The sequence below is a fragment of the Trichocoleus sp. FACHB-591 genome (genome assembly GCF_014695845.1).
Classification (GTDB): domain Bacteria; phylum Cyanobacteriota; class Cyanobacteriia; order FACHB-46; family FACHB-46; genus Trichocoleus.
In genome coordinates, this window is the sequence record NZ_JACJPA010000040.1 from 1 (window position 1) to 57,671 (window position 57,671).

A 57,671-nucleotide genomic window follows, 5' to 3' on the forward strand; every position below is an offset into this window, starting at 1 on the left:
GTCAGCCAAGTTCGTCATCGTGTAGTTAATCGGACTGCTTAGTAAGTACTGGCAGTAATCCAGTTTGGTGAAGCTCATGCCTCTAGTTTATGTCTGTCTCTGCGTAAGTCCTGTCTGGATTGAGGCAGGGTTGCAAAGGATAAGCGATGACGTCAGAAGCATGGATCAGATTGCTCCATCTCAAGCCGCGATCGCTATATTGGCTCACTAAAGCTTTCACCTGTTCAGGCTGAATGCCCAGCATGATGTTAAAGAAAGCGATGGGAGAACCCATTGTGGCGATGCTTTTTAATTGCAGTTTTTGCTGAGAAGATTCTGACTGAAAATCGGAACGGTGATGCCCCTGAATCAGCGATCGAATCTCAAAGGCTGGATCGTCCGAATGAAATCTTTCGGAAAATAAAGCGTCCCACAAAACAACCGTACCCAGCGAATGGGAAACGATGTGTAACTCTGTCTCGTTTGGATTACGGCTGATGAAATCAGAGAGCTGTTCCGCAATTAATTTTCTAATCTTGATGCCGCGCTCTGAATTGAGATAGGTGAAAACATCACCGACAAATTCAGAAAAGAAGCCCTTTCTGAAGTTTTGATAGCGAAATACGGCTTGAGCATCAACCTGAGGATTGGCTGATTGAAAGGCTTGCAAGTTTTGATGCACCGCATTCCAGAGCTTGCCAACGTCATTTAAGACATCACCCCAAAAGCTCGCATAAAAGAGCGGCAAAGCTACTTGTTGTTGACTAAACTCTTCTCGAATCAAGCTCTGTAAGGAATCGGCATACTGCACGTTGCGGGTGGCAACTCCGTGCATAAAAAATACAAGCATGATGTCGGTGGCAAAAATGGAGCAATGCTCTCTATTCTTCCCGACCCGCTTGAAGATGCAATGCCATCAGAACTTGAAGTTAGATTGGTAATTGATCAATTCCCTTATTGGAACCAATCACCACCATTGCTTCCCCCTTGCGGAGGCGGCGGTTGGGTTCGGGGTTGATCTCAAACTTGCCGTTGTAGCTAACTGCCAGCAAGTTGAGGCCAAAACGACTCCGCAACCTGAGGTCTGAAATTGTTTTACTGTCAAAGTCTTCAGGAACAATCACTTCCACGATGCTGTTGTCGGGATCAAGCTCGAAGCGATCGAGAATGCCTGGTTTCGTCAGCGATCGCGCCAAGGCACAGCCCATTTCATGCTCTGGAAAAACTACATGATCCGCGCCAACTTTTCGCAACAGCTTTTCATGAATTTCGGAAGAAGCCTTGGCGACCACATGGGGCACCCCCGCCTCTTTCAGGTTCATGGTAGTGATCACGCTTTCTTCCACATAATTGCCGATCGCGACAATCACGGTATCGAACTCAAAAACCCCTGCTTCTTTCAGGGCAGCAACCTCAGTTGAATCTAACTGTATTGCATGAGCTGCTAGCTGGTCTGTCAGAATCTGAGCCACCCGCTTTTCATCCGAGTCAATCCCTAGTGCTTCGTACCCCATACGATGCAGAGATGCACAAACAGCTCGACCAAAGCGCCCCAAACCAATGACAGCAAATTGCTTATTCTCGGTTCGTAAGCTGCGAAAGAAGCTCAGATAGGATAAATTCACGAATTAACCTCAGGCGCTAAGCGCCAAAATCTGATTTGGAATCCACAACTCTTTAAATTATCAAGATTTCGGGTACAAATCTGCTCCGGAAATCCCACCCTATTTTGTTACAGAAACCTACCCTACGAGTAAATTTTCTTCTGGATAACGGATAGTACTCGGATTGGGGTCACCTAAAATTGCGCCGATTAGCAGCAATACCCCAACTCGACCGAGATACATGCTGGCGATTAAAACTAATTTGGCAAAGGTGGAAAGACCTGCCGTAATCCCGGTGGAGAGACCGACTGTGCCAAAACCTGACATCACCTCAAACAGAATTTGAATAAATTCTACGTGTGTGTCAGTGATGGCAATTAAAGTAGTCATAATCATGACGGCAGCGAGTGAACCAACCGAAACTCCCACTGCTTTGAGAATGAGCGAAACAGGAATTTGCCGCTCATATAAAGTCGCTTCTTCTTTGCCTTGTAAGATCGCTCGGGTACAACTCGTTAAAACTCGTAAAGTGGTAGTTTTAATCCCGCCTGCGGTACCGCCTGGACTACCTCCAATAAACATGAGGACGATCATGATAAATAAGCTGGCAGTCGTCATTTTGCCAATATCAACGGTATTGAAACCTACAGTACGCGGTGTTACGGCTTGAAACCAAGCTGCGAGTATCTTAGTCTTAAAATCCATTGCTCCGAGGGTAGCTGGATTCCCTAACTCTGTAAAAAATATAGCAATCGTACTAATGACTAAAAGAATGACTGTAGTACTAGTTGCGACTTTGAAATTTAAGGAAAAGACAATTTTTTCCGGTTTTCTGGACAAGCGATCGCGCAACCACAGAAACAACTCAAAAATCACTTCATAGCCAATACCACCAAAGATAATTAAGGCTGGAATAATGATGTTCAATAACACCGAAGATTGATAGCCAATGAGATTGTCCTTAAAGGGGCTAAATCCAGCATTATTCCAAGCGGTAATACTATGGAAAATAGAGAGCCACAATCCCTTGCTCCAACCGTGATCGGGCACAAAAACTGGCAGCAGTAGAAATGCGCCTGTGAGTTCAAAGATCAAAGTGAGGGCGACGATGGAGCGCAGAACTTGGGCCACTCCTTGCATTCCAGGGCGATCGAGCGCCTGTTGTAGCGCAATTTTGTCTCGTAGGCCAAACCGTCGTCCCAAAAGTAGCAAGAGAAAGGTGGTAGCGGTCATGTAGCCCAACCCACCAATCTGCACCAAGGCGAGCAGGATCACTTGCCCCGTTGTAGAAAAATAAATGCCTGTATCCACCACGATGTGGCCCGTGACACAAACAGCTGATGTAGCAGTAAACAGAGCCACAATAAAGTCATTCCAATTGCCGCTGCTGGTTGAAAAAGGCAGCATTAGTAGGAATGTTCCTATGGCAATGACAGCTAGAAAACCGAGACAAATAGTTCTAGAGACAGTCATGAAGCGATCGCGTCAATAAACTAAGTTGGGACTGTAAAACAAAGGCTGCTTAAGAGCTTACTGCTTGCTGAGGCACCCGTTGTACGATTCTGGTTTAGCTGCATCTTGGCACACTATCTAAGCATCATAGGACCAAGCTGCTTGAAAGAAATCGTGCTCACATTGCATGGCATAGCGGTAAGTGGTGTGGGCCGGAGCAGGATGGATGGTGTAGCGATCGCAAAGCTGCTCTAACTGTTGCGCCAATTGGTCAAACTCTGGACTGCTGTAGGTGCGAATCCAAGTGGTATAGGTATGCTCAGACTTTTGGCTAGCTCCAAGTTGCTGACCGAGAAAGGTGTACAAGCGCATACAAGGCACCATCGCTGCTGTGGTCAAGCCTGCATCACCACTCCAGGCTGTTGCTAGCAAGAAATCTGTATAGCGTCGCGTAGCAGCTCCAGGTTCTATAGCCTGCAAGTCCACGCCCCACTCTTGGGCATAACCTTGGTGCAGTTGCAATTCTTCCAACACCCCACCTGCTAGGGTGTGAAACACCCCAAATCCTTCCCAATCGGGTGCTTTGGCAGCGGCAATACTATAAGCTCGCGCAAAGGCTTCTAGAAAAAAAGCATCTTGACCGACGTAATAAGCAAATAGCTCCTTGGGCAAGCTGCCATCGGCAATGCCCTGGACAAAAGGATTTTTCAGACAAGCTTGAGCTAAATCTTGGTTTGCTTGCCATAGATCGCTGGAGATCGTCATGCAGATTTTTCCTTTTTCAAATACATTTTCCACCTCTAGAGGTTATGACGCGATCGCTGGCTCTGCTAGGCTAATTCCGATCTAGATTCAACGCTACACTGCTATGACCTCGACCCTCTACCAACAAATTCAGCAATTCTATGATGCCTCCTCTGGTTTGTGGGAGCAGATTTGGGGCGAGCACATGCATCATGGCTACTACGGTCTAGATGGCAAGGAACCCAAAGAACGCCGCCAAGCCCAGATTGATTTAGTAGAGGAGTTGCTGAAGTGGGCCAAAGTTGAACAAGCAGAAGCGATCTTGGATGCAGGCTGCGGAATTGGGGGAAGTTCTTTGTATTTGGCTCAAAAGTTTCAAGCGGCAGCGACTGGCATTACTCTAAGCCCCGTGCAAGCCGCCAGAGCCACCGAGAGAGCGCGTGAGGCAGGCATGAGCAGCTTGACTACTCAACCTAGCGCTCAGTTTTTTGTCAGGGATGCTCTAAACACCGATTTTGCCGACAATTCCTTTGATCTTGTCTGGTCACTGGAAAGCGGAGAGCACATGCCAGACAAGCGTAAGTTCTTGCAGGAATGCTATCGGGTGCTAAAGCCAGGTGGCACGTTGATCATGGCGACTTGGTGCCACCGCCCCACCACGCCCAGTGATCCACTGACCACAGATGAGCGACAGCATTTAGCCGACATTTATCGCGTCTATTGCTTGCCTTATGTGATTTCGCTGCCAGAGTATGAAGCGATCGCGAGCCAACTCTCGTTTCAAAATATTCGTACTGCCGATTGGTCAGACGCGGTGGCTCCGTTCTGGGACAAGGTGATTGAATCTGCTTTAACTCCCAATGCCATTTTCGGTTTACTACTTTCTGGTTGGACGACAATTCAAGCGGCTCTGGCGTTGAATTTGATGAGTCGGGGCTATCAGCGGGGGCTAGTACGTTTTGGATTGCTATGTGGCACTAAATAAACGATTCAAGTAAGGTGCGGCCAAGCTAGCTCAGCCATTTTCTATCAAGGGATTGCTGCCAAAATTGTCATTGATTGCTTAAAATCAAGCCTGTGTATCAATTCAGGCACGCATGAGCCAGATTTCCCCCCAAAAGCCTGCTGTTTCGTCGGCCCAGATTAATCTCCTCCAAAAGTATGCCCCCTGGCTCTATGCTTTCTGGAAGTTTTCTCGCCCCCACACCATCATTGGCACGAGCCTTAGTGCGCTAGGGTTGTACGCGATCGCCAGTGCTACAACTTCGATTCCCTTTGCCCTTAGTCATCTAGGCGTACTGTTGGCCGCTTGGCTCGCTTGTCTCTGCGGCAACGTCTACATTGTGGGACTGAACCAATTAGAAGATGTCGAGATTGACCGGATCAACAAACCACATTTACCTGTCGCTTCCGGGGAATTCTCGCGATCGCAAGGTTGGGCCATTGTCCTCTTCACAGGGGCTTTAGCGCTGCTGATTTCTCTCAGTTCCGGTTGGTTTCTCTTCGGTACGGTGGGCATTAGCTTAGCGATCGGCACTGCCTACTCCTTGCCACCTATCCGCCTGAAGCGATTTCCGGTTTGGGCTTCGCTGTGCATTTTTACAGTGCGGGGCGTCATTGTTAATTTGGGGTTATTTCTACACTTCAGCCAACAACTCCAAGGCCAAGGTAATATCACTCCAGCAGTTTGGGCGCTGACATTATTTGTTCTGGTATTTACGTTTGCGATCGCAATCTTTAAGGATATTCCTGATATCGATGGCGATCGTCAATACAACATCAATACCTTCACAATTCGGCTCGGGACAAAAGCAGTATTTAACTTGTCTCGTTGGGTTTTAACCGCTTGCTATCTTGGCATGATTTTAGCTGGTTTATTAAACCTGACAGGTGTTAACTCTAAGTTTTTAATCGTGACTCACTTAGTTGCCTTGAGCCTACTTTGGTGGCGAAGTTTACGAGTTAATTTATCAGACAAAGTAGCGATCGCCAGCTTCTACCAATTCATTTGGAAGCTCTTTTTCTTAGAGTATTTGGTTTTTCCTACGGCTGCCTTATTTAATTAAAAACTTCTCAACATGATGGAACCTTGGCTACTCAGTTTGGTTCTGGTGAGTTTGGGCAGTATATTTGCGGTTCAAAGCCGCTCACCTAATGCAGCGGACAGTTCCCACCTTGCAAGATTGGAGCGAAAAGTTGATCTAATTCTGAATAAGCTGGAAATTGACTACAACGAAACCCTCGAAGATCTAGTCAGATCAGGCGATCGGATTGGAGCAATGAAAAAGCTACGTGAAGAAACAGGAGTTGGCTTAAAGGAAGCATTGGATACGGTTAAAGCAATCGAAAGAAACATCAATCGGTCTTGAGAAGTTAAGGTTAGGTTGCGGAAATGCTCGACCTAAAAGTAGAAATTACAAGTCTTCGAAAACTTTTATAAGACTTCTACGGTTCCCTGTTGACCATCAATTCTTACCCATTGGCCATCCTGCAATTGATGGGTCGCATCATGCACATCCATCACGGCAGGGATGCCATACTCTCGTGCCACAATCGCACCGTGAGACAAACGCCCTCCTACTTCCGCAATCAAACCTCCCGCTCTGGCTAGCAGTGGTGCCCAACCAGAATCGGTGTAGGGCACCACCAAAATTGTTTCTCGATCGATTTCTGCGATCGCCTGTAAGCTCCGCAACACTTTCACTCGACCCTCTACCTGGCCTGGGCTAGCCCCAATGCCTTGTAACTTTTGCGAGGGTTGCCACTTATGGACGGTGATAAAGGTGAGTGGGGCATTACCGTAGACCAAAGCGGGCACTTGTACCAGTTCATTGTCTTGGGCCAGTTGCGATCGCCGTTCTGCAATTAACCTAGAGACTTGGCTAGCTAAATCGGCATCTGACTGTTGAATCAGCCGCCAAATTTCCTCAAACTTCAAGAAGAAAATATCGCCTGCTGCTGACAGCAATCCTTGCTCTAGCCACAGCTTTTCTAGCGCTACAAAGCTCCAGCGCAATTCTGCCAGCAATCGACTGTAAATCTCTGTCACCTGACCCTTCAAACTCACTCGCTGCTGAACTCGCTGCACTTTCCAAGCAGGCGATCGCGATTCAGCGGGCAAAGGCTGACCCGCAGGGGTTGGGTTGAGCAGAAACTGGGTGAACAGGTCACAAACAGGTTTGGAGTCTTCGCGCCAAGTCGGCACCGCAATATCCGTCCCCACTTCGCTCAAGTAACCATAGGTGTCGAGAAACTGAGCTAGCTGATCAGACAAGGTTTGACCGTTGGGGCGGGCTGCTAAGGTGTCAAAAACTTCAGGACTTGGAGCAGCAGGATTTTCTAAGTTAGCGACTAAATGGCGGTTACGATTGGCAATTTCTTGGAGCGATCGCAACGCGGCAACTTCCGGAGTGTTGCTGTTGTCTAGTTCGCTATCCTGAACCTTGAGAATTGCCTGTCGTAGCGCTGCACTCAGCGGAGCCAAGATGCTGTAATAAGTCGCCCGCTTCAACACCCGCAAAATAGTGTCAATGCGCTCTAGGAGAGTGGGAGCGGTCAAGTTCTCGGCAGGTTCTCGCGTTAGCGTCGTTAGGAGGGGTGCAAACTGCCGTTGGTAGTCATAACGAAAATCTTTGTCTAGCTGCCATTCTCGCTGTAACAGCCGCATTAATCCAGGTGTATTGCCTAAAGTGGAGCCTAGGGGTGGTTTGCTGAACTTAGCCCCTCTGGTCAAAAACTCCAGGCTCTCAGGAGGTAAGCCCATACGGAGGAAAGTTTGCCCTAACAAAGAGGCGTTGAAGTAAGCGCGAGAGTGATGCAGCGTCGCGGTTTCATTAAAGTCTAGCCCTCGCGATCGCTTACCCAGCACCAACGTAAAAATCTCACCCCAAACCCCACAAGTCAAAGGCCGATTAATCGACCAAGTCAGGGGACGAATCAAGCCAGGAATGACTTCTGCGGCAATCTTACGAGTCCAAATCGGTAGCAGCGTGGTGATCGGGCGCGATTGCAGCAGCCATAAGGTTTGCCCATCGTAGGTCCATTCGATATCTTGTGGCAGTCCGTGATAGCGGGCCTCTAAATGTCTAGCCAAAAACGCCACTTGCTGAATTAAGCGGGGTGGTAAATCTCCTGTTCCTTCGACGGGTAGTTCTAAATCAGCGGGAAGCACCCAGTTTGAATCCGCTTGAGCTAAATCGCTTTCACGCACCAAAACCCGATATTGCTCAGGCGTAAACTGCCCGGACACAATCCGTTGCGTCTCACCGGGTAGCGCTTCAATTACGACTGCCTCACCCTGCCGAGCGATCGGGTCACGACTAAAGGCCACCCCCGAAAACGCGCCACGAATTTGTTGCTGTACCAGGATCGCCATTGCCGCTTCTGGTAGTCCGCGATCGCGCCGATACTGGATGGCTCCTGGCTGGTCATAGGAAGCCAAGCACTGAGCGATCGCCCGCTCCAGCCCTCCCTGAGTTGTCACATTCAAAATACTTTCGTACTGCCCTGCTGCTGAAGCCAGTTCTGAATCTTCTCCCACCGCTGAAGAACGTACCACCAAAGGTTTCTCGGAGGAAGGCTGCAAAAACTCAATCAATGGCGTTGGATCGTCGCCAGGTGGCAACACCCAACCTACCGGAACTGGATAGCCCCACCGCATTAATTGCGAGAGGGTAGCCGCTTTCTGTCCGACTTTTTGAGCTTCTAAAGGCCGATTCAGCGAGACTAGAGCGCGATCGCCGCGAAAAAACTTAAACACTGCTTGGGATTCCGGTTGACCTGCTTCTGGGGTTAAGTCTAGATCATCGGGAATCTTGCGGTAAATCCAGCCCATGAGACTGCCCAGCACGATCGCCGCCACAATCAAAGCGGATTCTTGGGGATGCAATAAAGCAGTGATTAGCGGAAACAAAACTAAGACTAAAATCTTGCCTTGGCGCTTTTCCCGCAAAATGGTGGAGCCAATGCCCCCCAAAATAAACACCAGTAACGAAGCCATCCAATCGTGGACAACATAGCCCCAAACCACGTTGGTTGTGCCTGCTCCCCGCGCCATCCAATAGCGGCCCATCACCAAGGCTATTAAGGAGATTAGCTCCCACTCTGAAGCTTGCGGAAAAAAGTAGCGAGCAATTAAAACCGCAGCAATTCCCTTAAATGCTTCTGACAGAACCGCCAAAATCCCTACAACACGACCACCGTGGTAAAACGCTGCCGAAACGCTGACATTTCCCGTTCCTAGTTTGGCTAGTTGTTTTCTCGTTAAGGCATAGGTGAGCCAGCTAATCAGAGGCAATCCACCCAGCAGCGGGCAACCAATGCAAATAATCAGAGCGCCTAAAACTTCGTTCATCTTGGAGGTGCAGAATGGCGACTTTTAGGGGAACTTGCAGATACTAGACAGGAGCGATCGCTCCTCTTCCATCAAAGCTCATTTCAGCGCTTGTCAATCCAGAAAAATTGTCAGCCTGGAAAACAGCAATGCAAAAAGCGCCCCCCGTTAGGAGAGCGCTTCTTTTCTAGCTAGAGACTAGCTGGAGATTAACCGTGGATTGCAGGAGCGGTTAGCGCTACAGGAGCAGCTTCGCCCGCAGCCAGGTCGAGGGGGAAGTTGTGAGCGTTGCGCTCGTGCATCACTTCCATCCCCAAGTTCGCGCGGTTCAGCACGTCTGCCCAGGTGCCAATCACTTGACCCTGCGAGTCAATGATCGACTGGTTGAAGTTGAACCCGTTCAGGTTGAACGCCATCGTGCTGATGCCCAAGGACGTGAACCAGATGCCAATCACAGGCCATGCACCCAAGAAGAAGTGCAGAGCTCGGCTGTTGTTGAAGGACGCATATTGGAAGATCAAGCGGCCAAAGTAGCCGTGAGCTGCCACGATGTTGTAGGTCTCTTCTTCTTGGCCGAACTTGTAACCGTAGTTCTGAGACTCGTTCTCGCTGGTTTCACGCACCAAGGAGGAGGTCACCAAGGAACCGTGCATCGCGGAGAACAAGCTACCACCAAATACACCTGCCACACCGAGTTGGTGGAAGGGGTGCATCAAGATGTTGTGCTCAGCTTGGAACACCAACATGAAGTTGAAGGTACCGGAGATTCCGAGGGGCATGCCATCGGAGAAGGAACCTTGGCCGATGGGGTAGATGAGGAACACTGCGGTTGCCGCTGCGACAGGTGCAGAGTAAGCGACGCAGATCCAAGGACGCATGCCGAGGCGGTAGGAGAGTTCCCACTCACGACCCATGTAGCAGAAGACGCCGATGAGGAAGTGGAAGATTACCAACTGGTAAGGGCCACCGTTGTAGAGCCACTCATCAAGGGAAGCCGCTTCCCAGATGGGGTAGAAGTGGAGGCCGATCGCGTTGGAGGAAGGGACGACAGCACCAGAGATGATGTTGTTGCCGTAGATGAGGGAGCCAGCGACAGGCTCACGGATGCCATCGATATCAACGGGAGGAGCCGCGATGAAAGCGATGATGAAGCAGATGGTGGCGGAGAGCAGGGTAGGGATCATCAGAACGCCGAACCAGCCTACATAGAGGCGGTTGTCGGTGCTGGTAACCCAGTTACAGAACTGCTCCCACAGGTTGGCGCTTTCGCGTCTCTGTAGAGTGGTAGTCATGTCTGGATGAGTGCTTATTACTTAAAGTTGGATGAATCTATGTAAAGTAGGGCGAACCCCACTTGATCTATAGATTAATCACTTTGTTGAGCTTTGTAAAGTAGTTTTCTCAGGTTTCTATCGCCAGTTAGAGCGATTAACCGGGAGGCCAGGCCAGCGGTCGCCCGCCGAGAATGTGCAAATGCAGATGGGGAACGGTTTGCCCCCCATCTTCCCCATTGTTAATTACAACTCTGTAACCGTTTGCTAAGCCTTCTTGCTCTGCTACGCGCTTCACAGTTAGTAACAAATGCCCCATCAATGCATGATTCTGCGATTCTGCATCTGCAAGCTTGGTGATCGGCTCTTTGGGAATCACTAGGATATGGACAGGCGCTTGCGGATTCACGTCTCTAAAGGCAAGGGCCAAGTTGTCCTCATAAACAATATCCGCTGGAATTTCGCGGCGGATAATTTTGCCAAAAATCGTGTCTGTTTCGCTCATAGCCAGAATTTCTTGAGGTTTGCTGCAATTTTAAGGGGCGATCGCAACATCAGCATGAGAATCATTAAGTTTGAGTGAGTGATCAATCTAGCTAGTAAATAGCCAGTGCTCTCAATCGTTAGTAAAGGCGAACCTGAGCATGTTGGTACATAGGCGATCGCGGGCATTCTACGGCTAGAAGTCTCAGGTATGACCGAGTGCTGGCCAGGATTTGGAGTGCATCCCTCGTCGGGATTGATGCGGTGAAGGTTGGAGTTGAGGTAGATGTGTCCGGTGGGCTCCCAGGCATTGTCTTGGTAGGTTTACCTGGCACTGAAGTGCAGGAGTCGCGGGAACGAGTCAAAGCAGCCCTAAAAAACGCGGGCTATGCCTTCCCCATGCGAAAGATTGTGATTAACCTCACACCAGCGGATCTGCGGAAAGAAGGCCCTAGTTTCGATTTGCCCATCAGTGTGGGAATCATGGCTGCCTCTGAGCAGGTGAGTGCAGAACTGTTGGGCGATTACTTATTTCTGGGGGAAGTCTCGCTGGACGGTAGCCTCAGACCTGTGGCTGGTGTATTACCAATCGCGGCTGCCGCGCAACAAATGGGAATCACAGGCCTAGTTGTACCTGCGGGCAATGCCCCCGAAGCGGCGGTAGTCAAAGGTTTAGCAGTTCACGGCTTTCAGAATTTAGCGGAAGTGGGCAACTTCCTCAACCAGCCTGAGCAGTATCAGCCTGTGCAAGTGGATGGTCAGGCAGCCTTGGCACGAGCGCGGTACACCGGACAAGACCTGAATGAAGTTAAAGGGCAAGCTCATGCCCGTCGCGCCTTGGAAATTGCCGCAGCGGGTGGTCACAACCTGGTTTTTGTTGGCCCTCCCGGTAGCGGTAAAACTATGCTGGCTCGTCGTTTGCCTGGGATTTTACCGCCATTAACTTTCGCCGAATCACTCGAAGTCACCCAAATTCATTCGGTCGCAGGCTTGCTCAAAGAACGAGGTTCCTTGGTTAGCGATCGCCCTTTTCGCAGTCCCCATCACTCCGCCTCTGGCCCCTCGCTCGTAGGCGGTGGCAGTTTTCCTAGACCTGGGGAAATCTCACTTGCTCACCGAGGGATCTTGTTTCTTGACGAATTAACAGAATTTAAGCGAGATGTTCTAGAGTTTTTGCGGCAGCCGCTAGAAGACGGGCATGTCACCATTTCCCGCACGCGGCAGTCGGTGTCTTTTCCCGCCCAGTTCACCTTGGTTGCCAGTACCAATCCCTGTCCTTGCGGCTACTTTGGCGACACGATTCAGCCTTGCACTTGTTCGCCGCGCCAACGGGAGCAATATTGGGCCAAACTCTCTGGCCCGCTGATGGATCGGATTGACCTGCAAGTGGCAGTAAATCGGCTCAAGCCCGAAGAAATCACACGGCAATCCCTAGGCGAAGCTTCAGCCCATGTACGGGAACGAGTGCAAGTAGCTCGCGATCGCGCCCAAACCCGTTTTGAAGCCGAGCCCAGCCTACGTTGCAACGCCGATATGCAGAGCCGCCACCTGAGAAAGTGGTGCGTACTCAATGACGCAGCCCGCAACATCTTGGAAGGGGCGATTCGCAAGCTGGGCCTTTCCGCCAGAGCTACCGATCGCATCTTGAAAGTCGCTCGCACAATCGCAGATTTAGCTGGAGACGAACAACTACGAACCCAGCATGTAGCAGAGGCGATTCAGTACCGGACGATCGATCGGATGCAATAGCTGGGTGTAACACAGGGTGCTGTCACTGATTTCGCGGATCTCGCTAAAAATTTAGGAGTACTGGTCATGTTTAAGCAAATTCTTCATCCTCAGGGTAGCCGAGTGGTGGTGGGTGGCTATCACCGCGATCGCCAAGATGACCGCGATCGTCGTTATGCTCGGCCCCGCAATGTGAAGCAGAATAGCTTGCCCAAGTTTGTAGATTTGCGGCGGCACATGACCGCAGTCGAAAACCAGGGCGAGTTGGGGAGTTGTACGGCTAACGCGATCGCTGGAGCTTATGAGTATTTGGCTAAGCGACTTACAGGGCAAAACTACGATATTAGCCGCTTGTTTATCTACTACTTAGCTCGGAAATTTGATGGCTGTGAGCAGGAAGATAGCGGCGCAACTTTACGTCGGGGTATGAAAGTGTTGACCAAGTACGGCGCTTGCTCTGAAGCAGCTTGGCCTTACGACATTGAAACTTTCTGTGACGAACCCCACGACGATGCTTTTCAGGAAGCGGCTGAGCATTTAATTGATGAGTACGATCGCATTGATGTTGATTTACATGCGATGAAAGTCTGTCTGTCGGAGGGCTACCCTTTCGTATTCGGCTCCGACATCTTTCAATCTTTTGAGGATCTAGATCATCGGGGCCATGTGAACATGCCACTTCCTAGCGAAGAAAACTTGGGCGGTCACGCGATGCTCGCTTGCGGCTACTCGGATAAAGACCAAGTGTTTCTGGTTCGCAACTCTTGGGGCACCGATTGGGGCGACAAAGGATACTGCTATATCCCCTATGAATACTTGACCAATGCAGATTTAACAGGCGATTGCTGGACTCTCCGCCGCGCCAATAATCTCGATTTCTCCGAAGACATCAGCACCAGCTACGAAGAAGGTTTCTCATTTTTTGATGTGCTGATTGAACTTCTGACAGGTACAGAAGTGCCAACGGACGAAGAAGAGTATGAGGATGAAGAGTCAGAGGAATTAGAAGAATACGACGAGGATGAAGAATCCGAGGAAGAACTAGAAGAGGAAGAGGAAGAGTACGAGGACGAGGACGAAGGAGCTGAGGAAGAGGAACTAGAGGAGGATGAGGAATCTGAGGAGGACGAAGACTTTGAAGATGAAGAACTCGAGGAGGAAGAGTTAGAAGAATACGAAGACGAAGAATCTGAGGAAGAGGAGCTGGACGAAGAATACGACGAGGACGAAGAATCTGAGGAAGACGAGGAAGAGTATGAGGACGAGGACGAAGAGTTAGAGGAATCTGAGGAGGATGAGGAATACGAAGACGAAGAATCTGAAGATGAAGAACTAGAGGACGAAGAATACGACGAGGATGAAGAATCTGAAGAAGACGAAGAGTTAGAGGAATCTGAAGAGGACGAAGAATACGGCGAGGGAGAATATGAGGACGAAGAATAAAGGCGATCGCCTACTCACATCCTTGAGTCACTAATTTTTTCAATTTAGGGACTTGCAAAACTCAAATCGTTCGTACTAGACTAATATTCCGCCGGGATACGCGAGCGGTTGAGGGCAACGCCTTCAAGTCACCTAGCCCCCATCGTCTAGAGGCCTAGGACACCTCCCTTTCACGGAGGCGACGGGGATTCGAATTCCCCTGGGGGTATAAAAATAAAAGGGAGTTGCAACAATGCAGCTCCTTTTTTGTAATTGCAAGTTGCGGGTTGAGATAGCGCTAAAATATGACGGTTGTATTCTGCGACACGGGCTTTGATTGAGCGTTATACCCTGCCTGAGATGGGCGAACTCTGGACGGAGGCTTACAAACTCAAAACTTGGTTACAGGTAGAGATAGCAGTTTGTGAAGCCCAGGCTGAACTCGGATATATTCCGGCTGAAGCAGTTGAAGAAATTAAAGCAAAGGCGAACTTTGATCCCAAGCGGGTGCTAGAAATTGAAGCCGAAGTTCGTCACGATGTCATTGCCTTTCTGACCAACGTGAACGAATACGTCGGCGATGCAGGCCGTTATATTCACTTGGGCTTGACTAGCTCCGATGTGCTCGATACCGCCCTGGCACTACAACTCGTGGCTAGCTTGGATGTGCTGTTAGGTCAGCTCGAAGCTTTAATCCAGGCGATTCGTTACCAGGCACAGCAGCACCGCGACACCGTCATGATTGGGCGCTCGCATGGGATTCATGCCGAACCGATCACCTTTGGCTTTAAGCTAGCGGGTTGGTTGGCAGAAGTGTTGCGGAATCGCGATCGCCTAGTCCGATTGCGAGATGACATCGCAGTGGGCAAGATTTCTGGCGCTGTGGGCACCTACGCCAACATTGACCCGCAAGTAGAAGCACTGGCTTGCCAGAAGTTAGGGTTGAAACCAGACACGGCTTCAACTCAAGTTGTTTCTCGCGATCTCCACGCCGATTTCATGCAGACCTTGGCGCTGATGACCGCTTCCATTGAGCGATTTTCGGTGGAGATTCGCAACTTACAGCGGACCGATGTACTAGAGGTCGAGGAATTTTTCGCGAAAGGCCAAAAGGGTTCTTCTGCCATGCCTCACAAGCGCAACCCGATTCGCTCGGAGCGCTTGACTGGGATTGCCCGCATCATCCGGGGCTATGCCGTAGCAGCGATCGAAAACGTAGCGCTGTGGCACGAACGTGATATTTCCCACAGTTCTGTGGAGCGGGTGGTCTTCCCAGACGGCTGCACCCTCACCCACTTCATGCTGGTAGAAATCACCGAGCTAGTGAAGAACTTGCAGGTCTACCCCGAAAACATGAAACGCAACATGAACCTCTACGGTGGGGTTGTGTTTAGTCAGCGAGTGCTCTTGACGCTGGTTGAGAAGGGGATGAGCCGAGAAGAAGCTTATGCCACGGTGCAGTCTTGTGCTCACACCGCTTGGAATAAGGACGATGGCAGTTTCCACGACCTGATCGCCCAAAATCCAAGAGTTACAGAGCATTTGTCGCCAGAGGAAATTGAAGAATGCTTCAATCCTCAACATCATCTGCGCCACCTGGATCACGTCTATCAGCGCTTGGGAATTTAATTAGAAAGCTTAAACCGTAGAGTGCAGGGTTGCTGTAGTAGCTCTGCACTTTTTCTAGCTGGATATTCTAAGAGAGAAAATTAGACAGGGCAAAGTTTCTGGAGCAGATCCATCAGCTGCTGCCCATCTTCTAGGTAACTGACGTACTCGCGATCGCCTACCTGCATGTCCTTGCTTTCCAAATCCACGCTATACCGTTCAGCAATCACAACGATCGGTGTGTCCTTGGCAATCCCTGAAGTTGTGCGAATCCGCCGTCCTGTCCTAGCAGCCTCCTCAATCGATTGCCCAAACTGGTTGAGCAAAATCAGATCTGGGCAATGAAATCCACCCATCATCCGCTCGATCGCATCTTCTGCATCTAAAGCGATGATGACCCGGTAGCCTTGGTGGTTGAGGTTGTGCTTCAGGAGGGGCCGTGTTTCGTCATCGGGTTCCACCACCAAAATAATTGGGGAGCTATCTTAGGTTGACGACTGAGCACCGTTAGACTCCTTGAGTAACAAGTAAGCTTTGCCCTTTTGTGGATGCAACTTGCTCAAGTGAGAGGGCAGATATGGGAGAGCTACTGTTGCCTTCTAACAAAATCAGGTGATGCTGGGAGTCTACTCTCAGCTTTTGTTGCTGCTGAAATTGCCTGAGTAGCCGGGTGATGGTGACTCTAGTCGTGCCGCAAGCGATCGCCAAGTCTTCATGGGTCAGGCGCACGCTCAACCGAGTCCCCCCGGTCACAGACTGTCCTACTTCGTGCTTTAACAACTGCAACAAAGTGTACAAGCGATCGCTGACTCGGAGTTGCCCATAAACCGTTAGCAGCAGCTCAGTTTGTTTGAGCCGTTGGCTAATTTGGGGCAGAAGCCGTTGCTGTAGCTCCGAGGAGGCAGCAAAATCGGTCAGGGGAATGCACCATAACTGCGTATCCGCTAGGGCAGTAGCTTCATAGAGCGTAAGCGCAGTCAGACTAGGGCCAAAAGGCGCTGAAGCCCCCGCTAAGCCAATCAATATTTCTTGGCCCGTCTGCGAAAAAGTGGTTAACTGCACCAATCCTGAGTGCACTTGCCAAATTCCTTGCAGATTTAGAGGAATCGTTTCTCCCTTGTGGTAGGTCCGCAACGGATAGCTCAGGTTGGGGCTATGGTCAGACGGCTGGCGATCGCTGAGGTAGCGCAATAGCCAGCGCAGCATTGGGGGTTGGTTGGCGTCTGGCTGACTCACTTCCACCAGAATGCTTGCATTAAAAGTGGTCCCTTGATATGGCTGCAACTGCACCTGCCATTCATGTTTCCAAGGTCTTTGTTGGAGCCGCTGTAGCTCAGTCTGAAACTGTAGCCGAGCCTCTGGAGGCACAAATGCCGTCAGTAAACGACCTGTGAGAAAAGAAGGTGGGAGGTTTAGCAACTTGGTAGCAGCCTGGTTGGCTTGCTGCACCACTCCAGCGGCATCTGTAATCAAACAGGCATCGGGAATAAATTCCAACAACTCCTGATATCGTTGGCGTTCAGTTGCAGCGCTTTGGCTTGCCAATAATAATTGCTGGTTTTGCTCGCTCAGTAAATCGGCTGCCACTTGAAGCCGCTCAGAGGCAATGCCTAATTCTTTCAGAGCAGAGGGTAGTAGAGCGGGCGATAAGGTAGTGGAGGTGCTGATGCCTTGATATAAATCGCTCAAGCGATTAGACATTGCTGCGACCTGTCGAGAAAATGTGGTTGCATTCATGTTGTAGGCACCATTTGAGGGGATTTGGTCAGGTCAGCAACCGTGGTCATTAACTCGTCAATATCAACAGGTTTTACTAGATACTTGCGAAAGCCGACAGCTAGGGCTTGTGCTTGGTCGCTCTTGCGGTTGTAGCCAGTCAAGGCGATCGCAGGAATTTGAACTTGTTGTCTACTCTCTAGGGCTTTGACTTGCTGCATCAGGCAATAGCCATCCTCGCCGGGTAGGGCAAGTTCGCTGATCAGTAAATCTGGTTGGATATCTTGCAAAATTGCCAGTGCTTTGCAGGCCGAAGCTGTAGCAATCGTCCTGATGCCATAGGCTGCAAACAACACGGTGAGCAGGTGTCTAGAATCAGGGTCATTATCAACAACTAGCACTTGCAACTGTTTCATCAACCTTGGATGACGCATTGTCTCCAGAGGCCTGGTCTTAGTGGAGAAGGCATAGCCAAACTCGGCAGATAGGGGGCACATATCGTTCTGCTCCAAAGACGAAAGCAGTTGGTTGTTTGACTTGATGACTATAGGTTTTGAGAAGAACTTAACTTTTTTCTGAAAAACTGCGAAGCTGATGGAAAGGGTAAATTGCTGATTAATAACGTTAGGCCGTTACAAACTTTAATGCTATTTTCTTTTAGCATAGGGCGATCGCTGAGAAGATTCAGTACGATTTCGTACGAACAAACTGCTGGCTCGGTTTCTACATGAATCCTTAAGGATTGCCGAGGGAGAGCTAGGAAGTTTTTAGCGCTCCTCATTGTGATCGCCGACTTCCCAAAACTCCTCAGTCAACTTTGTACCTTTTGACACAAAGTAACTCTCTTAACGACAAGGGCTGTTACCGGAGTCTGAAAAGCTCTTGCCAGCTTCGGAAATAAAGCGCCAATCGTAGCGCGTTGGATGCAAGGTCAACTTTAAGACGCCATAGGTATCAGCATTTCGCACTTGGCTATGGGGTTGAATCTCGCCCAACTCATAGTGATTTTTACCCCCAGTTCCCACCACAAACTGACGTATACCGCGATCGGGGTCTAGCTTGCCCTGCGGAGTTTGGGGAGCAAAACGCTCATAGTGGTGGTCATGCCCTGCCAGGACAACATCTGCGCCCGCAGCGGCAAGCGCTTGCCAAAAAGCCTGAGTGTCAGAATTGTTGCCATGATGCCCCGATGAGAAGCGGGGATGATGCCAATAAGCTAAGGTGCATTTCCGAGGGTGCGCTGCCAAGTCTGCTTTGAGCCATCGCTCTTGGGGCGAGCCTGTACCACAGCCTCCCACCTCCGAGCAGTTAGAATTGAGCGCAATTAGGTGCCACTGCCCAATGTCGTAACTGTAATAACCCCGCTGCGGACTGCCTGCGACTGCCCCAAAGTAGCGATAATAGCTGGCAGCGCCCGGCTCTTCATATTCGTGATTGCCTACCACGGGCCGAGTAATCGACTTGAGCCTGCCCCAGCTAGGAGCATAGGATTTCTGAAAGGCTTCGGCACTGCCTACTTCGTACTGCAAATCCCCAAGAGGCAAAACGGCAGTTAAACCTTCGTTGAGCAAAAGTTGGGCTGTTGCCTGCATGCGGCAAGCTGTGGCGGTTCCTCGCCCCCCGTTAAATTTGGGACTGTCCGGATCGCAGGCAATGTCCCCCGCCGCCGCGATCGCTGGAGCAGTTCCTGCCACTCTAGTTCCTGTCGCTCTACCAGATTGCGTAGATTGCGTCTGCTTCACCTGATTGGCAACCCAATAACTCCCCGATGCCAATCCCACAGCTAGAAGCACCACCACAACTGGACGCATAATTCCCTATTTCACTTGAGCGGAGAAGGCATAATCGTAGCCTTTGAAGTTTGAGTCTAGCTCCAAGGTGTACTCTCCGGTAGCAGGAAGTTCGCCAGTCCAGTTCTGGCGATTTTCATCATAATTCCCGGAAATCAAAGGCTGGCCTGTGGGAGTCAAGATGTTGGGGAAGACATCTTTTTGATTCGTAACGGTTAAGGTTTGGCCTTGATTAGCTCGCAATACATACTTGTGGCTCCCAGTACCGACAAAGCGATCGGCGATCGCTACCGTTCCACCCGCTTGAGGAAGCGCAATCCGGGCTGTCTTTTGGTTGCAGTTGCTCTCAGTCCGATTTTTGGCGACCCAACCCGCAACTTCATTGCCATCCGTTGACCTGATCTGAAACCACCCATCTTTCTCAGCCACTACCGAAACCCAAGCACCATTCTTGAGGGTGCCAACCACGTTATCAGATTGCACTTCTGGGCCAGAACGAATATTTAGAGGAGGGTTGGGATCAGCCGCGATCGCCTGAGTCACAACGCAGTTTTCCACCTGTACGGCTGGCTCATTATCCTGAGCACTATTATCAGGAGAAGATTTGAGGGGTTGCGCCGTCACGGGGGGAGCGGCTGCGGGGCTAGAGCCTGGAGCGGCTGGGGTTGTAGTGGCTGTCGGGCTAGGGCTCACTGCTGTTGAGTCCGTTTCGGGGGCTGAGGCGCAGGCAACACAGACCAAGGACACCAGCGTGAGCAGACCAGTTCCAAGCATTCTGTGAAATTGAGGAGACATATAAATGAAATCCGTAGAGGGGTTGGATAGAGCAGTTTGGGTTAAGGTTTTACGGAGTCTCAGGGTTAGAACTCAACCAACCGATGCAGCTCAGTTGAGTTGGACTGAGAAGGCATAATCATAAGGTTGCGATCGAGAATCGAGCTTGAGCCTGTAAGTGCCACTGAGCGGTAGTTTGCCTGTCCAGCGCGTAGTCTGACTGCGATCGCTTGTCTCACCTAGGGAGGTGCCGTCTGGAGCCATGATGCCTGGTAAAGGACCGAGCCCGCCAGTATCAATTGTGAGAGTTTGTCCTTGCACTCCATTCAGTAAGTATTGGTGAACTCCTGAGCTGGCAAAACGGCCAGCCACAGTAGCGGGGCGGTGATTGGCAGGGAGGGTAATCGACTTAGTTTTGTTGTCGTAGTTTCCAGCTGCATGGCCCTGTCGCTCAATGGTGGCCTTTACCACTGGTGTTAACTTCTCTTTCCAAAAGCGAATCTCCGGAAACCCATTGACTTGGCTCAGGACATCTTGCCAGCGCTGCTCTTGGAAGGCTTGTTGCGCGGCTTGAAAGCGAGTTTCTGCCTGTTGCCAATCTTGTTGCCACTGGGCGATCGCGAGTTGAGCTTCGGCGTAGGCAATGCTGTTTTCGGAAACCGCTTTGGCCAAAGCCATTGCTACTTCTAAATTGCCTGCTTGGTATTGCTCAGTGGCTGTCGTTAGTAAAGTCGGGCCAGCATCTACAGGCTGAGTCGCGCTAGCTGGAGTAGCAGGTCTGGGAGCAGGGACACCATTGGTCGTGGGGCAGCTGGTGATCGTCAGTGACTTATAAACCCACCCTGCAATCGGAGCCTTGGTTTGCAACCACTCATTTTGTTCCATTAAGACAAAGAGGCGGGTGCCATTGGTGAGTTGGCCCACAACATTATCTGAGGCGACCACTGGGCTAGCTCGTACATTTAAGGGTGGCGTCGGATCACTAACGAGTGTGATGCAACTTTGCGACTGAATCACCTTTGCAGAGGCCTTTTCGGATACCCCGATAGCTGACCCTGTGGAATTAGCGCTGGAATTTACTGTAGGAATCGAGTTTTTGTGCACCATATAACTGATGCCTGCTACGGTTGCGATCGCCGCTATCCCGCAGCCCACCCAAACGGGAAGCTGTTTCATATCTAAAATGCTGCTGTGATACACCCCAATCAAATTTTCTCAAAGAAGTGCGATCGCCCCCGATACAATAAAGCAATGGCACCTCCGACTCGAAAACAATTTGGTCAACATTGGTTGCGCAGCGATAAAGCTCTCAACCAAATTATTAAAGCGGCAGCTCTAGCACCGAGCGATCGCGTACTCGAAATTGGTCCTGGCACAGGCATTTTAACGCGGCAATTAATACAACAAGCTCAATCAGTTGTAGCGGTAGAAATTGACCGAGATTTGTGCGCCCTCCTAGCCAAGAAATTGGGACCAAAGGAAAACTTTTTGCTACTTCAAGGGGATTTTTTAACGCTGGATTTAGAGGCTCACTTAACGCCTTTTCCGCAGTTCCAAGCGCCCAAAAAAGTCGTTGCTAACATTCCTTATTACATTACGGGACCGATTCTAGAAAAGCTGTTAGGCAATATCGCTCAGCCTGCCGCCTCACCGCTAGAATCGATTGTCCTGTTGGTGCAAAAAGAAATTGCCGATCGCTTGTGTGCCAAACCCGGTTCTAGAGCTTATGGCGCATTGTCTGTTCGGGTGCAGTATTTGGCTGCGTGTGAGTTCATTTGTGATGTGCCTGCCAAGGCTTTTGAACCACCACCGAAAGTAGATTCGGCTGTAGTGCGCTTACGCCCCCGACCGACAGAACCACCCGCCCGAGATCCCAAGCAGTTGGCTAGCTTGGTCACAATGGGCTTTGCCACGAAGCGCAAGATGTTGCGAAATAATTTGAAAAGTGTGATCGATCGCGATCGCCTGACGCAATTGCTGGAACAATTAAACGTGAACCCACAAGCCCGCGCCGAAGATTTGAGCGTAGCTGAATGGGTGGCTTTAAGTAATTTGTTGACACCTGCATGCGCTCCTACTCCTTAACTGCCGCAGCCAAAATTAATCTGCACCTAGAAATCATTGGCGATCGCCCAGATGGGTTCCATGAGTTGGCGATGGTGCTCCAAAGCGTTGACCTCTGCGATCGCATCGATTTGCGCCCACTTTCTACAGACCAAATCCGAGTACATTGCAACCATCCAGAAGTCCCTGTCGATCAGCGAAATTTGGCTTACAAAGCTGCTGCGCTGATGGCCGCAGAATTTCCTGACACCTTTGCTCAGTATGGTGGCGTAGAAATCAACATTCACAAACAAATTCCGGTCGGCGCAGGCTTGGCAGGCGGCTCAACCAACGCAGCGGCAGTGCTGGTCGGGTTGGACTTGATGTGGCAACTAGGTCTCACTCAGTCAGAACTCCAAGAGTTGGGGGCTCGCTTAGGCTCAGATGTGCCTTTCTGCGTTGTTGGCGGCACCATGCTAGCGACAGGCCGTGGCGAAGAACTCGCGCCTTTACCAGACTTGAACCAGATCTATGTGGTTTTGGCCAAGTACCGCAGCCTCTCAGTTTCTACTGCTTGGGCCTACCAAACCTTTCGGCAACAATTCGGGCATGCTTATGTGTCCAATGTCCAGGAACTAGAAACTCGCAGGCAGCGCGTCCATTCAGGGCCGATGGTAGCGGCGATCGCCCATCGCAACAGCACCGAGATTGGTCAGCGCCTTTACAACGACTTAGAGCGGATTGTGTTGCCAGAGTATCCGCAAGTGCAGCGTTTACGAGAGCAGTTTCAGCAGCAAGGCGTATTAGGCACGATGATGTCTGGCTCTGGTCCTACCGTTTTTGCCCTCACCGAATCGCAAACGCAAGCAGAACAAGTCCGGGAACGAGTACAGGCGGCGATCGCAGACCCAGATCTAGAGCTTTGGGTAGCTCCGCTTACCAATACCAGTATTCGGATTGCCTCTTCCCGCCCGGTTTAATCTGCCTGCTCCTTAGTTTTACAGGAAGAATTATGGCTAACCTCACGCCTCCCCCCAAGTCCAACTCAGCTTCCGAAGCTCAGGCTCTCCCTGGTCCCTTCCGTTGTTTGAGCGGTGCTTTGATCTCGGGTAGTCTGGCCTTTGCTGGCTATAAACTCACGATGTCGATCGCCACTACCTTTGCCGCCAAACCAATTCACTCGGACAACGCAACCGTGCTCAATATCGCTTCTGCCGTCCGAACTCTAGTAGTTGGGGTAGTAGCCCTAGGTGCAGGTGTGTTTGGCTTCGCGGCGCTCGGCCTCCTAGCCTTAGGCGTGCAAGTCGCGATCCAACGATTCAGCCAGCCTCATCCCCCTGCTGATCCTTCTTAAGACACGTCAAGAGACGGAGAGCTTTTGAACTTTTTGCAATTCTTATCATTCCCCAGACTTTTCCCCACGGTTTCCACAGCCTTTCCACAGAAACAGCCTAGTTTTTCCACAGGTTAAGAGGAGTTTTCCACAGGCTAAGTAAGTAGAACCGTAGCTTTGCGCCAATTTGGGGATTTTTCAGTTAACCGCCTCTGGAAATGAGAACGCCTAATTTTTTGTAAAGGAAAGTAACAAGAAATGCCCTCAAAAGCTGATTCTATCGTAAATCTTTTTTTTATCTGAAGGCGATCGCAACATTTCGAAGCATTGACAACCCTCCCCCCTGATAGCGCAAAATGATGCGACCCACTTAAATGCAACGCGGAGTTCTGATGATCGCAGTTGGAGCTTGTAGCAGTTGCTGAGCGCGCTAGCTTCACCCGAAACCTGATGCTTCCACATCAGAGCGTGGGTGAAAGGTGTTCCCGTAAGCTAGATCGGCGCTGCTTTCTGCTGTAACCTTTTTGCCGTCAGACAGGGACTAAACCGCATCCTATCCATTTCACCTTGGTCCAAGTAGAGGTCCTAATGAACGCAACCGTCAGCATCCTGGCAGAAATTCCTGAAGCCCTTCACGAATCTCTGTCTCACTATCTCGAATCCCATCCTGATTGGGATCAAGACCGTGTTTTTTCGGCAGCATTGTCGCTGTTTCTACTCCAAAACGGAGATGGCGATCGCCGAGCCGCTCGTGTTTATCTGGATACTTTGTTTAAACATCCAGTTTAAGTTCCGATTGGAAGCTCCCACTTCAGCCCAGTTCGGCTGAATTTGGGCCAAGCTTGATACTGAACTACTGCAAAAATTTAATAGTTGACTTCAAGACCGCTATTTTGTCCAGCCTGTATCTGCTTTCCTGCTCAGCCAAACCCTATAAGCTTTTTGCTGCGTTAAGGTAGGGCTTGGTATTGAGCAACGAATCATTCTCTACATTCACGACTATGCAGCTCAGGCTGGAGCGGCTTTATACCATCAGGGACTTTGGCTATTTCAGGTGCCACTACCCGTTTAATAGTTTTCACTTTAGTTTGATGGGCTTGATGTAATCGTTCCCTAACTTTAGAGACGATTCGGTGCCTCATCGTGGCAAGATGACCAAGTTTAAACTTGGTTATAGTAGACGAACTTACCTTAATTCACAAGTTCATATGGCGGTTAATCCTGCTCCGGTTGCTGTTTCTAGGCCAGCAGCGCAGAACATGCCAGCTCTCAGGTGGGTCTTGGAAACCATTCGTGCTGATAGCTGTCCCTACTCTTTCAACTTCCACATGCACACGGCCCATTCCGATGGCCAATTGCAGCCTGAAGACTTAATCGAACAGGCGATCGCGATCGGTCTAAAAGGTTTGGCTATTACTGACCACCACAGTGTCAGTGGTTACCGCATAGCACAGCAATACTTAGACGATTGGAAGTGGCGGTCAAGCTCCAGGAGGGGTAGTAGCAGCAATACTTGTCAGTCTGTGCCTTATTTATGGACAGGCGTGGAAATTAACGCCGATCTACTAGGGATCGAGGTCCACATTTTGGGCTACGCTTTCGATCCTGCTCATCCCTGCTTACAACTTTATCTGCAACACCGAGCCGTTCAAGGCAACGCCTACCAAGCAGCAAATGTCATCACTGCCATTCAAAAAGCTGGAGGTTTAGCAGTGTTGGCCCATCCAGCTCGCTATCGGCGATCGCCTGTAGACCTCATTCAAGCGGCGGCTCATTTAGGGATTGATGGCATTGAAACTTACTACGCCTACAACAACCCTAATCCTTGGAAGCCCAGTCCTAGCCAAACCGAGCAAGTTCAGAAGTTAGCGACTCACCACCAGCTATTGAGTACCTGTGGAACCGATACCCACGGCCTAAACTTACTACAGCGCCTGTAATTCTAAATTTAATCACTTTTGCTGAAGCACTGGAGATAGCGACTTAATAGACTACCTCCCAGTAACTTCTGCAATTTTATAATTTGAAAAGTCTGCTTGTAAAAATCAAGAAGTGTAAAGTTTTCTTATCTCAAGGCTCCGCTTTGGAGCGCTACTAATCCCACAATACCGATACTGCTAACGACCAAAAGTAGACCCATCGAGAGCGATTGACCTAGATGATTAGAAGCTTTCATGGTTGTCTCCACGTCTAAGGAATTTTACTGAGAATATCAGCCCTTCTCAGATTGAGACATAAGATGACGAAAACTTAATCTAAATCAATCTAAGTTAAAAATAATGGAAGCTTTAGCTCATTAATTTTTAACTTTTGTAACTAACCTGAAATTCCACAGTTTTCATTTCGTTAAGCCATGCTCAAGTGCGTACCGGACTAGTTCAGTACGGCTGTTGGTTCCAGTTTTGCTAAATAGACGGCTGACGTACTTTTCTACATTCCGCACACTCGTGTCGAGGCGGCGAGCGATTTCTTTGTTCATCAATCCCTCAGCAACTAGGTCAAGCACACTCTGTTCACGCGGTGTAAAATCGACTGGGATTGGAGCAGGAGTCGCTGAGATCGCATTTCGCTGCGTCAAGAGGGCTTTAATTTCAGCAATCTGACGAGCCATATCGGCAATATCTGGAGTTTCTCCATCTTCTGTGCCAGCCCTAGCAGTTCGACGTCCTAGCAAATTTTCCACGATCGCGACTAGTTCATCTGGGTCAAAAGGTTTGGGCAAATAAGCATCACAGCCTGCTTGATATCCCTGAATGCGATCGCTGGTCATGCCTCTAGCAGTTAAGAAAACCACTGGCAGTGCCTTAAAGCGGGCATCTTCTCGCATTTGCTTCAGGAACTGGTAGCCATCTACTTGCGGCATCATCACATCGGAGATCACCAGATCAGGTAGCTTTTGTTGTAGTAGTTGCCAACCCTCCTGAGCATTGCCAGCAACATCTACAGCAAAACCACTGTCTTCTAAATAAGCTTGCACTGCTTCCCGCAAACCAGGTTCATCATCTACCAACAGCACCTGTCCCGCCATCAATCGTTACCTACTATGTAGCATCAATTATTTTCTTAGCATTTGCCCTTAAAAGTCTCTACCGAGGGCAAGAAATTTACTATATTTATGGCTTTGAATAACAATCCAGAAGGTTAATTAATGAGTTTGATCTAGTTCAACTAATCTTAGAAATCGCTATAACAAATGATCAAATTACACTTTAGAAAGCAGTAGATCTGGATTACTTGAGTTGCACTTGAATTCTTGAGTCGCACTCAAATTATAGGCCGTTGAGTAGCACAGATCGGTTCTCAGTATGCTCTAATCATCATTTCCGCCTAGATTCAGCTTTGAATCTCAATACGATCCTTTATAAAAAAAACTAGTACTTCACTCAACAACTAGCACTTCTGCTTCCATAATTTCTTTACCGCTGCCCCAAGGTGTCATCCAAATGATCAAAGTTCTACAAGCCCCTACTGATCCGGTTCTAGTTAGACAAAAATTCTCGATTGTAGGGACGACCTCTCCAGAAAATGCTGGCAAAGCTATCGGCTTAACTATCGATGATCAGATTAAAACTTCTGGGCCAGTTGTGGGTGCAGACGGAGCTTGGCGAGTTGAGTTCGTCTTTTTACAACCTGGTAATCGTCAGCTAGAAGTGGCGATCGCGAATGAAAGCGTAGATGTGCCGATCGAAGTGGTCGCTGAAGCGGTTAAACCGATCATCTCGCCCCGCCTGCGTTTTGCTCCACTACCTCAAAATGTCCGTGCAGAAGAAGCTTTTATTCTGCGCGGCTTTGCGGATTCTTACCAAGAAGGAGATCAGCTAATTCTTAGAGCTGACAAAACGATCGAACTGGCCCGACCACGGGTGCAGGCAGGTCAATGGCAAGCAAGTTTGCTATTTCACGGTTCTGGCAAACGCCTAATCGAAATTATTGGCTCCGACCAAGACCGCGCTCAAACCACTTTGGAAGTGCAGCCCGCGGCATTACAAGTACTGCCCCGTAGCATTTGGACAAGCAAGCCCACTCCTTCGGATGTGGCTAATCTGCAACCTCGGCGGATTACCATGCATCACACCTTTGTTAGTCCTACCTTGTCGCCTAGTGCCAATCAGAGTCAAGAAATCCAACGGATGCGGCAGCTTTGGCAAAGCCATGTTGGCGGTAATGGCTGGAGCGATATTGGCTATCACTACGTAATCATGCCTAGTGGCAGAATTTACGAAGCTCGCTTTGAACGGAAACGTGGAGCCCATGACGTGATTAATGATGGTCTGGGAATCGCCTTCGATGGAGTTTACACCAGCGCCACCATCAGTCCTGCCCAGTTTCAGTCTGCTGTCGCTCTGTGCACGACCCTATGCAAACGCTATGGCATTGATGATCCGGTGAAACTTGTACCAACGCCCACCAATGCCTTTGGGATTCGTCAACTCCCCCGGATTTGTGCCCATCGCGATCGCGTGCAAACAGAATGTCCCGGTTCTGGAGGAGGCCGAACAATACGCCTAGAAGAAATTCGTCAAGCAGTCAGACAGCGCCTGTAACTGGAATGCCTTCAGATTGAATTCTAAGATTTGAATCTGAGAAAGGTACACCTAAACTCTCTCAAATTGCCCTTCACCCCACTAGCAGCAAAATTATGCCTAAAGTTGTGATCGGAGTGATGGGACCTGGGTCTGAGGCAACTGCCCTAGACCTACAAAATGCTTATACAGTCGGTCAGTTGATTGCTACAGAAGGGTGGGTGCTACTCACGGGTGGACGCAATGCTGGCGTAATGCATGCTGCGAGTCAAGGTGCCAAACAAGCAGGCGGACTAACGATAGGAATTTTGCCCAGCGCTGACAGGGCAGCAATGTCAGAGGCAGTCGATATTCCTGTCTTGACGGGCATGGGGAGTGCCCGCAACAACATTAATGTGCTCTCTAGCCAGGTGGTCATTGCCTGTGGCATGGGCGCAGGAACTGCTTCAGAAATTGCCCTAGCCCTTAAAGCTCAGAAAAAAGTGATTTTGTTAAATAAAAATGCTTCTAGCCAAACTTTCTTTAAAGGTCTGGCTCCCGAATTAGTATCTGTCGTAGAGCAGCCAGTTGCAGCGCTTGAAATAATCAAGGCTTTTTTAAGTGATGAAGATCACGTAAATAGAGCACTGAAATAAATCTAATCAGCGGGCAAATTAGGCTGAGCAATAGTCCTATAAACCACTTTCTAAGATTAGCGCTAGCGATCTGTGTAAATAAAAATTAGCCAAATTTCAGTAATACTTACATTTGCGATCGCTTGGCCTTCAACTTCTACTCATCCTGCTAGTTCACCGAATTTCTGACTGACAACCTCTAGATTGATGTCAAGGGATGCTTACTTAAGACAGTGTCAAAGAAACGCTTCCTCTGGGCAAACTAAGGTTAGCGCATGAAGTACTGAACTATATTGCTGGGGTGATTGTTGTGGCGGACAATACAGGCATCAATACCAATAAAGACAAGTTCCTCTATCCAACCGGGCGGTATTACGGTGAGTTCACACCCGAATATTTAGCCTTTAATGCTAACTTGCAAGAGTTTACTCAACGGGTTTCCATTATTTGCGGCTTAGAAGCAGGCGGCAAAATTTCTCCGACAGAAGCTTATGAGGAAATTCAGAAGTTATGGCAGCAGCTCAAAGTTTCTAAGCAAAATTTGTTAGATCAGCAGCGCCCCCGCCAAGTTGATTTACCTGACGAAAATTAAGTTGCTGCTGGGCTTTCTTAGACCACCGAGCTAAATTCCTCAGACCTGAGTAATCAAAATTCTGAATTATTCAAAATACTGAGTCACGATTTTTAGAATCCGCTCAGCCGCTCGTCCATCTCCAAAGGGATTAACGGCAGTTGCCATCTTTTCATAAGCAGTGGGATGACTCAAGAGATCGGTCGCTGCATTGATAATGTCCGCTGGTTGGGTTCCCACTAGCTTAGCCGTGCCAGCCGCGATCGCTTCGGGCCGTTCTGTGGTTTCCCGCAAGACCAATACGGGCTTACCCAAGCTAGGCGCTTCTTCTTGCAGTCCGCCGGAGTCTGTCAATAGCAAATAGCAACGTTGGATCGCCCCAACTAAATCAGCATAATCTAGAGGTTCAGTCAAAAAAGCCCTAGGATGCTTGCCTAAAAGAGCTTGCAAGGGTTCTCGCACGGTCGGATTGCGGTGTAGCGGCAGCAATAAAGCGGTGTCAGGGAACTTATCGAGAATTTCCAAAAACCCCTGACCAATATCTTGCAACGGCTCACCCCAGTTTTCTCGGCGGTGTACCGTCGCCAGCAGCACTCGATGTTGCTGCCAGTCTAAGCCTGGAATATTACAAACAGGGTGATGCGCTGCCACAGATAGCAGAGCATCAATCACCGTATTACCTGTTTGGTGAATTTCGCCTACCACACCAGAGCGTTGTAAATGCTCTACAGCCAGAGTCGTCGGGGCAAAATGTAGCTGAGTTAACTGCGAGACCAACCGACGATTCGCTTCTTCGGGATAAGGGTTGTAGAGGTCATCCGTGCGCAAACCCGCTTCCACATGACCCACCGGGATTTTTTGGTAGAACGCTGCCAGAGCGGCAGCAAATGCTGTAGTAGTATCACCTTGGACTAAAACAATTTGCGGCTCAATTTCCTTAAATAGACGCTCTAGCCCCTGCAAGCTGCGGCAAGTAATATCAGTGAGAGTTTGCTGAGGTTGCATAATTGCCAAGTCTTGATCGGCTTGCAAGTCAAACAGTTGCATCACTTGTGCAACCATTTCTCGATGTTGACCTGTCAAAACTACTTGCGTATCGAAACGGTCAGAACGCCGAAACTGTTGAATTACAGGGGCCATTTTGATGGCTTCGGGGCGGGTGCCTAACGTCACGCAAACTCGAATGGGAAATTGCTGCATTGAACTGAATCGATTGTAAATAACAACTCACGCAAAGGCTTTTCCTAGGCTAATCGCCTCTACCAACCTGCCTCACTTCATAACACTTATACCCGATACCTGACTCTCCTATACCTACCTGTTGCTGCTTCCCCAAGACATGGGACACAGTAATTTCAATCTCTTTGATGCTTTGACAAAGTCACGGGGGAACCCTGAGCAAGATGGAAGTCAATAAAATGCTTTCGACCAAAATCTTTGGCTTAGGTATATACGTTAGAAAAGTTTTGCAGTTACTCTATGGAATGATAGGTAGTTGCGTATCCTGACAAAAAAGTCAAGCCTTTCATCCAGGAAGTTAAGGCAGTCGGGAGCTTGAAGCTTTTCCCAGTCAAATCTGCATTGGCTTGACAGACTTCTACGGGTTGTTTGCATCTCAACGTTCTTGTAGAGAAGTAGTATATGACAGAATCACAGCGCCCACCCATCTCGCCGCCCCCTGCTCCTGGTCCCCGCGTACCTCCACCGCCTCCACCCCCCATGCGGTCTGCTGCCACTACTGTACCTACAGGGGCTACTCAGCAAATGTCTCCCCAGACGATGCCTATGCCAACGGCTACCGCAGCTCAAAACCCTGCGCCGCCTCCAATGGCTCCTCCCCCAGCGCCTCCTGGATCTCCTGCGGGGCACCGTCCTGGTGCACCACCGAGTTCTCCTAATGCGGCTCGCAAAACCAATACTGGCGCACCCACCCTAGAGCAGTTGGTCCGGGAAGCTTACGATAAAGGCTTTTCTGACGTTCACTTGGGAGTTGGTGAAACTCCGCGCTTCCGGAACCGGGGAGAAATTGACACGACGAACTACCCCGTCACAGATGAAGCCACCTTTATGAGTTGGTTGCGAGAGATTTTGTCTGATGAGGAAATTCGTCGTTTTCAGGACACGCTAGATTTTGACGGTGCCTCTCAGTACGACTTTGCCCGCATCCGGATCAATATTTTTGATTCCCTACACGGCCCTGCAATGGTGCTGCGATTGATTCCGGTGAAGATCTTGACGATGGAGGAACTCAGCCTACCTCCGGTCTTCCGCGATTTGTGCCATTACCACAAAGGCTTGATCTTGGTGACAGGGCCAACAGGTTCCGGTAAGTCCACCACGATGGCGGCGATGATCGACTACATCAATAAGGAGATGCCGAAAAACATCATCTCTATTGAGGACCCGATTGAATTCGTCCACAAAAGTCGGCGATCGCTGATCAAGCAGCGGGAAGTCGGGATTAACACCCTCAAGTTTGATAACGCTTTAAAAGCTTCTTTGCGGGAAGACCCAGACATCATCCTGATTGGGGAGATGCGCGATCGCGAGACAGTGAACACGGCACTCAAGGCAGCGCAAACAGGTCACTTAGTGTTTGGTACCCTGCACACCAACAGCGCTGTGAAAACGATTGAGCGGATTCTGAACCTCTATAACCCAGAGGAACAAGGCCCCATGCGGATTCAGGTGGCAGAATCTCTCATCGGTGTCATTGCTCAGGGTCTCGTGCGGACAACCGACGGCAAACGGGCCGCGATTCACGAAATCATGATCAACACTGACGCCATCCGTGACTACATTAAGCGGGGCGACGTGGATGAAGTTGAGGCGATCATTCCGAAATGTACCTTTGACGGTATGTGCACGATGAACCAGTCGCTGTACAAACTCTACGAAGCAGGTCGGATTACTGAGGAAACCGCACTAGAGGCGTCGCCTAAGGCGAACGAAATGGCTATGACCCTGAGAGGCCGTATCTAGCAAGAGCCAGCTCACTCAGCTTTAGGGTAAAAGTATTTTCTCTAACCCTACCCGTGAGTTTCTGTTACATTAGTCATCCACTTCAAGCAACTGCTTTCACCTAGAAAGTAGTTGCTTTTTTCCATAGGTTAGTTCAGCGCAGTGCTAGATTAAATCCTTACAATTTCTATACATGATCTCCTAGCTGTAAATATCTCTTGAATCAAGCTCGCTCTTCACCGCCACAACTATTCAAAGGCATTGCCCTATTTACGCCCAAAGGGGATCTAATTTATTGCATCGATCCAAACAAGCAAAAGCGTTGGCATTTGCATTTATGTGTGGCTTTGCAAGAAATTTTGGGCTTACCAGAACCGCCTCACTTTCTCGTTCCTTGCTACACTGCCACGATCGATCGCTGGCTTGATCCTCAAACTAAGCAGGTGCGCGTGTTTGCAGAGGCCTATCCCCCGGTTTTACGTCATCAAGCCTTGCTCAATGCTTTATTTGAAACCAAACATTTAGCCTGGCAACCTGTGGCGATCGCTGATGGCTTATGTGACCCCATGGTTTTGGCCGCTTATCGCCGTCAATTTCCCCAACTGTGGGAATCGCATGAATTAATTGTCCGTTTCGACCAAAACTTTTCTCGTTGGGAAAGTGCTCCTACAGCACCGTCGCGATCGCTCCATGAGCTAGATGAGACGCTTGTGGCATCTAAGCGCACCACCCAGGGATATGTGCTCCGATTGTTTGTATCTGGGCATAGTGCGGCAACTGAGCAAACTCTACAAACCTTACATGAACTTTTAGAGAATTCGCTGCATCACCCCTATACACTCAAGGTCATTGATATTCTGAAGCACCCCGAACAAGCAGAGACAGACCAAGTTTCTGCTACACCGACACTAGTGCGGGTGTGGCCTCATCCAGTGCGGCGCATTGTGGGAGAGCTAGATAATGTGAACCGAATTCTACAGGTCCTTGGCACACCAGATAGCTAGCTAAGAACTAGAGGGTGAAGTCTGGCCAACAAAGAGTTGGGCTGCACAAGCCAGGAAAGGTCAAAGTGGAGACAGTTAAGGTATCTAGAGCAACGCAGCGAATGGCATGGTTGTTGGTATCCGCTACATACAGGCGATCGCCCCAAATACTGAGGCCAGAGGGTTCGGCAAAAGAGCTATCAGTACCTTGCCGATCTTGATGCCCAGCTTGTCCATTGCCCACCAAAGTTTGACAATGCTGAGTGCTTAGGGCAACTCGCTTAATTTTGTGATTGTAGGTGTCTGCAACCCACAAGTTTCCTTGAGCATAGGTAATGCCTAAACAATGCTGAAGGCGCGCCGCTTCCCCTATGCCATCTACGTCACCGAAGCTAAATAACTCTCCGCTTCCACAAATGGTTCTAACTTGATAGTTTGGGCCTAAGCCTATGCCCCGAATGGCGCTGATTTCACTATCAGCTACATAGAGTTCTTGCCCATCTGTACTGATACCGCTGGGCTGAGCAAAAGCTGCCTGGGTCGGTTCTCCATCAACTCCCCCTTCTGCGCCACTACCTGCATAAGTTTCAATAAATCCAGCTAATAAGTGCATGATCCAAATTTGATGTGGCCCTGCCATCGCAATGAAGAGGCGATCGCCTACTTTTTCGACATCCCAGGGAGAATTTAACGGCGTTTCTAAAGCCAATCCTTGCTGAGGTCGAATTAAACGGTTTTGGATTCCGGTGCCAGCGATCGTATCTACCCGTTGTTGCCTCAAGTCAACACGACGCAGCGCATGATTTTCAGCATCGGCTACATAGAGAATCAACTGGTCTGAGTCAAGACTCATCCCTTGAGGCGCAAAAAATTTGGCTTCCGCAAAAGTGCCATCTACTAACCCAGGTTCCCCAGTCCCGATCACATGTCGCACTTCACCTGTCAGCGTCGCTATAACTAACCGATGGTGACCAGAGTCAGCCACAAATAACCAAACTTCTGTCCCCACCTGCCCAACTAAAACTTTGCCCGGAAAAGCAAGAGAGCTAGTCAGGGTTTGCTGTTGCTTTTCCAGGGTAAAGCTCAGTTCTTTTAAGCGCAGAGTTTCTTGAGTTTGAGAGTTTTGGAATAGCTCATCTAGTAAAGCTTCTAGGCGATCGCGGCTGACTTCCCCAGTCAAAGAATGCCGCACATACCCAGCAGGGTCAATGATGACTATAGTGGGCCAAGCTCGAACCGCGTACTGCTGCCAAACTTCAAACTCACTGTCTACCAGCACCGGATGTTCAACGTCGTAGCGCAGAACTGCCTGACGGATGCTGTTTAGCTCTTGCTCATTGGTAAATTTAGCGGAGTGAACTCCAATCACTGTGAGGCTGTCTTTGTACTTCTGCTCCAGGTATTTCATAGTTGGCAGAACATGAAGACAGTTGATGCAGCCGTAGGTCCAAAAGTCTAATAAAACAAACCGACCTCGAAGCGATCGCAGCGTCAAAGGATGAGCTGTGTTCAACCAAGGTCGGTCTTGTGGAAGTTCTGGGGCTCTAACGCGAGGCATGAGTATCTTCTAGCAATCAAGCCCCAAAGTTTTTAAGGAGTTTCGAGAGATTCTACGCTGTCAACCGAACTGCCAGCCTCAGCTTCTGGATTACTATCAGGTGAGTCCGTAATTGCGGGTAAGCTGGGAGACGCAAACTTCTCGCGCAGTTGCTGTACGCGATCGGACTGCTCTGGTGCTTGAATGATAGGCACTTCCTTAGGCACAGCAGGTGCAATCGGTGCTGGCTGCGAACGTTTACGGATCGTTGGAGCTGTCTGCTGCGGTAGCGTAGGCTTGGGCTTTGGCACCACCACCTCCGGCAAGGCAGGAGTCACAATTGGCGCAGGCATCACAGGAGCAGGAGTTGCCTGGTGCAGCCGCTCAAAAATGTCTCCATACTTAGACTCCAGCGTTGGCTCTGGGACTTCAGGCTCTGCTACAGATGGCTCTAGGCTAGGAGCGATCGCGGGTTCCGCAGCTTCTATGCTGGGAGTTACTTCTGGAGCCTCGATCGCCTCTGGTGCTGGAGGCGCAGCCGGAGCAGGCACTAAACTCCGAAAACGATTAAAAAAGCCACCCGGTTTAGATTCAGGGGGTTGAGCCTGGAGATTTTCGTCAGCCGATGGAGTTTCCGCCTCAGTTGGAGTAGGCTCAGCCGTGTCAGTTGGGACTGCTGGCTCTACGACTGGAGTTTCTGTGACCTCTGGTGCGATGATCTCTGGCGCGAGGTTGGGAGCAGGCGGACGGAGATTAAAGAACCCAGTTGGCTTGGAAGTTGCAGGTGTTTCAACCTTAGCGGGCTCCTCAGCAGCTTCAGGCGATGCAGTACGAGTCGCAGCAGGGGTTGGCTCTATGTCACTAGAAGTTTCTGAAGTTGGAGCTTCCAGTAAGTCTGGAAAAGTGGGCGCATCAGTAGGAGCTGGAATCACAGGACTAGGCGCTGACCGACGGAAGCGGTTGAAGAAACCACCCGATTTGGGCTTTGCAGTCTCTAGTGGCTCTGGGGTTACTGCTGCTGGTGATTCTGTTTCTTCTTCAGGTATAGAAGGAGGGATAGATTCCAGTGGCTCTGAAGAAGGTGCGATCGCTGGTTCTGGCTGAGTTTCTGGGAGAGTCTCAGGCTCAGGAGTCTCAATCACCTCTGGCTTACTTCTAGGGACGAAGTTTGGCTTCGGGGTGGTGTAAATCGGAGCAGCCGGACTCCGGAAGCGATTGAAGTAGCCACCTGGCTTGGGAGCCTCTGGTTGCTGAATTTGAGGTGGAGCAGGAGATTGGTTGGCCTTTGGCTCAGGCAGAGTTTCTGTAAAAGGTGTGGGAGAGAATTGCTCTTCTGGTTGTTCTTCTGGCAACTCGTCTACTGGCTGCTCATCTACGGCAGGGCTGCTAGGTACTGGCGCGATCGCCTCAGGTTCAGGCGCGGGAATTTGTAACTTATAGTTCGGATCGACAATGCCCCGCGCTTGTTCTGCTGAAATTTCGCCTCGGACCAGCTTAGACAGAGTATCTTGGCCATTGAGTTCGTAAGTAATTAGTCGCACCGTATTGTTAAAGGCATTCCCAATCGGCTTACTCTTCTCATCCAGCAACTCTAGCTGTACCCAGTTTTTGCCGGGCTGAAAACCTTTGAGGTAAAGCGGTTGCCAGCGATCGAAGATAAAGCTTTCCCCATTAATAGTGCAGCGAATCCGCCAATCGGAGATGTCGTCATCGTCTTCTTCCTGGGCCACCAAATGCAAAGGTGTATTGGTCAGGTAGAAGTCGAGCATGATTGGCTCAGCACCATACTCTCCCTTGGGGCGGCTATAAGTTAGCAGCGGTTGTTCTAAATCTGGCGTATTTTCTTGGGTCTTAGTAAAGACATGAAAAGTAGTTTGAGCGTAGGCACCCTCATTCTTAAAGCTTTCATGCCAAGGCCGCGAGGCAAAGACTCGTAGCGTATGACTTCCGGGTGCTACATCTTTCAAGATCAAAGGTTGCTCAGCGTTATAAACAGCCTCATAAGGCTCATTGTCTAAAATCACATGTAAATGTGGCCCTAGACCCAGTTGAGCATCTTTGAATAGAGGTAAATCTGTGACTTGGAATCGCACCGATACAGTGTTGTCTTGCAGCACTTCACTCGGGCGAGGGCTAAGAATCGAGACTTGAGGCTGATATTTTTCTAGGCTTTGCCGCAGTGTTTGAATGACTTCCGGCGGAGAAACTTCTGAGACTTTGCCTGCTTTTCCTACAAGTTGAGGAGATCCGGCGGGACTAGGAAGTCGCGCTTCGGAGCGATCGCCACAGCTTACTAGGCCCATCACCAAACTGACTGCTACTAGGAATGAAACGAAACCTTTAGCAGCACACCGCCAATTCATCGCAAACACGCAGCATTACTCCTAAGCGACCGACATCAAAAATCTTTACGCAAGTCGTTCCTAAGGAACTATAACGAAAAAGGCTTTCACTCCCCGATTGCACCTCAGTTGAGTATGAGTCATTGCGGAGTTACAGCACGATATTACTCTAAGGCTAAAACCTATATTCCCAGGTCTTGTCACTTGGAAAAAGCTAGTTCGCCTGCTTTTCAGCCAATTTCGCTAGAGCGTGTCGCAGCGTCTAGGAGGAGTAACCTGACTTAAAAGTGGGCTTTACTAGCGATCGTTTTTTTACACTTCTTAGCGCTATGTGAACTTATGCAAATCTCCTTGACATTTTGCTCAGCATCACAAAACGTCAAGCTCAGACCCACTAATGGTTTAGACAACTTGAATTATTGTTAACTGCTACGTAAACCCAACCTAAGGCAAGCCTATAATTCACCTTGAAGCTCCCCTCAGGCACTCCGCATCATACTTCAACCTCTCGCGGGACGATAATGATAGCGATTGCATTCTTTTCTGAATCCCAAATTCAGATGGGGTTACAAAGCTTAGTTCAGGTCTCATAAACTTGGATGCGGCTTCTGTAACGGTTCAGAAAAGGGCTCTAGGTGAATTCACAGCACCTCTGAGGGTGGGAGATTCCTCGTTCCTTGTCTAAAGAGAGGAGAGTCTCAATGGCAGTTAGTCCACAGGAGCGAGAGGCTAAAGCAAGGGTGGTCGTTGACAAAGACCCAGTTCCTACTTCTTTCCAGAAGTGGGCGCAACCAGGGCACTTTGACCGGACCCTCGCTCGAGGACCCAAAACCACTACTTGGATTTGGAATCTTCATGCCCTCGCTCACGATTTTGATAGTCATACTAGTGACTTAGAAGACGTATCCCGTAAAATCTTCAGTGCTCACTTTGGCCACCTGGCTGTAGTGTTCATCTGGCTCAGCGGGATGTATTTTCATGGCGCTCGCTTTTCAAACTATGAAGCTTGGCTGGCTAACCCTCTAGGCGTTAAACCTAGCGCTCAGGTGGTTTGGCCGATCTTTGGCCAAGAAATCTTGAATGCAGACGTAGGCGGCGGTTTCCAAGGTATTCAGATTACCTCTGGTTTCTTCTATATCTGGCGCGCTGCTGGCTTTACTAATACCTACCAGCTATATGTCACCGCTATCGGTGGTCTGGTAGCAGCTGCTCTGATGCTGTTTGCTGGCTGGTTCCACTACCACAAACGGGCTCCGAAGCTGGAGTGGTTCCAAAACGTTGAGTCTATGCTCAACCACCACTTGGCTGGTCTATTCGGTTTGGGCTCGCTATCTTGGGCTGGTCACCAAATCCACGTAGCACTGCCTATCAACGCCTTGCTAGATGCAGGCGTTCCAGCTGATCAGATTCCTCTGCCCCACGAGTTCATCCTGAACTCCAACTTAATGGCAGAGATTTTCCCCAGCTTTGCTAAGGGTCTAACTCCTTTCTTCACCTTGAACTGGGGTGAGTATGCAGACTTCCTGACCTTTAAAGGTGGTCTGAATCCAGTGACAGGTGGTTTATGGCTAACTGACACTGCACATCACCATTTGGCGATCGCAGTTCTATTCCTGATTGCTGGTCACCAGTACCGCACCAACTGGGGTATTGGCCACAGCATCAAAACCATTCTGGAAAATCATAAAGGTCCCTTTACAGGCGAAGGCCATAAAGGTCTTTATGAAAACCTGACCACTTCTTGGCACGCTCAACTGTCGATCAACCTGGCAATGGTTGGTTCCTTGAGCATCATCGTGGCTCAGCACATGTACGCAATGCCTCCGTACCCCTACCTGGCGACGGACTACGCGACACAGCTTTCCATCTTCACTCATCACATGTGGATTGGTGGCTTCTTCATCGTTGGTGGAGCTGCTCACGCCGCGATCTTCATGGTGCGTGACTACGACCCAGTCGTAAACCAAAACAACCTCTTAGATCGCGTCCTGCGTCATCGGGATGCCATCATTTCTCACCTCAACTGGGTGTGCATTTTCTTGGGTCTCCACAGCTTCGGTCTGTACGTGCACAACGACACGATGCGGGCTTTGGGTCGTCCCCAAGATTTGTTCTCGGATTCTGCAATTCAATTGCAGCCTATCTTTGCCCAGTGGATTCAAAATGTTCATACCTTAGCTCCAGGTGGTACTGCTCCTAACGCGCTGGCTCCTGCTAGCTATGCGTTTGGTGGTGGTGCGGTTGCTGTCGGTGGCAAGGTCGCAATGATGCCCATCGCATTGGGTACGGCGGACTTCATGGTTCACCACATCCATGCGTTCACGATTCACGTCACTGTCTTGATCCTGCTGAAGGGCGTACTATTCGCTCGCGGCTCTCGCCTAGTTCCTGACAAAGCCAACCTGGGTTTCCGTTTCCCTTGCGACGGTCCTGGTCGTGGCGGCACCTGCCAAATTTCTGGTTGGGACCACGTCTTCCTAGGTTTGTTCTGGATGTACAACTCCATCTCGATCGCAATTTTCCACTTCAGCTGGAAGATGCAATCGGATGTGTGGGGTACTGTCAATCCTGATGGCACCGTGTCTCACGTCACGGGTGGCAACTTTGCTCAAAGTGCAATCACGATCAACGGTTGGTTGCGTGACTTCCTCTGGGCACAAGCTTCTCAGGTCATTCAGTCCTACGGTACAGCGCTGTCTGCTTATGGCTTGCTGTTCCTCGGTGCTCACTTCGTTTGGGCATTCAGTCTCATGTTCCTGTTCAGCGGTCGCGGCTACTGGCAAGAACTAATTGAGTCTATTGTCTGGGCTCACAACAAACTGAAAGTGGCTCCTTCTATCCAGCCTCGTGCTTTGAGCATCATTCAAGGTCGTGCTGTAGGGGTGGCTCACTTCCTCCTGGGAGGAATTGTCACAACCTGGGCATTCTTCCTAGCTCGATCAATTTCGATAGGATAAGGGCGAGGAGGACTCCCTAAAACTATGGCAACTAAATTCCCTAAATTTAGCCAGGACCTCGCTCAAGACCCGACTACACGTCGGATTTGGTACGGGATCGCAACGGCTCACGACTTTGAAAGCCATGACGGTATGACGGAAGAAAATCTTTACCAAAAGATTTTTGCTTCCCACTTCGGTCACTTGGCAATCATCTTCCTGTGGACTTCTAGCCTCCTGTTCCACGTCGCCTGGCAAGGTAACTTCGAAACCTGGATCAAAGATCCACTGAATGTCCGTCCCATTGCTCACGCGATTTGGGACCCCCACTTTGGTCAACCTGCGATTGATGCGTTCACTCAAGGTGGCGCTTCTGGCCCGGTTAATGTGGCTTACTCTGGTGTTTATCACTGGTGGTACACCATCGGGATGCGCACCAACGGTGACCTCTACCAGGGTTCCGTATTCCTGCTCATCCTCTCTGCGGTCTTTTTGTTCGCAGGTTGGTTGCACCTCCAGCCCAAGTTCCGTCCTAGCCTTTCTTGGTTCAAGAATGCTGAGTCTCGCCTGAACCACCACCTCGCTGGTTTGTTTGGTGTTAGCTCTTTGGCTTGGACTGGTCACTTGGTTCACGTTGCTATCCCTGAATCTCGTGGACAGCATGTGGGTTGGGATAACTTCTTGACGACTCTGCCTCACCCAGAAGGTCTACGTCCCTTCTTCACAGGTAACTGGGGTGTTTATGCAGAGAACCCAGATAGTGCTCAACATCTGTTTGGTACTGCTGAAGGTTCGGGTAATGCAATCCTGACCTTCTTGGGTGGCTTCCATCCTCAGACTCAGTCCTTGTGGCTGACTGACATGGCTCACCACCACCTGGCGATCGCAGTTATCTTCATCATTGCGGGACACCAGTACCGCACTAACTTCGGGATTGGTCACAACATCAAAGACATGTTGAACGCCAAGAACTTCTTTGGCGCTAAGACCGAAGGTCAAGGTAACTTGCCTCACCAAGGCTTGTACGACACCTACAACAACTCTCTGCACTTCCAATTAGGCATTCACTTAGCAGCGCTAGGAACTGTGCTTTCTTTGGTCGCGCAGCACATGTATGCGATGCCTCCTTACGCCTTCATGGCAAAGGACTTTACCACTCAGGCAGCTCTGTACACCCATCACCAGTACATTGCAGGCTTCTTAATGATTGGTGCGTTCGCTCACGGCGCTATCTTCTGGGTTCGTGACTACGATCCAGACCAGAACAAAGGCAACGTGCTCGATCGCGTACTTCGTCACAAAGAAGCGATTATCTCTCACCTGAGCTGGGTATCTCTCTTCCTGGGTTTCCACACCCTAGGTCTATACGTCCACAACGACGTTGTAGTTGCTTTCGGTACTCCTGAAAAGCAAATCCTGATTGAGCCTGTATTCGCTCAGTTCATTCAGGCTTCCCACGGTAAGGCTCTCTATGGCTTCAACACCCTGCTATCAAATGCGGATAGTGTTGCTTCCAATGCTGGCGCTACTTACCTACCTGGTTGGCTCGATGCCATCAACAGCGGCACCAACTCCCTCTTCTTGACCATCGGTCCTGGCGACTTCCTAGTTCACCATGCGATCGCTCTGGGTCTGCACGTTACGACCTTGATTTGCGTCAAGGGTGCGTTGGATGCTCGCGGTACCAAGCTGATGCCCGATAAAAAGGACTTCGGTTTCACCTTCCCTTGCGATGGTCCGGGACGAGGCGGCACTTGCCAGACCTCTGCATGGGAACAGTCGTTCTACCTTGCTGTTTTCTGGATGCTGAACACCCTGGGTTGGGTTACCTTCTACTGGCACTGGAAGCATCTGGCTGTATGGCAAGGCAACGTAGCTCAGTTTAATGAGTCTTCTACTTACCTCATGGGCTGGCTGCGCGATTACCTCTGGCTGAACTCTGCTCAGCTGATCAACGGGTACAACCCCTATGGCATGAACAACCTGGCGGTCTGGGGCTGGATGTTCCTCTTTGGACACCTGGTTTGGGCAACTGGTTTCATGTTCTTGATCTCCTGGAGAGGTTACTGGCAAGAATTGATCGAAACCTTGGTTTGGGCGCACGAGCGTACTCCTCTAGCTAACCTGGTTCGCTGGAAGGACAAGCCTGTTGCTCTGTCTATTGTTCAAGGCTGGTTGACTGGTCTAGTCCACTTCACGGTTGGCTATGTCCTCACCTACGCCGCTTTCCTCATCGCCTCTACTGCCAGCAAGTTTGGTTAATCTTCACTGATTGACTCGCGTTAGCTGTATAGGTTAATAGGAACTCCCCTGCCGCAAGGTGGGGGAGTTTTGTTTTGAGCTGGTTTTGAAGTTAACGATGAGCTTCTACGCCAACCTGTTGGCACATTTCCAGAACTGGGCAAGTAGAGCAGCGAGGGCGATCGCCTGTACAAATATGTTTGCCAAAGGGCACCAGCAATCGATTAATTTCGATCCAGTATTCGGGTGGTAGCTGCTTCTCTAGTGCTGCCAAGGTTTTTTCTGGAGTGCGGGTGTGGACATAGCCCCAGCGGTTGGTGACGCGATGGACGTGAATATCCACGCTGATATAAGGCTGATTGCAAGCAATCCCCAAGACAAGATGAGCGCATTTAGGGCCAACGCCGTTGAAGGAAAGTAGGGTGTTGAGGTCGCAGGGTAGAACTCCATTATGTTCTGCTACCGCTTGTTGAGCGATCGCGTGAATCTGAGGGGCTTTGCCTTCGTGAAAAGTGGAGTCGCTAATCAGTTGGTCAATTTCGGCGATCGTGAGTTGGCTAACTTCTACGGGAGTTCGAGCTTGCTGAAAGAGGCGACGTGATACGGGTAAGGTGGTTTCGTCGCGAGTGCGAATCGAGATCATGCAAGCCAACAAAAGCTCGAAGACAGAGTTATAGCCTTCCTCAGCGAGTTCAAACAATGCAGCTTTAGGTAAAGGTTCTACAGCTTGCCGAATCTGGGCGATCGCCACCTCAATGTCAAACGGTTGCTTCTCAGCCACTAAGCGTTACCTCTGGCACTCCCATAAACCGCGATCGCTTAACTCTCTGCTTGCCGCTGTTTTGCAATCTCTTGCAGCAGTTGATCATCAGAGTAAGAGCTTTCCCAATCGCCTTGTAACTCTAGCCGTACCGATTGTGCTCCACCACTCGGAGTACAGACTACTCGATAGGTGTCTTTGTCTTCATTGACTTTCGCCGCTTCCTGATTCTCGGCGGTTTGGGAAAGACCCGCATAAGCTTGAATACAGCTCCAGGTAATTCCCTCAGCATCAGTAACTTCTTTTGGCATAAACGCTCTCGCACTCAGTTTTACGGTTTGTAGAGAGAATTATGGCTGAGCGATCGCGTTAAGGGCTTCTATCACAAGCATTAAGCTGGTGAGAAACTTGTGGGTTGTGGTAGGTGAGAATCGCTTAGAAAGTGAAGAATTGCGTCACTGATAGCATCTGGGCAGCATACAGCTGCATCGTGTCCACAATTGATAATGACTTGAAATTGAGCATGAGGCAGGCGAGCATGCAGTTCCTCCCCGTTACTCAGGGGAAACCAGCGATCGTCTTTGCCCCAAAGAATCAAAGTTGGACAAGCGATCGCGCCTAGATTATCTTGAATCGGTGTAATTTGGTTCGGCTGTCCTGCCAGCAGTGCTTGAATTTCGCGGGCAGATTGGCGCATATCTACCGCGAATTGCGTCATTGCCCCTGGAATCTCAGTGTAAGGGTAGGTCAACCAATAAATTTCCTCTGGAGATGTAGAGGTGGGGTCTACCATTACTTCGAGGCGAGCAATTTTTACTAGTAAATGCACCAGTGGCGTGACTGGACGCGCTAGCTGCAATTCATCTACCCACTGCACCAACGGCAGCGGGATGTCGGCCATCCACTGCATCCCCCAAGTCGGCAAGCGCTTTGGAAAGATGGGGACATTGATCACCACTAACTGAGCGACTAGTTCTGGATAGGTTTCCGCTAAAGCGATCGCAGTTAGGGCTCCTAATGACTGGCCCACGACGATCGCAGGTTCGGGACACAACGCTTGAATAATTCGCGCCAACTCCACGAGCTGATGCCCTGGAACTTCAGAGTGGCGAATTTGCGCAGAAAAGCCATAACCTTTGGCATCAAAACAAATGACCCGAAAGTGCTGCGATAGTGGATCAATTAAATCTCGCCAAGCATAACTCCAGCTAGCAGCGCCATGAACCAAAATTAGGGGTGGGCCGCTGCCTTTTTCTCCATAGGCGATCGCTACTGGATAACCACTCGCATCTAAAATCTGGATTTGCTGTCGGCCCTGTGGAAAGGTTACTTGCCACCAATCCTGTACCATTTCTGCCTCTTTGCCTGGATAACTTTGCCAAAACATGAGTCTGGATTAACTAGGCCATCCATTACTAGCCCAGTTATCCTTAGCTCCTGTCCTTAAATCCTAGCAATCCCAAAACTACCTAGGATTCATAGCTGTTTTGGCAAAGTCTTGTCGCAAAGTTTTAGCGATCGCAAAACTTAGAGAATCCCTTTCAGCGCAAATTCTTGAAAATCCCTCAAAAAGCCAGTGGCGGCACTTCTGCTGCGTCTCATAGCCATGAGTTTTCCGGATTGCTAGCTGGATGCAGGGATTGTATCACTCTAGAATTTTGCCGCTTCTTTATAAAAGAAAATGCGATGAGCTTGTACGATGGCAGCACAGTGATTGGCAGGAGTGAAGATGCAGCGCTACGTCTGTACAGTTTGTAACTACGTTTATGATCCAGCCGTAGGTGATCCAGACTCAGGAATTTCTCCCGGTACCGCCTTTACAGATTTACCAGAGGATTGGGTTTGCCCGATATGTGGGGCTACTAAAGCCGATTTTGAGCCACAGGAGTCTTAAACCTCAACAATTTAGGGCATTCAGGGCACTGTGGCAAATTAATGAGGAAAAGCCAGCGATCGCTAGAACTCGATCACATCAAACATTAGTGGACTTGATGCCTTGGGGACTGGCTCAACCCAGCGTTCTAACCCTGCTTGTGCTTAAGCCATGCGAAGGTACCAATCGCAACCAATCCAAGCGCTGCGGTTGCTGAAGGTTCCGGGACGCTGGTGGGTTCTTCGGGAGTCTTGACCACAGCTCGATAAATTGTGGCGTGCGATAGGTCTTGAGCGATGCCTTTGCGATTTGTAGACACTCCAGCTGTGGACCACTTGCCACCCAGCACGGAAAAAGGATCGCTGGAGCCATCGAAGAAATAAGCGCTCCAGGAATTGGAAGCTTTCAAGCTGAGCACAAACGGACCTGTTAAAGCGGTATCAACGCTCCAAGTGCCAGAGTTGCCAGAGGTAACATCAAAGGCCCCCGCATCTGATTTGCCGACAAAGGCCCAATCTGTAATTCCTGCAAAAACTCCGGTTGATAACTTACCAAAGAGTGCTCCTGAGCCATCTCCTTGAGCATCATTACCATCGAATGAGCCGATACAAGAAGTGGAAGTACCAAGGCCAAAGGCAGTGACTGTGCCAGCGGAGCAATTTGCGGCTTGGGCAGGAATCGCCGAAAGGGCCAGTAGGCTAACTGCCAGTAGAGGAAGTTTCGTGAAGGAAGTGAATCGCATGGTTATTCTCTGGTATCCCAAGGATGATAGACGCTAGTGATTGGGCCGTCTCAGTTGTATAAGTATTTACAGAAAGCTGACGGCTTTACTAAGCTAGCAAGCACAAGGATGAAGAGCTTTCGGACAAAAAAATCTTTAACAGCCCTTGAAAATAGGAAGTCCGAGCTGTATTTCTACGTAGCAGAAGTGGAGTTCAACAATTAGGAGTGCTAGTGTGCTGACGTAGTAAAGACAACCTCAAATGGTCAGATGAGTGGGATTACGGCAGCTTGATTTCAGCTAGTCGGCTTCGCTGGATTTTACCGCTGCAATTTCACGAGGTTAGTCGAAGAACATTCAGTAATTATGAGGCTAGTGTTTAGGGTCAGCGATCGCAGGTTAGGCTGATTGAGGTCGCAGGTTTGTGGTTCTAAACGCGGTATGAGCACTCTAGTTGGTAGTCACCTCCAAAACGGCAAATATACAGTTGAGCAAGAGCTGGGGCGCGGCGGATTTGGCGTCACCTATAAAGCCATCCTGCACTCGCTGGGGCAACCTGTGGTGATCAAAACGCTTGATGAGTCCCTCCGCCGAGATCCCAACTTTGCTCAATCGCAACAGCAGTTTCAGGATGAGGCGAAAAGGCTAGCATTGTGTATCCATCCCAATATTGTTCGGGTCATGGACTTCTTCACAGAAAACGGTCTGCCCTTCATTGTGATGGAGTATATTCCCGGAGCTACCTTGGATGCTGTCGTTCTGCCGAATACGCCCCTGGGCGAGGTAACAGCGATTCACTATATTCGTCAGATTGGGCTAGCACTAAAAGTTGTCCATCAGAATGGTCTACTGCACCGAGATGTGAAGCCTCAGAACTTGATTTTGCGCCAAGGAACCGATCAAGTGATTTTGATCGACTTTGGCATTGCGCGGGAGTTTTCGCCGGGAGCGGTGCAGACTCATACCAGCTTCGTATCACCTGGTTACGCTCCTATTGAGCAATATCTGCCCCAGGAGAAGCGCACCCCTGCCACTGATGTTTATGGCTTAGCAGCCACTCTCTACATGCTGCTGACAGCGCAAGTCCCTGCCCCCTCAATTCTTCGCGATCGCCAACCCCTCCGAGAACCCAGAGAGTGGCGATCGGACTTGAGTGCTAGGGTCAACCGAGCGGTCGTCAGGGGCATGGCGGTCGAACCTCAATTACGCCCAGCCAGTGTTGATGAGTGGCTCCAGTTGCTACCTGACTCTCAATTTGCCAGTCAGCCAACTCCCTCCGCTACCACCCAAGCGGCAACGGTAGCCGTAATTCCGCAACATCGGCCAGTTTCTCGGCCAGCTCCTCGGTCAGTTCCTACAGTCGTTGCTGCATCTCCTCGCTCCCAACTCTGGCGCTACGTGCTGATTGCTGGACTGGCAGCGATCGTAGCTGCAACGGTAGGAGCCTTAGTTGCCAGACAACCCTCCACTTCAAACCCATCCGTAGCCCAACCGAGTCCTGTCGCTCCGCCTTCCAGCCCAGCTCCAACTCAAGAAGCTGCAACTCCCGCTCCAGAAGCCATCTCTACTCCTACACCCCCGGTGCTACCAGAGGCTCCTGAGCCATCACCCCCCGACGAGCCTGAACCGCCCGCTCCAACTTCTCCTGAACCAGAAGGCGACTTAGAACCTGCACCTCCGTCAACTAGTCCCTCTCTACCCCCAGAATCTGAGAACATTCCTCCTGAACCACCAGACGAAAAAGCCGCAGAGCAACAGCAAGAGGCAGAAGAACGAGCCGCAGAAGCAGCACGAGAAGCAGAAAAACAAGAAAAGGAGCGAGCTAAAGAGCAGGAGAAGGGAGACGGCAAAAAGAGAGATTAGCGCTGGCTTCAGCTTTTTGTGAAACTGAAGCGTTAGCCTAGAATCAAGGATTTGCAACCAGGGTTAGAATTCCTTTGTCTTCACGACCGTTAAAAGTTTTAGTGATTGGGGGCGGAGCGGCAGGTTTTTTTGGCGCGATCGCCTGTGCTGAGGCGCACCCCCACGCGCAAGTCATGCTGCTAGAAGCAGGCCGTCAACTTTTGCCCAAAGTTAGAATTTCAGGGGGCGGACGCTGCAACGTCACCCATGCCTGTTTTGATCCTGCCGTTTTAACGCAGTACTACCCCAGGGGCGGCAAAGCGTTGCGGGGAGCTTTCACCCGTTTCCAGCCACGAGACATGATTGCTTGGCTAGATCAGCATGGTGTGGAACTGAAAACCGAAGCTGATGGGCGAATGTTCCCCACCACCGATGATTCAGAAACCATTGTGGATTGCTTCATTCATGCGGCTAAGGCGGCGGGAGTAGAGATTCGCACTGGAGTTCCGGTGGTAGGAATTACTCGCTTAGATTCCGGCTTTGAGGTGGAGTTAAAGTCTGGGCAGACTCTCAGTTGCGATCGCCTCTTGCTCACCACAGGCAGCAGTCCCCAAGGGTATCAACTCGCTAAACAGTTGGGTCACCAAGTAGCGCCTCCTGTACCTTCTTTGTTTACCTTTAATGTTTCTGATCCGCGTCTGCACGACTTAGCAGGTGTTTCTGCCTCCTCAGTCCGAGTGCGCTTACGGACAGGCAATGGTGAGCAGTTCGAGCAGAGCGGGCCATTACTAATTACGCACTGGGGTTTGAGTGGGCCAGCGGTGCTGAAACTATCGGCTTGGGGAGCCAGGGCGTTGCATGACAGCCGTTATCAAGGCACTCTGCAAATCAACTGGTTGCCACAATATAAGCTAGAAGCTTTACGTGAGCAATTGCTTGCGGTGAAGTCTCAGTTACCCAGAAAAGCGATCGCCCCCAATTGCCCAGTTCTCTTACCTCGCCGTCTGTGGGAACGGTTGATTGCTAGTGCTGGCATTACAGAAACAACTCGTTGGGCAGAGCTCTCTAACAAAGCCCTAAACCAACTGCTGCAAGAACTGACTCAAGGTTCCTATATCGTGAAAGGTAAAGGTGCTTTTAAGGAGGAGTTTGTCACTTGTGGCGGAGTCAGCTTAAAAGAAGTGGATTTCAAAACGATGGAAAGCCGCTGCTGTCCAGGGCTTTACCTAGCTGGGGAGATTCTGGATATTGATGGGGTTACAGGCGGCTTCAACTTCCAAAGCGCTTGGACTACCGCTTGGTTGGCAGGTCAGGCGATCGGTTGATGAGCGTTCGCGTTCTGGTTCTACCGGAGTGCGATCGCTACCACCAGCGTTGTGAAATTGTCTTGTGAGATCGCCATAGTCACCAACCGTTGCACCTCACCGTTATATCAAGCGATCGCGCTCAATTTCTTCAATCACCTGCAAGCCACGCGGATCGCCCACTTTCAGCAAAGCGGTTTTGGCATCTTCTTGAACACCCAGCTCTTCGTCCTCGGCAAAGGCTTCGATCAAGGCATCGATCGCCGTTGCATACACAACGTTGGAAGGCAGTTCGCGGCATAGTTGCCCCACCGACCAAGCACAATTGCTTCGTACTGCCGCCACCGGATCACGTCTTAAGCCTTCGATCAGCGGTGGAATTGCAGCAATCACAGATTCGTAGTTCACATCCGACATCTGAGATAAGGCGCTCGCAGCCCAAAGTCGTACGGCGGAAATGTCAGTCCTGAGCGCATCAATTAGTGGCAAGAGAGAGCGGCGATCGCGGCAGTTGCCCAAGGCCCAAACCACACCTTTACGCACGTAGCCATTCCAATCGCGATTCAGTTGGTCAATCAACGGCTCCACCGCATCATGACTTGGATTCCGCCCCAAACCATAGGCTGCACTGACTCGCACCAAGGGGCAAGCATCCTGCAACAGGCTAATCAACTGCGGAATCGCACGATCATCCTGCAACTCACAAAAAGCTCTAGCTGCCAGCATCCGCTGGTTGGTCTCCGGTGCGTCTAAGAGCGCCAGCATTGCCTCTGGATTTGGCTTCGGTGTCTCAGACTCAGCATCAATTGGCCCCATGCGGTCGAGGGGGCTCTCCAGTTCAGCCTCAAGATCGAGTACTGTTAGGTCGTCATCATCATACATACTGTCACTTTACAGCACTTAGCGGGGTGCAGGAGCAGGTCAACAGGTAGAGTTTTTGCGGTAGTGGAACTGCAAAATTGGGGGATGATTTCGCAGTTTTGCCTCTATCCCAACTTAACGTGCGAGGTAGTAGTGCTGGAAGGAGTTAGCTACAACTTCTTCGCAAAAATATAACAATCTTGGCTAGGATGCAGTATCTAAGCCAACCATAGTGGTAACAAGCCACAACATTCCTGAAAATATTAGCGATCGCTTTGGCAAGCTCGCGGAGCCAAAGCCTAAGGCGATCGCGCCAGTGCGGCTTAAACCCAGTTTTCTGTCAAAGTTACGGTTACTGATATTTACCCTGCGGTTGGCGGTGATTCCAACGGCTTAACCATCCATAAAGCCTGCGTTTGAAACCCTAGCTTTTGGTATAGGTTCAGCGCAGGTTGGTTGGCTTGAAATACTTGCAGCCCCAGTTGGCGATCGCCCCTTGCCTGGGACCAAGCGATCGCATGTTGAATTAGAGCCGTAGCAATTCCTCGCCGCCGATGTTCTGGCAGGACATACAGCAAAAAGATACAGGCATGGCGATCGCCTGTCACTTGGTCAACCGAGTTACCCAGCCATAGACAGGCCACGGGTGACAAAGCCGCACGAGACAACAGAGTCGTAGAAGTAGCAGGGCTTGGCTCCTCTAGCTCCACCCACCAGACAGGACTGTCATGAGTCAGGTAGCGCTCCACAGTCTGCGCTAAGTGAGAAAAATCTTGATCTGGATATAGTTCCTGGTAAGTTCGCTGCATAAACTTCACCAGCGACGCTCGCTCCAAGCCAGAGCCAGAACGCAGCCAATAACCTGGCAACAATAGCTTCGGTGAGGACACCGCTACTTAATCACCCTACAAAACCAGGAGTTACAGTTGCTCGGACAAAGCTGGATCATCTGGTAATCCTTTAATCAGGGCTGACAGCGCTGGTGGCAAATCAGCCACTTGGTCAGGGCGAGCCGGAATAGTTTGCAAACCCACTTCTTCAATTGGAGCAGGTGCTGCCATATCCGTTGGCAAAAAGATACGAGCGCTGACTGCAACCAGAGCGACCAGAAAGACCAAGACCACAATCAAAGGGGCAATGTACTGACGGAAGAAAGCCATAGTGCCAGGGAATCGTAGGTAAGAAAATTTATCTGAGAAGAAATCTAAGATTTGTGAAGCGACTCTCTCTTCATCCTACAACCGATACAGCTAATCGTCTCCGTCTTCTCCATTAGCGTTTACCGCCTCAACTTTGGCATTCCAAGGCGCAAAAACAGGTAAAAGTAATAAACCTGGTAACGCTGCTACCAGCGATAGTGTAAAGAATAGAGGCCAACCTGTTGCTTCCACAATCCCACCTGCGGGGGCCACCAAAATGTCACGACTAACCGCCATGAGGCTAGAAAGTAGGGCAAATTGCGTCGCCGAAAACCGTTGGTTACAGAGGCTCATCAAGAAAGCGACGAAAGCGGCTGTCCCTAATCCTGCACAGAAGTTCTCGATATTAATTGCGACCACCATAAACGAGTAGTCTTTACCAACTTGGGATAGCCCTAAGTAGGCCAAGTTACTAACCGCTTGTAGCCCACCAAATATCCAGAGGGAGCGGTTAATGCCCAATTTACTGAGGACCGCACCTCCTGCTAACACCCCAACAATGGTTGCCAGCAGCCCCATTCCTCCCTGAATCGCGCCAATATCGGTCTGGGTAAAACCTGTTTTCAGCAAAAATGGGGTAGACATATTGTTGACGAGGGCGTCTCCGAGCTTGTAGAGCACGATAAACACCAAAATCAAAGCGCCCCGCACTGCACCGAGCCGCTGAAAAAACTCAATGAACGGCAACCTCACAGCATCTGCTAAAGAATCGGGAGGGCGATCGCGCAACACGGGTTCTGGAGCCCAAAGCGCTGTCACCATTCCGATTGCCATTAGCACTGCCAGCAACAAGTAAACGGTGGGCCAAGGAATCCGATCTGCCAAAATCAGGGCTAGGGAACCAGTGAGTAAAAGAGCGATGCGATATCCCAACACCGCTACCGCTGCCCCTGCCCCCATCTCATGGGTTTCCAGCACATCTGTGCGGTAGGCATCAAATGCAATATCTTGGGTGGCACTGAAGAAAGCAATGATCAGAGCATTCAGCGCCAACAGTTGCAGGGCTTGGGAAGGGTTTTGCAACGCCATCGCGCCAATGGCTAGCAGCAACGCACCTTGGGTCAAAATTAACCAACCTCGTCGTCGCCCTAGAAATGGTGGGATAAACCGATCGAGAATAGGTGACCACAGAAACTTCAGAGAGTACGGTAAGCCTACCAAGCTAAACAGGCCAATCGATTTCAGATCGACTCCTTCCACCGTCATCCAAGCTTGCAGAGTTTTACTAGTCAAAAATAATGGCAAGCCAGAAGCAAAGCCCAACAGCAATAATGCAGCCATTTTGCGGCTTTGAAATACTTGCAGCACAGATTGAGTCGCTTTCACAGTTAATTAGAATTCCTCCCACAACAGAGCCTTCCTGTCGCAGTCTGACAATCATGCCACAGGAAGATTCAAGCACTCATTGATTGTAGGGAGCTGTTACAAAATTAAGCGAGAGCCGTCTCAAGACCGCGCCAAACACCAACCAGTGAGCCTTGCACCTGTACGTGACTAGCAGACACTTCAATTGGTGGATACTTCACATTCGCAGGCTTCAAAGTCACCTTGTTGCCCTTGCGATGGAAGTGCTTTAGAGTCGTACCATGTCCCTCCACCATCGCAGCGACAATGGTGCCGTTCTTGAGAGACTTAGGATCGGCGACAGGTTTCATGATCACAACATCACCAGGAGCGATCAGCGCTTCAATCATGCTGTCGCCAGTGACTCGCAACGCGAAATATTGAGGTTGCAGGAGAAGATTAGACAGATCTAAGCGATCCACCGTATCCGTAAACGGCTCGACCAAGCCACCAGCAGCGATCGCACCTAGAATAGGTACACCCTGGGTATCCGCTTGCAAAATCCGGATTGTCCGAGCTTTGCCCTCGGTCCAGCTAATATATCCCTTAGCGCGCAAGTGCTCTAATCGGCTTTGGATGGGAGCGGGCGACTTCAACTCCATCGCCTGCATCATCTGCCGAATGGACGGCGAATGGTGGTGGTGACGGATATACTCTAATAACCAGTCAAAAAGTTGCTGTTGGGCTTCAGTGAGGCGTTCCATAAAAATTTTAGGTGGTTGATTATTCTCACCCCATAGAACATTTGTATCATCACAATTCTCGTCTGTCTAGCCCTGAGCCAAATCTTGAGCCAAATAAACTTGCGATCGCCTACGCACCTGCTCCTAGCAAGCTAGCCAGCAATGCCTTCTGAGCATGCAGACGATTTTCTGCTTGGTCCCAAATCTTGGACTGCTCACCTTCCATCACGCCATCGGTAATTTCTTCTCCCCGGTGTGCTGGGAGGCAATGTAAAACGATCGCCTTGGGGTTCGCTAAGCTCAGCAAGGATTCATTCACTTGATACGGCTGAAAAATAGGAATGCGAGAGGCAGCATCTGCTTCTTGACCCATGCTGGCCCAGACATCCGTGTAGAGTACTTGAGCAGCTTTGACGGCTGTTTCTGGATCATGAGTGACAGTCACTTCTGAGCGACCTGCGGCGATCGCTTTGGCCTGCTCCACGATCGCGGGCAAAGGCTTGTATTCAGGCGGTGTGGCTACTCGCACATTCATTCCAACTAAAGCACAACCTAATAGGAGAGAATGAGCCACGTTGTTGCCATCTCCCAAGTAGGTTAACGTCAGACCCGCTAACGTACCAAACGTCTCCTGAACGGTCAGTAAATCCGCCAAAATTTGGCAAGGATGCTCCAAATCACTCAGGGCATTGATCACGGGAATCTGAGCATGATGGGCAAATGTTTCAAGGTCTTGCTGCTCAAACGTCCGGATCGCCATGATGTCGAGATAGCGATCTAGAACGCGCGCTGTATCCTCCAGCGGTTCTCCTCGCCCGACTTGAGTTACGTTTGGGTTCAGGTCTAGGACTTGGCCCCCTAGTTGGTACATGGCAACCGAAAAGCTCACTCGTGTCCGCGTTGAGGCTTTATAGAACAGCAACCCCAAAACTTTGGGACAGTGCGGTGCGACTTTGCCCGCCTTCATCTGTCCTGCCAAATCCAGTAGCCCTTGCACCTCGTCTGGGGTGAGATCCGCCAAACTTAGGAGATCCCGTCCTTTCATTGCCTCCATGCTGCCCCTCTTTAACTGAAGCAAAATGCTTTGATGCTTACAAACAAGCGTAGGCAACCGACAAGGCTACCCTGAGCGGCCTACCAGAGAGGCCGTCTTAAAACCCTACCAGATCCTCAAGAGATAACCTAGCCAGCAAACCTTGATATAGCAATCCAAGTGCAGAGCCCAATTTCCAGGTTGAGGAGCGATCGCGATATCAACATCTTCTCAGCTTAGGTACTTTGTCTACTCGACTAACTGAGTAAATGATTTTACGAACGATTAGCCGCCAAAAATTGCTTAATCTGCGCCAGGATTGCTTCCAGACCCATATCTTTGACTAGAAATCCATCGGCTTGCGGGCAAAGGGCTTTACCAGCCTCCAAATCATGTTGGCTCAAAAATCCAGTGGCCAGGATTAGCACAGGCGGATCGAGTAAATCGTTTTTTAGCTGGCAAATCAACTCACAGCCATTGATGTTTTTTTCAAATCTTGCAGGTGGAATGGAGAAATCGACGATCGCCAAATCATACTCATGGGCTTTGGGCAAGAAGCTATAAACATCTACATAGTTAGATACATCAAACTCATTTCTGAAAAATCGTTTAATTGCGAATCCCCATTGTTGATCATCATCCAACACCGCAATCTTAGACATCGGAAACTTCTATTTTATAGTGGCTAGTTTTAATCACTATTTTAAGACAACTATTTCAGCGATTCTAATGAGAATTTTCAAGCAAAACTTTCTCTTCCTAAATATGAATCAGCATTAATTCACCTAGGTTAGATGAATTAACAACTCAATTAGTTAGTGCCGCAGAGCTGGGCGATCGCATTCAGAAAGGCATCATAATCTGTAATAGGTTTTGTATAAAAACCATCCGCTTGAGATGTAACTAAAAGGGCTTCTTGCTCAGTCAGCATGGCATAAGCAGTGACTAAGATAATTGGGATATGAGCCGTAGGGGAATGATTTTTCAGCAAACGAGCTAAATCCGCGCCACTCACCGCTTGCCCTTTCCATTGGGCTCCAGGTAAGTTCACATCCATCAAGATTAAATCCACTGCTCCAATTTGGCATCGATAGAAAATCTCGACCGGATCATCGGCAATGTAGACTTGATGACCACCTAAACGCTGAATTAATTTAGCAGTTCCTTTAGCTAGTACTTGGTCATCATCAACTAGCAAAATATTCAAGGTTTGTGTTCCTTTGCCTGAATCGTTAAATCTATTAGCAATCAGAGCGGTTAATTATTAAAGCGATCACAATCAGCCAAGCTAATTTCTAAAGATTGAGAGCATCAGTATGGGGTAAAGTAAAACTTACTTGAGTTCCTTGATCTTTACCACCACTATTAATCCAAATTCTGCCGCCCATCAGCTCTACGAGACGCTTACTAATGGTCAAACCCAAGCCCGTCCCCCCATAGCGCCGCTTAATCGAGCCATCGGCTTGCACAAAAGGTTCAAACAATAAATCTCGTTTTTCTAGGTCGATACCAATACCTGTGTCAGTTACAGAAACTTCCACGATTTGACCAATCTTGCTCTGAGAGGAGTTATCTATTTTCTTCACTGCGTGAATGCGAATTTCTCCTTGACTGGTAAATTTCAGGGCATTGGAAACTAGATTAGTTAATATTTGCCGAAGCTTAATCTTGTCGGCATAAACGTTGTCCACTTCACATTCAACAATTAATGCAATTCCTTTGCGACGGCTATCTAAATTGAACAAGTTCTGCTCTTCTTGCAGCAGTGTTGGTAGATGAACTATTTCCAAATTGATGTTCATCCGACCTGCTTCGATTTTAGCAATATCTAAAACATCGTTGATGATGTCAACCAAATTTTCGGCAGACTGATAAGCCACTTGAATATATTCTTTTAATTCCTCTTCATTGTCATAAAATCCTTCTTTAAGCAATTTCAAATAGTTCAGTGTTGAGGCTAAAGGTGTGCGTAGTTCATGGCTGGTAGAAGAGAGGAAATCAGACTTCAAGCGGCTGGCTTCCTCTGCAACGGTCCGTGCCGTATGTAACTCCTGATTACGCATTTCTACCAAGAGACGTTGTTCTCGTTCATACTGGTACAAGCGGTTCTGCATCACAGCCATTGACAGATGCGTGCCCAAAGCGCGAATTAACTCAGTTTCTCCTTCCAACCAAGGTTGAGCTTGGGCTTGCTTCAATTCTCGCCAAACTTCAAAGGACTGTCGGGGTCGTTGCTGCCGCTCATCGGAATCCCAGTGTCCCGCCCACGCTTTCTCTGTATCAACCTCATCGCGGAAAATACTCAAGCAGCCTAAAGATTGCTGCCCATAACGCAGGGGCATGATCAAAATGCTACGAATCCGGCTGGGCGCAAAAGCGGCTTGCAATGCAGCTAGCTTTGGTTCTTGATACAAGTCGGCGATCGCACAGATATGAGGGATGGCTGGGTAAACGACGGGTTGCGCTTCTTCCGTGATTTCCATCAGGTCTGGAGTCAGAGAAGCAGCGATCGCAGCTTTGGATAGGGGCGATCGCTGGAGCAGAGATAACAGTAATGCTGGCTGTACAGGTTTGGTTTGGCCCTCCATCAACTCTTGCCAAAAACTGCTTGCCTCTAAATCTAAAGGTTGAGCAGCGTCAGGCAATTGGGGTTGCGTACCATAAGCGTAGAGATGGCCACCAGCAGTAGCTTCAGTGCCCGCCAAAAACAATCTGCCGCCCGAACCCTGAACCGCCTCAATTACCCGCTGGAGGACAATTTGCAGAATTGCTTGAATACTGAGCGGCGCATGTAGCAAGGTGGAAATTTGGTTCACAATTGCCTCGCGCGCTGCTTGCTCTCTGGCCTGGGTTAGCAGATTAGATTGAGCGATCGCGATCGAAACTTGGTCCGCCACCATCTGCAAAATTTGCAGATCTGTCGCCGAGAAAACTCTGGGTTCAGAGTGGTGGGAAACTAACAAACCCCACAGTTGCTGGTGATGCAAGATGGGCACAACCAGCGAAGACTGAACGCCCATCGCAGTCAAATATTCGACGTGGCAGGGATCTACAGGACGCTGGAGAAGCCCAATAGCAGCCAAATCCTCTGCGGTATCGGGGCTATTTAACCAGCTCACATTAACTTGCTGACTCAGCACGTCAACAATGACTCGCTGCCGAGCTTTGACAAACATTTCGCGGGCTTGAGGGGGAATGTCGTCCGCTGGAAAGTTTAACCCCAGCAAAGAGGGTAATCGCTGTTGGTAAATAGACTCTGCAATGACTTCACCGCTTTCATCTGGGTGGAACCGATAAACCTTAACCCGATCAGTACCCAGAAACGAGCGCGTTTCTGCCACAGTTGCAGCCAGGATCTCAGGCAGTTCTAAGGACTGACGGATGCGGTTGGTCATCCGGTTTAGTAGAGTTCCTTGAGCCAGCAGGGATGGCTCTATTTCCTCTTTAAAACTGCTCTCTGGCTGGTTCATCTTAAGTTAGGGCGAGGTTAGTCAGTGGCAAATAAAGCTGTGTAGCAAAAAAGCTTCTTATCTTAATAAATTTAGGGTTCCACCAATCCTGACTTTTGCAACAGCACACTCAACTGTCTCAACCGCTTGATATTTACTTGATATTTAACTGTTTTCGGCTAAGCAACCACAGAAATTAGGGGAAGGGCATTTGCCACTTTTGCCGTGTCAGTCTCCAACTCAGGAAAAGCCGCGATCGCACCATCCAATAAATCCAAACCCTGCTGCACCGTTTCAATTAAGCACAACTGACTGCGCAGCTCAGCCGCTCCAGCAAAACCTTTGACATACCAAGTCATATGCTTGCGAGCTTGCCGAATGCCGCGATCGCCCTTGTACTCCCACAGGGCTTGTAAATGCTCCCGCGCACATTGCAGCCGTTCTATCTGAGTCGGCACAGCTTTTTCGGTGCCAGTTTTGAGGAAGTAATCAATCTCTCCCACCAAGAAGGGATAGCCCATCGTGGCACGCGAGCACATCACCCCATCTGCCCCAGTCTGCTCTAAGCATTCCACCGCTGCCTCCACCGAGAAAATATCGCCATTGGCAATCACC

The 57,671-nt window shown here is 49.8% G+C and carries 53 protein-coding genes and 1 tRNA gene (1 of these 54 running past the window's edge); 23 read left to right on the top strand and 31 right to left on the bottom strand.

Annotation, left to right across the window (positions count from 1 at the left end):
* Window positions 1-82 precede the first annotated feature (82 nt).
* The 4 genes from H6F90_RS06220 to H6F90_RS06235 all read right to left on the bottom strand — a co-directional run bounded on the left by H6F90_RS06220 (window position 83) and on the right by H6F90_RS06235 (window position 3,800).
* On the bottom strand, window positions 83-829 hold the full coding sequence (locus H6F90_RS06220; RefSeq protein WP_190551188.1) for a hypothetical protein: 747 nt from the start codon (window positions 827-829) through the stop codon (window positions 83-85).
* A 79-nt stretch (window positions 830-908) separates the two neighbouring features.
* Window positions 909-1,604, bottom strand: coding sequence for an NAD-binding protein (locus H6F90_RS06225; RefSeq protein WP_190433367.1), 696 nt, complete (start codon window positions 1,602-1,604; stop codon window positions 909-911).
* Window positions 1,605-1,721: 117 nt separating this feature from the next.
* Entirely contained in the window at window positions 1,722-3,056 is a 1,335-nt protein-coding gene (locus H6F90_RS06230; RefSeq protein ID WP_190551190.1) for a TrkH family potassium uptake protein, read from the bottom strand.
* A gap of 117 nt (window positions 3,057-3,173) precedes the next feature.
* Window positions 3,174-3,800, bottom strand: a complete 627-nt coding sequence (locus H6F90_RS06235; protein ID WP_190433369.1) for a TenA family protein — start codon at window positions 3,798-3,800, stop codon at window positions 3,174-3,176.
* 103 nt (window positions 3,801-3,903) lie between these two features.
* Here H6F90_RS06235 and H6F90_RS06240 point away from each other — a divergent pair, with 103 nt between their 5' ends.
* From H6F90_RS06240 to H6F90_RS06250, 3 genes are all read left to right on the top strand, one after another.
* The gene (locus H6F90_RS06240; RefSeq protein WP_190551192.1) at window positions 3,904-4,764 is read left to right on the top strand and encodes a methyltransferase domain-containing protein; all 861 of its coding nucleotides are present in this window, start codon (window positions 3,904-3,906) and stop codon (window positions 4,762-4,764) included.
* A gap of 112 nt (window positions 4,765-4,876) precedes the next feature.
* Window positions 4,877-5,845 carry a homogentisate phytyltransferase gene (locus H6F90_RS06245; RefSeq protein ID WP_190551194.1) on the top strand — a complete coding sequence of 323 codons (969 nt, stop codon included), beginning with the start codon at window positions 4,877-4,879 and terminating at the stop codon, window positions 5,843-5,845.
* Window positions 5,846-5,857: 12 nt separating this feature from the next.
* On the top strand, window positions 5,858-6,148 hold the full coding sequence (locus tag H6F90_RS06250; RefSeq protein WP_190551196.1) for a hypothetical protein: 291 nt from the start codon (window positions 5,858-5,860) through the stop codon (window positions 6,146-6,148).
* A 65-nt stretch (window positions 6,149-6,213) separates the two neighbouring features.
* On the opposite strand, the gene H6F90_RS06255 is transcribed toward H6F90_RS06250, so the two are convergent.
* The 3 genes from H6F90_RS06255 to H6F90_RS06265 all read right to left on the bottom strand — a co-directional run bounded on the left by H6F90_RS06255 (window position 6,214) and on the right by H6F90_RS06265 (window position 10,887).
* Window positions 6,214-9,132 (bottom strand): glycerol-3-phosphate acyltransferase, encoded by a 2,919-nt coding sequence (locus tag H6F90_RS06255; protein WP_190551198.1) that lies wholly within the window; start codon window positions 9,130-9,132, stop codon window positions 6,214-6,216.
* Window positions 9,133-9,320: 188 nt separating this feature from the next.
* Entirely contained in the window at window positions 9,321-10,403 is a 1,083-nt protein-coding gene (gene psbA, locus H6F90_RS06260; RefSeq protein WP_190551200.1) for a photosystem II q(b) protein, read from the bottom strand.
* Window positions 10,404-10,539: 136 nt separating this feature from the next.
* Window positions 10,540-10,887 (bottom strand): histidine triad nucleotide-binding protein, encoded by a 348-nt coding sequence (locus H6F90_RS06265; protein ID WP_190551203.1) that lies wholly within the window; start codon window positions 10,885-10,887, stop codon window positions 10,540-10,542.
* Between the two features lie 197 nt (window positions 10,888-11,084).
* Here H6F90_RS06265 and H6F90_RS06270 point away from each other — a divergent pair, with 197 nt between their 5' ends.
* From H6F90_RS06270 to purB, 4 genes are all read left to right on the top strand, one after another.
* Window positions 11,085-12,614: a YifB family Mg chelatase-like AAA ATPase gene (locus H6F90_RS06270; protein ID WP_190551204.1), complete on the top strand. Its 1,530-nt coding sequence runs from the start codon at window positions 11,085-11,087 to the stop codon at window positions 12,612-12,614.
* Window positions 12,615-12,680: 66 nt separating this feature from the next.
* Window positions 12,681-14,036, top strand: coding sequence for a C1 family peptidase (locus H6F90_RS06275; protein ID WP_190551206.1), 1,356 nt, complete (start codon window positions 12,681-12,683; stop codon window positions 14,034-14,036).
* Between the two features lie 135 nt (window positions 14,037-14,171).
* Window positions 14,172-14,244 (top strand) — tRNA-Glu (locus H6F90_RS06280).
* Window positions 14,245-14,327: 83 nt separating this feature from the next.
* On the top strand, window positions 14,328-15,644 hold the full coding sequence (purB, locus tag H6F90_RS06285) for an adenylosuccinate lyase (protein WP_370587960.1): 1,317 nt from the start codon (window positions 14,328-14,330) through the stop codon (window positions 15,642-15,644).
* An 80-nt stretch (window positions 15,645-15,724) separates the two neighbouring features.
* Here purB and H6F90_RS06290 read toward each other — a convergent pair whose 3' ends face one another.
* The 6 genes from H6F90_RS06290 to H6F90_RS06315 all read right to left on the bottom strand — a co-directional run bounded on the left by H6F90_RS06290 (window position 15,725) and on the right by H6F90_RS06315 (window position 21,079).
* Window positions 15,725-16,084 (bottom strand): hypothetical protein, encoded by a 360-nt coding sequence (locus H6F90_RS06290; RefSeq protein ID WP_190551209.1) that lies wholly within the window; start codon window positions 16,082-16,084, stop codon window positions 15,725-15,727.
* A 46-nt stretch (window positions 16,085-16,130) separates the two neighbouring features.
* Window positions 16,131-17,360: a helix-turn-helix domain-containing protein gene (locus H6F90_RS06295; RefSeq protein ID WP_190551211.1), complete on the bottom strand. Its 1,230-nt coding sequence runs from the start codon at window positions 17,358-17,360 to the stop codon at window positions 16,131-16,133.
* Complete coding sequence (locus H6F90_RS06300) at window positions 17,357-17,836, bottom strand: response regulator (protein WP_199295758.1); 480 nt, start codon at window positions 17,834-17,836, stop codon at window positions 17,357-17,359. Before H6F90_RS06300 ends, H6F90_RS06295 begins: the two co-directional genes overlap by 4 nt.
* A gap of 348 nt (window positions 17,837-18,184) precedes the next feature.
* Window positions 18,185-19,150, bottom strand: a complete 966-nt coding sequence (locus H6F90_RS06305; RefSeq protein ID WP_190551213.1) for a metallophosphoesterase — start codon at window positions 19,148-19,150, stop codon at window positions 18,185-18,187.
* Window positions 19,151-19,156: 6 nt separating this feature from the next.
* Window positions 19,157-19,924: an SH3 domain-containing protein gene (locus H6F90_RS06310; protein ID WP_206756159.1), complete on the bottom strand. Its 768-nt coding sequence runs from the start codon at window positions 19,922-19,924 to the stop codon at window positions 19,157-19,159.
* A gap of 90 nt (window positions 19,925-20,014) precedes the next feature.
* Entirely contained in the window at window positions 20,015-21,079 is a 1,065-nt protein-coding gene (locus tag H6F90_RS06315) for an SH3 domain-containing protein (protein WP_190551217.1), read from the bottom strand.
* Between the two features lie 75 nt (window positions 21,080-21,154).
* On the opposite strand from H6F90_RS06315, the gene rsmA reads away from it, so the two are divergent.
* From rsmA to H6F90_RS06340, 5 genes are all read left to right on the top strand, one after another.
* Entirely contained in the window at window positions 21,155-21,988 is an 834-nt protein-coding gene (gene rsmA, locus H6F90_RS06320) for a 16S rRNA (adenine(1518)-N(6)/adenine(1519)-N(6))-dimethyltransferase RsmA (protein WP_190551219.1), read from the top strand.
* Complete coding sequence (ispE, locus tag H6F90_RS06325; RefSeq protein ID WP_190551221.1) at window positions 21,970-22,926, top strand: 4-(cytidine 5'-diphospho)-2-C-methyl-D-erythritol kinase; 957 nt, start codon at window positions 21,970-21,972, stop codon at window positions 22,924-22,926. The genes rsmA and ispE overlap by 19 nt, the downstream gene beginning before the upstream one ends.
* Window positions 22,927-22,958: 32 nt before the next feature.
* The gene (locus H6F90_RS06330) at window positions 22,959-23,300 is read left to right on the top strand and encodes a DUF3082 domain-containing protein (RefSeq protein ID WP_190435022.1); all 342 of its coding nucleotides are present in this window, start codon (window positions 22,959-22,961) and stop codon (window positions 23,298-23,300) included.
* 567 nt (window positions 23,301-23,867) lie between these two features.
* Window positions 23,868-24,068 (top strand): DUF2811 domain-containing protein, encoded by a 201-nt coding sequence (locus H6F90_RS06335; RefSeq protein ID WP_190435020.1) that lies wholly within the window; start codon window positions 23,868-23,870, stop codon window positions 24,066-24,068.
* A 470-nt stretch (window positions 24,069-24,538) separates the two neighbouring features.
* Entirely contained in the window at window positions 24,539-25,219 is a 681-nt protein-coding gene (locus H6F90_RS06340) for a PHP domain-containing protein (protein WP_242024368.1), read from the top strand.
* Window positions 25,220-25,617: 398 nt separating this feature from the next.
* On the opposite strand, the gene H6F90_RS06345 is transcribed toward H6F90_RS06340, so the two are convergent.
* The gene (locus tag H6F90_RS06345) at window positions 25,618-26,307 is read right to left on the bottom strand and encodes a response regulator transcription factor (protein WP_190435018.1); all 690 of its coding nucleotides are present in this window, start codon (window positions 26,305-26,307) and stop codon (window positions 25,618-25,620) included.
* Between the two features lie 415 nt (window positions 26,308-26,722).
* Here H6F90_RS06345 and H6F90_RS06350 point away from each other — a divergent pair, with 415 nt between their 5' ends.
* From H6F90_RS06350 to H6F90_RS06360, 3 genes are all read left to right on the top strand, one after another.
* Window positions 26,723-27,823 carry a peptidoglycan recognition family protein gene (locus tag H6F90_RS06350; protein WP_190551225.1) on the top strand — a complete coding sequence of 367 codons (1,101 nt, stop codon included), beginning with the start codon at window positions 26,723-26,725 and terminating at the stop codon, window positions 27,821-27,823.
* A gap of 95 nt (window positions 27,824-27,918) precedes the next feature.
* Window positions 27,919-28,437, top strand: a complete 519-nt coding sequence (locus tag H6F90_RS06355) for a TIGR00725 family protein (RefSeq protein WP_190551228.1) — start codon at window positions 27,919-27,921, stop codon at window positions 28,435-28,437.
* 289 nt (window positions 28,438-28,726) lie between these two features.
* On the top strand, window positions 28,727-29,008 hold the full coding sequence (locus H6F90_RS06360) for a hypothetical protein (RefSeq protein ID WP_370587961.1): 282 nt from the start codon (window positions 28,727-28,729) through the stop codon (window positions 29,006-29,008).
* 66 nt (window positions 29,009-29,074) lie between these two features.
* On the opposite strand, the gene wecB is transcribed toward H6F90_RS06360, so the two are convergent.
* Window positions 29,075-30,187 (bottom strand): non-hydrolyzing UDP-N-acetylglucosamine 2-epimerase, encoded by a 1,113-nt coding sequence (gene wecB, locus H6F90_RS06365; RefSeq protein WP_190551230.1) that lies wholly within the window; start codon window positions 30,185-30,187, stop codon window positions 29,075-29,077.
* 441 nt (window positions 30,188-30,628) lie between these two features.
* On the opposite strand from wecB, the gene H6F90_RS06370 reads away from it, so the two are divergent.
* Both H6F90_RS06370 and H6F90_RS06375 read left to right on the top strand, forming a co-directional pair.
* On the top strand, window positions 30,629-31,969 hold the full coding sequence (locus H6F90_RS06370; RefSeq protein ID WP_190551232.1) for a type IV pilus twitching motility protein PilT: 1,341 nt from the start codon (window positions 30,629-30,631) through the stop codon (window positions 31,967-31,969).
* 197 nt (window positions 31,970-32,166) lie between these two features.
* Window positions 32,167-32,952 (top strand): circadian clock KaiB family protein, encoded by a 786-nt coding sequence (locus H6F90_RS06375; protein ID WP_190551234.1) that lies wholly within the window; start codon window positions 32,167-32,169, stop codon window positions 32,950-32,952.
* 7 nt (window positions 32,953-32,959) lie between these two features.
* Here H6F90_RS06375 and H6F90_RS06380 read toward each other — a convergent pair whose 3' ends face one another.
* Together H6F90_RS06380 and H6F90_RS06385 are read right to left on the bottom strand one after the other, a co-directional pair.
* Window positions 32,960-34,489, bottom strand: a complete 1,530-nt coding sequence (locus H6F90_RS06380) for a thioredoxin-like domain-containing protein (protein ID WP_190551236.1) — start codon at window positions 34,487-34,489, stop codon at window positions 32,960-32,962.
* A gap of 32 nt (window positions 34,490-34,521) precedes the next feature.
* Entirely contained in the window at window positions 34,522-36,840 is a 2,319-nt protein-coding gene (locus tag H6F90_RS06385; RefSeq protein ID WP_190551238.1) for a hypothetical protein, read from the bottom strand.
* Window positions 36,841-37,511: 671 nt separating this feature from the next.
* Here H6F90_RS06385 and psaA point away from each other — a divergent pair.
* Together psaA and psaB are read left to right on the top strand one after the other, a co-directional pair.
* Entirely contained in the window at window positions 37,512-39,767 is a 2,256-nt protein-coding gene (gene psaA / locus H6F90_RS06390; protein WP_190434996.1) for a photosystem I core protein PsaA, read from the top strand.
* A 24-nt stretch (window positions 39,768-39,791) separates the two neighbouring features.
* A complete protein-coding gene (gene psaB, locus H6F90_RS06395; protein ID WP_190434993.1) occupies window positions 39,792-42,008 on the top strand; it encodes a photosystem I core protein PsaB in 2,217 nt (738 codons plus the stop codon).
* 91 nt (window positions 42,009-42,099) lie between these two features.
* Here psaB and H6F90_RS06400 read toward each other — a convergent pair whose 3' ends face one another.
* From H6F90_RS06400 to H6F90_RS06410, 3 genes are all read right to left on the bottom strand, one after another.
* The gene (locus tag H6F90_RS06400; protein ID WP_190551241.1) at window positions 42,100-42,768 is read right to left on the bottom strand and encodes an endonuclease III; all 669 of its coding nucleotides are present in this window, start codon (window positions 42,766-42,768) and stop codon (window positions 42,100-42,102) included.
* A gap of 38 nt (window positions 42,769-42,806) precedes the next feature.
* Window positions 42,807-43,058 carry a hypothetical protein gene (locus H6F90_RS06405; RefSeq protein ID WP_190551243.1) on the bottom strand — a complete coding sequence of 84 codons (252 nt, stop codon included), beginning with the start codon at window positions 43,056-43,058 and terminating at the stop codon, window positions 42,807-42,809.
* A gap of 80 nt (window positions 43,059-43,138) precedes the next feature.
* Window positions 43,139-44,134, bottom strand: a complete 996-nt coding sequence (locus H6F90_RS06410; RefSeq protein WP_242024369.1) for an alpha/beta fold hydrolase — start codon at window positions 44,132-44,134, stop codon at window positions 43,139-43,141.
* Window positions 44,135-44,476: 342 nt separating this feature from the next.
* Between H6F90_RS06410 and rd the strand changes: the two genes are divergently transcribed.
* On the top strand, window positions 44,477-44,641 hold the full coding sequence (gene rd, locus H6F90_RS06415; protein WP_190551245.1) for a rubredoxin: 165 nt from the start codon (window positions 44,477-44,479) through the stop codon (window positions 44,639-44,641).
* 127 nt (window positions 44,642-44,768) lie between these two features.
* Here the strand turns inward: rd and H6F90_RS06420 are convergent, their stop codons facing one another.
* Window positions 44,769-45,362 carry a PEP-CTERM sorting domain-containing protein gene (locus tag H6F90_RS06420; RefSeq protein ID WP_190551247.1) on the bottom strand — a complete coding sequence of 198 codons (594 nt, stop codon included), beginning with the start codon at window positions 45,360-45,362 and terminating at the stop codon, window positions 44,769-44,771.
* Window positions 45,363-45,782: 420 nt separating this feature from the next.
* On the opposite strand from H6F90_RS06420, the gene H6F90_RS06425 reads away from it, so the two are divergent.
* Window positions 45,783-47,204: a serine/threonine-protein kinase gene (locus tag H6F90_RS06425; RefSeq protein WP_190551249.1), complete on the top strand. Its 1,422-nt coding sequence runs from the start codon at window positions 45,783-45,785 to the stop codon at window positions 47,202-47,204.
* Window positions 47,205-47,278: 74 nt separating this feature from the next.
* Window positions 47,279-48,508 (top strand): NAD(P)/FAD-dependent oxidoreductase, encoded by a 1,230-nt coding sequence (locus tag H6F90_RS06430; RefSeq protein ID WP_190551252.1) that lies wholly within the window; start codon window positions 47,279-47,281, stop codon window positions 48,506-48,508.
* A gap of 102 nt (window positions 48,509-48,610) precedes the next feature.
* Here the strand turns inward: H6F90_RS06430 and H6F90_RS06435 are convergent, their stop codons facing one another.
* Complete coding sequence (locus H6F90_RS06435; RefSeq protein WP_190551254.1) at window positions 48,611-49,369, bottom strand: HEAT repeat domain-containing protein; 759 nt, start codon at window positions 49,367-49,369, stop codon at window positions 48,611-48,613.
* 211 nt (window positions 49,370-49,580) lie between these two features.
* On the opposite strand from H6F90_RS06435, the gene H6F90_RS06440 reads away from it, so the two are divergent.
* The gene (locus H6F90_RS06440; RefSeq protein WP_190551256.1) at window positions 49,581-49,745 is read left to right on the top strand and encodes a hypothetical protein; all 165 of its coding nucleotides are present in this window, start codon (window positions 49,581-49,583) and stop codon (window positions 49,743-49,745) included.
* On the opposite strand, the gene H6F90_RS06445 is transcribed toward H6F90_RS06440, so the two are convergent.
* The 9 genes from H6F90_RS06445 to dusB all read right to left on the bottom strand — a co-directional run.
* Window positions 49,711-50,238, bottom strand: a complete 528-nt coding sequence (locus H6F90_RS06445) for a GNAT family N-acetyltransferase (protein ID WP_370587962.1) — start codon at window positions 50,236-50,238, stop codon at window positions 49,711-49,713. The two genes, H6F90_RS06440 and H6F90_RS06445, sit on opposite strands and share 35 nt — an antisense overlap.
* Before the next feature lie 30 nt (window positions 50,239-50,268).
* Window positions 50,269-50,508 (bottom strand): hypothetical protein, encoded by a 240-nt coding sequence (locus tag H6F90_RS06450; protein ID WP_190433192.1) that lies wholly within the window; start codon window positions 50,506-50,508, stop codon window positions 50,269-50,271.
* A 90-nt stretch (window positions 50,509-50,598) separates the two neighbouring features.
* Window positions 50,599-51,873 (bottom strand): MFS transporter, encoded by a 1,275-nt coding sequence (locus H6F90_RS06455; protein WP_190551258.1) that lies wholly within the window; start codon window positions 51,871-51,873, stop codon window positions 50,599-50,601.
* Between the two features lie 104 nt (window positions 51,874-51,977).
* Window positions 51,978-52,595: a transcriptional repressor LexA gene (gene lexA / locus H6F90_RS06460; RefSeq protein ID WP_190551260.1), complete on the bottom strand. Its 618-nt coding sequence runs from the start codon at window positions 52,593-52,595 to the stop codon at window positions 51,978-51,980.
* Window positions 52,596-52,704: 109 nt separating this feature from the next.
* Window positions 52,705-53,628, bottom strand: a complete 924-nt coding sequence (argF, locus tag H6F90_RS06465; RefSeq protein WP_190551262.1) for an ornithine carbamoyltransferase — start codon at window positions 53,626-53,628, stop codon at window positions 52,705-52,707.
* A gap of 254 nt (window positions 53,629-53,882) precedes the next feature.
* Window positions 53,883-54,269, bottom strand: a complete 387-nt coding sequence (locus H6F90_RS06470) for a hypothetical protein (RefSeq protein WP_190433188.1) — start codon at window positions 54,267-54,269, stop codon at window positions 53,883-53,885.
* A gap of 149 nt (window positions 54,270-54,418) precedes the next feature.
* The gene (locus tag H6F90_RS06475; protein ID WP_190551264.1) at window positions 54,419-54,814 is read right to left on the bottom strand and encodes a response regulator; all 396 of its coding nucleotides are present in this window, start codon (window positions 54,812-54,814) and stop codon (window positions 54,419-54,421) included.
* An 88-nt stretch (window positions 54,815-54,902) separates the two neighbouring features.
* Window positions 54,903-57,077, bottom strand: coding sequence for a GAF domain-containing protein (locus H6F90_RS06480; RefSeq protein ID WP_190551266.1), 2,175 nt, complete (start codon window positions 57,075-57,077; stop codon window positions 54,903-54,905).
* 158 nt (window positions 57,078-57,235) lie between these two features.
* Window positions 57,236-57,671, bottom strand: the 3' end of a protein-coding gene (gene dusB / locus H6F90_RS06485) for a tRNA dihydrouridine synthase DusB (RefSeq protein ID WP_242024370.1). 647 nt of this gene lie beyond the right edge of the window; 436 of the gene's 1,083 nt are visible here — the last part of the coding sequence; its start codon lies beyond the right edge, outside the window; it ends in the stop codon at window positions 57,236-57,238.

Bases quoted from the DNA above. Each gene is read 5' to 3' on its own strand.
- H6F90_RS06220 (WP_190551188.1), bottom strand. From the start codon at position 829: ATGCTTGTATTTTTTATGCACGGAGTTGCCACCCGCAACGTGCAGTAT.
- H6F90_RS06230 (WP_190551190.1), bottom strand. From the start codon at position 3,056: ATGACTGTCTCTAGAACTATTTGTCTCGGTTTTCTAGCTGTCATTGCC.
- H6F90_RS06235 (WP_190433369.1), bottom strand. From the start codon at position 3,800: ATGACGATCTCCAGCGATCTATGGCAAGCAAACCAAGATTTAGCTCAA.
- H6F90_RS06240 (WP_190551192.1), top strand. From the start codon at position 3,904: ATGACCTCGACCCTCTACCAACAAATTCAGCAATTCTATGATGCCTCC.
- H6F90_RS06245 (WP_190551194.1), top strand. From the start codon at position 4,877: ATGAGCCAGATTTCCCCCCAAAAGCCTGCTGTTTCGTCGGCCCAGATT.
- H6F90_RS06250 (WP_190551196.1), top strand. From the start codon at position 5,858: ATGATGGAACCTTGGCTACTCAGTTTGGTTCTGGTGAGTTTGGGCAGT.
- H6F90_RS06255 (WP_190551198.1), bottom strand. From the start codon at position 9,132: ATGAACGAAGTTTTAGGCGCTCTGATTATTTGCATTGGTTGCCCGCTG.
- psbA (WP_190551200.1), bottom strand. From the start codon at position 10,403: ATGACTACCACTCTACAGAGACGCGAAAGCGCCAACCTGTGGGAGCAG.
- H6F90_RS06265 (WP_190551203.1), bottom strand. From the start codon at position 10,887: ATGAGCGAAACAGACACGATTTTTGGCAAAATTATCCGCCGCGAAATT.
- H6F90_RS06275 (WP_190551206.1), top strand. From the start codon at position 12,681: ATGTTTAAGCAAATTCTTCATCCTCAGGGTAGCCGAGTGGTGGTGGGT.
- H6F90_RS06295 (WP_190551211.1), bottom strand. From the start codon at position 17,360: ATGAATGCAACCACATTTTCTCGACAGGTCGCAGCAATGTCTAATCGC.
- H6F90_RS06300 (WP_199295758.1), bottom strand. From the start codon at position 17,836: ATGTGCCCCCTATCTGCCGAGTTTGGCTATGCCTTCTCCACTAAGACC.
- H6F90_RS06305 (WP_190551213.1), bottom strand. From the start codon at position 19,150: ATGCGTCCAGTTGTGGTGGTGCTTCTAGCTGTGGGATTGGCATCGGGG.
- H6F90_RS06310 (WP_206756159.1), bottom strand. From the start codon at position 19,924: ATGTCTCCTCAATTTCACAGAATGCTTGGAACTGGTCTGCTCACGCTG.
- H6F90_RS06315 (WP_190551217.1), bottom strand. From the start codon at position 21,079: ATGAAACAGCTTCCCGTTTGGGTGGGCTGCGGGATAGCGGCGATCGCA.
- rsmA (WP_190551219.1), top strand. From the start codon at position 21,155: ATGGCACCTCCGACTCGAAAACAATTTGGTCAACATTGGTTGCGCAGC.
- ispE (WP_190551221.1), top strand. From the start codon at position 21,970: ATGCGCTCCTACTCCTTAACTGCCGCAGCCAAAATTAATCTGCACCTA.
- H6F90_RS06330 (WP_190435022.1), top strand. From the start codon at position 22,959: ATGGCTAACCTCACGCCTCCCCCCAAGTCCAACTCAGCTTCCGAAGCT.
- H6F90_RS06335 (WP_190435020.1), top strand. From the start codon at position 23,868: ATGAACGCAACCGTCAGCATCCTGGCAGAAATTCCTGAAGCCCTTCAC.
- H6F90_RS06340 (WP_242024368.1), top strand. From the start codon at position 24,539: ATGCCAGCTCTCAGGTGGGTCTTGGAAACCATTCGTGCTGATAGCTGT.
- H6F90_RS06345 (WP_190435018.1), bottom strand. From the start codon at position 26,307: ATGGCGGGACAGGTGCTGTTGGTAGATGATGAACCTGGTTTGCGGGAA.
- H6F90_RS06350 (WP_190551225.1), top strand. From the start codon at position 26,723: ATGATCAAAGTTCTACAAGCCCCTACTGATCCGGTTCTAGTTAGACAA.
- H6F90_RS06355 (WP_190551228.1), top strand. From the start codon at position 27,919: ATGCCTAAAGTTGTGATCGGAGTGATGGGACCTGGGTCTGAGGCAACT.
- wecB (WP_190551230.1), bottom strand. From the start codon at position 30,187: ATGCAGCAATTTCCCATTCGAGTTTGCGTGACGTTAGGCACCCGCCCC.
- H6F90_RS06370 (WP_190551232.1), top strand. From the start codon at position 30,629: ATGACAGAATCACAGCGCCCACCCATCTCGCCGCCCCCTGCTCCTGGT.
- H6F90_RS06380 (WP_190551236.1), bottom strand. From the start codon at position 34,489: ATGCCTCGCGTTAGAGCCCCAGAACTTCCACAAGACCGACCTTGGTTG.
- psaA (WP_190434996.1), top strand. From the start codon at position 37,512: ATGGCAGTTAGTCCACAGGAGCGAGAGGCTAAAGCAAGGGTGGTCGTT.
- psaB (WP_190434993.1), top strand. From the start codon at position 39,792: ATGGCAACTAAATTCCCTAAATTTAGCCAGGACCTCGCTCAAGACCCG.
- H6F90_RS06405 (WP_190551243.1), bottom strand. From the start codon at position 43,058: ATGCCAAAAGAAGTTACTGATGCTGAGGGAATTACCTGGAGCTGTATT.
- H6F90_RS06410 (WP_242024369.1), bottom strand. From the start codon at position 44,134: ATGTTTTGGCAAAGTTATCCAGGCAAAGAGGCAGAAATGGTACAGGAT.
- rd (WP_190551245.1), top strand. From the start codon at position 44,477: ATGCAGCGCTACGTCTGTACAGTTTGTAACTACGTTTATGATCCAGCC.
- H6F90_RS06420 (WP_190551247.1), bottom strand. From the start codon at position 45,362: ATGCGATTCACTTCCTTCACGAAACTTCCTCTACTGGCAGTTAGCCTA.
- H6F90_RS06425 (WP_190551249.1), top strand. From the start codon at position 45,783: ATGAGCACTCTAGTTGGTAGTCACCTCCAAAACGGCAAATATACAGTT.
- H6F90_RS06435 (WP_190551254.1), bottom strand. From the start codon at position 49,369: ATGTATGATGATGACGACCTAACAGTACTCGATCTTGAGGCTGAACTG.
- H6F90_RS06450 (WP_190433192.1), bottom strand. From the start codon at position 50,508: ATGGCTTTCTTCCGTCAGTACATTGCCCCTTTGATTGTGGTCTTGGTC.
- lexA (WP_190551260.1), bottom strand. From the start codon at position 52,595: ATGGAACGCCTCACTGAAGCCCAACAGCAACTTTTTGACTGGTTATTA.
- argF (WP_190551262.1), bottom strand. From the start codon at position 53,628: ATGGAGGCAATGAAAGGACGGGATCTCCTAAGTTTGGCGGATCTCACC.
- H6F90_RS06470 (WP_190433188.1), bottom strand. From the start codon at position 54,269: ATGTCTAAGATTGCGGTGTTGGATGATGATCAACAATGGGGATTCGCA.
- H6F90_RS06480 (WP_190551266.1), bottom strand. From the start codon at position 57,077: ATGAACCAGCCAGAGAGCAGTTTTAAAGAGGAAATAGAGCCATCCCTG.